The sequence below is a fragment of the Microcoleus sp. D3_18a_C4 genome (assembly GCF_036702415.1).
Lineage (GTDB): Bacteria > Cyanobacteriota > Cyanobacteriia > Cyanobacteriales > Microcoleaceae > Microcoleus.
This window is the reverse complement of sequence record NZ_JAUBTI010000013.1, coordinates 1-45436: the sequence shown is the minus strand read 5'-3', so window position 1 is coordinate 45436 and position 45436 is coordinate 1. Positions and strand designations below refer to the sequence as shown.

The 45436-nt window shown below is 46.0% G+C and carries 40 protein-coding genes and 2 tRNA genes; 15 read left to right on the top strand and 27 right to left on the bottom strand.

Annotation, left to right across the window (positions count from 1 at the left end; genetic code table 11):
- Positions 1-1045 precede the first annotated feature (1045 nt).
- The 4 genes from QUB16_RS09335 to QUB16_RS09320 all read left to right on the top strand — a co-directional run bounded on the left by QUB16_RS09335 (position 1046) and on the right by QUB16_RS09320 (position 4848).
- The gene (locus tag QUB16_RS09335) at positions 1046-1354 is read left to right on the top strand and encodes an HU family DNA-binding protein (RefSeq protein ID WP_278187376.1); all 309 of its coding nucleotides are present in this window, start codon (positions 1046-1048) and stop codon (positions 1352-1354) included.
- Between the two features lie 15 nt (positions 1355-1369).
- The gene (locus tag QUB16_RS09330) at positions 1370-2650 is read left to right on the top strand and encodes a threonine-phosphate decarboxylase (protein WP_333315695.1); all 1281 of its coding nucleotides are present in this window, start codon (positions 1370-1372) and stop codon (positions 2648-2650) included.
- A gap of 398 nt (positions 2651-3048) precedes the next feature.
- Complete coding sequence (locus tag QUB16_RS09325; protein WP_333315694.1) at positions 3049-4527, top strand: NAD(P)/FAD-dependent oxidoreductase; 1479 nt, start codon at positions 3049-3051, stop codon at positions 4525-4527.
- Between the two features lie 153 nt (positions 4528-4680).
- Positions 4681-4848 (top strand): hypothetical protein, encoded by a 168-nt coding sequence (locus QUB16_RS09320; RefSeq protein WP_333315693.1) that lies wholly within the window; start codon positions 4681-4683, stop codon positions 4846-4848.
- A 49-nt stretch (positions 4849-4897) separates the two neighbouring features.
- On the opposite strand, the gene QUB16_RS09315 is transcribed toward QUB16_RS09320, so the two are convergent.
- Positions 4898-5164, bottom strand: coding sequence for a hypothetical protein (locus tag QUB16_RS09315; RefSeq protein ID WP_333315692.1), 267 nt, complete (start codon positions 5162-5164; stop codon positions 4898-4900).
- A gap of 354 nt (positions 5165-5518) precedes the next feature.
- On the opposite strand from QUB16_RS09315, the gene QUB16_RS09310 reads away from it, so the two are divergent.
- A complete protein-coding gene (locus QUB16_RS09310) occupies positions 5519-10990 on the top strand; it encodes an AAA family ATPase (RefSeq protein WP_333315691.1) in 5472 nt (1823 codons plus the stop codon).
- Positions 10991-11406: 416 nt separating this feature from the next.
- Here the strand turns inward: QUB16_RS09310 and QUB16_RS09305 are convergent.
- The 8 genes from QUB16_RS09305 to QUB16_RS09270 all read right to left on the bottom strand — a co-directional run bounded on the left by QUB16_RS09305 (position 11407) and on the right by QUB16_RS09270 (position 18886).
- Positions 11407-11493: transfer RNA gene (locus tag QUB16_RS09305), tRNA-Ser, on the bottom strand.
- Positions 11494-11553: 60 nt separating this feature from the next.
- Positions 11554-14163: a ComEC/Rec2 family competence protein gene (locus QUB16_RS09300; protein WP_333315690.1), complete on the bottom strand. Its 2610-nt coding sequence runs from the start codon at positions 14161-14163 to the stop codon at positions 11554-11556.
- 238 nt (positions 14164-14401) lie between these two features.
- The gene (locus QUB16_RS09295) at positions 14402-14881 is read right to left on the bottom strand and encodes a DUF4079 domain-containing protein (RefSeq protein WP_015176986.1); all 480 of its coding nucleotides are present in this window, start codon (positions 14879-14881) and stop codon (positions 14402-14404) included.
- Between the two features lie 843 nt (positions 14882-15724).
- Entirely contained in the window at positions 15725-16063 is a 339-nt protein-coding gene (locus tag QUB16_RS09290) for a DUF1815 family protein (protein ID WP_015176985.1), read from the bottom strand.
- 317 nt (positions 16064-16380) lie between these two features.
- Positions 16381-17112 (bottom strand): RadC family protein, encoded by a 732-nt coding sequence (gene radC, locus QUB16_RS09285; RefSeq protein WP_333315689.1) that lies wholly within the window; start codon positions 17110-17112, stop codon positions 16381-16383.
- A 122-nt stretch (positions 17113-17234) separates the two neighbouring features.
- Positions 17235-17453 (bottom strand): excalibur calcium-binding domain-containing protein, encoded by a 219-nt coding sequence (locus tag QUB16_RS09280; protein ID WP_333315688.1) that lies wholly within the window; start codon positions 17451-17453, stop codon positions 17235-17237.
- A gap of 264 nt (positions 17454-17717) precedes the next feature.
- Entirely contained in the window at positions 17718-18122 is a 405-nt protein-coding gene (locus tag QUB16_RS09275; protein ID WP_333315687.1) for a hypothetical protein, read from the bottom strand.
- 521 nt (positions 18123-18643) lie between these two features.
- On the bottom strand, positions 18644-18886 hold the full coding sequence (locus tag QUB16_RS09270; RefSeq protein ID WP_333315686.1) for a hypothetical protein: 243 nt from the start codon (positions 18884-18886) through the stop codon (positions 18644-18646).
- A 238-nt stretch (positions 18887-19124) separates the two neighbouring features.
- Between QUB16_RS09270 and QUB16_RS09265 the strand changes: the two genes are divergently transcribed.
- Together QUB16_RS09265 and QUB16_RS09260 are read left to right on the top strand one after the other, a co-directional pair.
- Positions 19125-20141 carry a succinate dehydrogenase/fumarate reductase iron-sulfur subunit gene (locus QUB16_RS09265; RefSeq protein WP_333315685.1) on the top strand — a complete coding sequence of 339 codons (1017 nt, stop codon included), beginning with the start codon at positions 19125-19127 and terminating at the stop codon, positions 20139-20141.
- 94 nt (positions 20142-20235) lie between these two features.
- Entirely contained in the window at positions 20236-20424 is a 189-nt protein-coding gene (locus QUB16_RS09260) for a chlorophyll a/b-binding protein (RefSeq protein WP_333106934.1), read from the top strand.
- Positions 20425-20663: 239 nt separating this feature from the next.
- Here the strand turns inward: QUB16_RS09260 and QUB16_RS09255 are convergent, their stop codons facing one another.
- The 7 genes from QUB16_RS09255 to psbX form a co-directional block, all read right to left on the bottom strand.
- The gene (locus QUB16_RS09255) at positions 20664-21284 is read right to left on the bottom strand and encodes a pre-peptidase C-terminal domain-containing protein (protein WP_333315684.1); all 621 of its coding nucleotides are present in this window, start codon (positions 21282-21284) and stop codon (positions 20664-20666) included.
- Positions 21285-21560: 276 nt separating this feature from the next.
- Complete coding sequence (locus QUB16_RS09250) at positions 21561-23012, bottom strand: DVUA0089 family protein (RefSeq protein WP_333315683.1); 1452 nt, start codon at positions 23010-23012, stop codon at positions 21561-21563.
- Between the two features lie 111 nt (positions 23013-23123).
- Positions 23124-24248 carry a redoxin domain-containing protein gene (locus QUB16_RS09245; protein WP_333315682.1) on the bottom strand — a complete coding sequence of 375 codons (1125 nt, stop codon included), beginning with the start codon at positions 24246-24248 and terminating at the stop codon, positions 23124-23126.
- A gap of 281 nt (positions 24249-24529) precedes the next feature.
- A complete protein-coding gene (locus tag QUB16_RS09240) occupies positions 24530-25339 on the bottom strand; it encodes a Ycf66 family protein (protein ID WP_333315681.1) in 810 nt (269 codons plus the stop codon).
- 127 nt (positions 25340-25466) lie between these two features.
- Positions 25467-26552, bottom strand: coding sequence for a transposase (locus QUB16_RS09235; protein ID WP_333315680.1), 1086 nt, complete (start codon positions 26550-26552; stop codon positions 25467-25469).
- Positions 26524-27189 (bottom strand): IS607 family transposase, encoded by a 666-nt coding sequence (locus QUB16_RS09230; protein WP_333315679.1) that lies wholly within the window; start codon positions 27187-27189, stop codon positions 26524-26526. The genes QUB16_RS09235 and QUB16_RS09230 overlap by 29 nt, the downstream gene beginning before the upstream one ends.
- Positions 27190-27507: 318 nt before the next feature.
- Positions 27508-27627, bottom strand: a complete 120-nt coding sequence (gene psbX, locus QUB16_RS09225) for a photosystem II reaction center X protein (protein ID WP_333041933.1) — start codon at positions 27625-27627, stop codon at positions 27508-27510.
- Positions 27628-27751: 124 nt separating this feature from the next.
- Between psbX and QUB16_RS09220 the strand changes: the two genes are divergently transcribed.
- Entirely contained in the window at positions 27752-28036 is a 285-nt protein-coding gene (locus QUB16_RS09220; RefSeq protein WP_006634856.1) for a YggT family protein, read from the top strand.
- 74 nt (positions 28037-28110) lie between these two features.
- Here the strand turns inward: QUB16_RS09220 and accC are convergent, their stop codons facing one another.
- Positions 28111-29466 carry an acetyl-CoA carboxylase biotin carboxylase subunit gene (gene accC, locus QUB16_RS09215; RefSeq protein WP_333315678.1) on the bottom strand — a complete coding sequence of 452 codons (1356 nt, stop codon included), beginning with the start codon at positions 29464-29466 and terminating at the stop codon, positions 28111-28113.
- Between the two features lie 228 nt (positions 29467-29694).
- Between accC and QUB16_RS09210 the strand changes: the two genes are divergently transcribed.
- The 4 genes from QUB16_RS09210 to QUB16_RS09195 all read left to right on the top strand — a co-directional run bounded on the left by QUB16_RS09210 (position 29695) and on the right by QUB16_RS09195 (position 31092).
- Positions 29695-29778, top strand: a tRNA-Leu gene (locus tag QUB16_RS09210).
- A 316-nt stretch (positions 29779-30094) separates the two neighbouring features.
- Positions 30095-30307 (top strand): helix-turn-helix domain-containing protein, encoded by a 213-nt coding sequence (locus tag QUB16_RS09205; protein ID WP_006634859.1) that lies wholly within the window; start codon positions 30095-30097, stop codon positions 30305-30307.
- Between the two features lie 37 nt (positions 30308-30344).
- Positions 30345-30743: a DUF433 domain-containing protein gene (locus tag QUB16_RS09200; RefSeq protein ID WP_333315677.1), complete on the top strand. Its 399-nt coding sequence runs from the start codon at positions 30345-30347 to the stop codon at positions 30741-30743.
- The gene (locus tag QUB16_RS09195; protein WP_333127850.1) at positions 30736-31092 is read left to right on the top strand and encodes a DUF5615 family PIN-like protein; all 357 of its coding nucleotides are present in this window, start codon (positions 30736-30738) and stop codon (positions 31090-31092) included. Before QUB16_RS09200 ends, QUB16_RS09195 begins: the two co-directional genes overlap by 8 nt.
- A gap of 20 nt (positions 31093-31112) precedes the next feature.
- Here the strand turns inward: QUB16_RS09195 and QUB16_RS09190 are convergent, their stop codons facing one another.
- Positions 31113-33959, bottom strand: a complete 2847-nt coding sequence (locus tag QUB16_RS09190) for an ATP-binding protein (protein ID WP_333315676.1) — start codon at positions 33957-33959, stop codon at positions 31113-31115.
- The gene (locus QUB16_RS09185; RefSeq protein WP_333315675.1) at positions 33956-35053 is read right to left on the bottom strand and encodes an ATP-binding protein; all 1098 of its coding nucleotides are present in this window, start codon (positions 35051-35053) and stop codon (positions 33956-33958) included. Before QUB16_RS09185 ends, QUB16_RS09190 begins: the two co-directional genes overlap by 4 nt.
- A 219-nt stretch (positions 35054-35272) precedes the next feature.
- Between QUB16_RS09185 and QUB16_RS09180 the strand changes: the two genes are divergently transcribed.
- Positions 35273-35620, top strand: coding sequence for a hypothetical protein (locus QUB16_RS09180; protein WP_333315674.1), 348 nt, complete (start codon positions 35273-35275; stop codon positions 35618-35620).
- Between the two features lie 387 nt (positions 35621-36007).
- Here the strand turns inward: QUB16_RS09180 and QUB16_RS09175 are convergent, their stop codons facing one another.
- The 3 genes from QUB16_RS09175 to QUB16_RS09165 are packed head-to-tail and all read right to left on the bottom strand — an operon-like array spanning position 36008 to position 37241.
- Positions 36008-36367: a hypothetical protein gene (locus tag QUB16_RS09175; RefSeq protein ID WP_333315673.1), complete on the bottom strand. Its 360-nt coding sequence runs from the start codon at positions 36365-36367 to the stop codon at positions 36008-36010.
- A gap of 34 nt (positions 36368-36401) precedes the next feature.
- Positions 36402-36764 (bottom strand): papain fold toxin domain-containing protein, encoded by a 363-nt coding sequence (locus tag QUB16_RS09170; RefSeq protein WP_333315672.1) that lies wholly within the window; start codon positions 36762-36764, stop codon positions 36402-36404.
- Between the two features lie 15 nt (positions 36765-36779).
- On the bottom strand, positions 36780-37241 hold the full coding sequence (locus tag QUB16_RS09165; protein WP_333315671.1) for a hypothetical protein: 462 nt from the start codon (positions 37239-37241) through the stop codon (positions 36780-36782).
- A gap of 236 nt (positions 37242-37477) precedes the next feature.
- Between QUB16_RS09165 and QUB16_RS09160 the strand changes: the two genes are divergently transcribed.
- Positions 37478-37768, top strand: a complete 291-nt coding sequence (locus tag QUB16_RS09160) for an AbrB/MazE/SpoVT family DNA-binding domain-containing protein (RefSeq protein WP_333315670.1) — start codon at positions 37478-37480, stop codon at positions 37766-37768.
- Between the two features lie 259 nt (positions 37769-38027).
- Here QUB16_RS09160 and QUB16_RS09155 read toward each other — a convergent pair whose 3' ends face one another.
- The 4 genes from QUB16_RS09155 to QUB16_RS09140 all read right to left on the bottom strand — a co-directional run bounded on the left by QUB16_RS09155 (position 38028) and on the right by QUB16_RS09140 (position 41040).
- The gene (locus QUB16_RS09155; protein WP_333315669.1) at positions 38028-38702 is read right to left on the bottom strand and encodes a DNA-binding response regulator; all 675 of its coding nucleotides are present in this window, start codon (positions 38700-38702) and stop codon (positions 38028-38030) included.
- A 308-nt stretch (positions 38703-39010) separates the two neighbouring features.
- Positions 39011-39289: a hypothetical protein gene (locus QUB16_RS09150; protein WP_333315668.1), complete on the bottom strand. Its 279-nt coding sequence runs from the start codon at positions 39287-39289 to the stop codon at positions 39011-39013.
- The gene (locus QUB16_RS09145; RefSeq protein WP_333315667.1) at positions 39252-39611 is read right to left on the bottom strand and encodes a DUF6972 family protein; all 360 of its coding nucleotides are present in this window, start codon (positions 39609-39611) and stop codon (positions 39252-39254) included. The genes QUB16_RS09150 and QUB16_RS09145 overlap by 38 nt, the downstream gene beginning before the upstream one ends.
- Before the next feature lie 157 nt (positions 39612-39768).
- Complete coding sequence (locus QUB16_RS09140; RefSeq protein ID WP_333315666.1) at positions 39769-41040, bottom strand: FAD-dependent hydroxylase; 1272 nt, start codon at positions 41038-41040, stop codon at positions 39769-39771.
- 89 nt (positions 41041-41129) lie between these two features.
- Between QUB16_RS09140 and QUB16_RS09135 the strand changes: the two genes are divergently transcribed.
- Positions 41130-41252: a hypothetical protein gene (locus QUB16_RS09135; RefSeq protein ID WP_333109292.1), complete on the top strand. Its 123-nt coding sequence runs from the start codon at positions 41130-41132 to the stop codon at positions 41250-41252.
- A 259-nt stretch (positions 41253-41511) separates the two neighbouring features.
- Here the strand turns inward: QUB16_RS09135 and QUB16_RS09130 are convergent, their stop codons facing one another.
- Positions 41512-45015, bottom strand: a complete 3504-nt coding sequence (locus QUB16_RS09130) for a PAS domain S-box protein (RefSeq protein WP_333315665.1) — start codon at positions 45013-45015, stop codon at positions 41512-41514.
- Between the last annotated feature and the right edge of the window lie 421 nt (positions 45016-45436).

Genomic DNA, 45436 nt, shown 5'->3' with positions numbered 1-45436 from the left:
AAGCTAAAGTCCTCTAAAAGAGGACTAAAGAACTCATTAGTCCTATGCAAAAGGACTATAAATCACTCTTTCAGTCGTCTTCAGACGACTTCAGCTATGAGACAGGGACTTCAGTCCCTGGCGGTGGAAGAAGGCATTGCTGTCAAGTTTCCACGCTCTTTCCCCTGAGTCGGACAGTCCGACAGTCCGACAGTCCGACAGGGACTGAAGTCCCTGCCTCAAAGCTAAAGTCCTCTAAAAGAGGACTAAAGAACTCATTAGTCCTATGCAAAAGGACTATAAATCACTCTTTCAGTCGGTTTTAACCGACTTCAGCTATGAGACAGGGACTTCAGTCCCTGTCGGTGGAAGAAGGCATTGCTCTCAACCTTCCACGCTCTTTCCCCTGAGTCCGACAGTCCGACAGGGGTTGAAACCCCTGCCTCAAAGCGAAAGTCCTCTCAAAGAGGACTCAAGAACTGATTAGTCCTATGCAAAAGGACTATCAATCACTCTTTCAGTCGTCTTCAGACGACTTCAGCTATGAGACAGGGACTTCAGTCCCTGGCGGGTTTCGGGAGAATGAAACAGCCCTGCCCCACGGGGAAAGAAAGAGGGGAAAGAAAGAAGGAAGAAGGAAAAAACTTTTCCTTTAGCCCTTGACAAATTACATTTTATTCTTTCTATTTCTTCTTTTTTTATGCTTTCAAATCCACCGAGGCGAGAAATCTTCTCTCCAATGTGGTATTTTTTTACCTAAATTTTGGGATTAATTACAAAAATTACCAAGTTCCATATAAATTAAAGGTTCCACCGATCCATAACGGTCGGCAAGACTTTAGAATAATGCAGTGAAAATTAGATGCTGTGGGGTTTTCAGCAGTTAGAAACAAAAATTCCTTTTCTGACCAATTATCCTAGGGTAATTGGTATTCAGCAGGAGTTGTGATTCGGGGAAGCGGACGGGAGCAATCGGGAACCACCCAAACCTCCCAATCCACACCTCAATCCAGTTGATAACTCACAGCTAATAGTTGAACTAACTCTGTTTAACGTAATTTTGCAAATCCAGAAGGAGTTCGCAATGAACAAAGGTGAATTGGTTGATGCAGTCGCGGAAAAGGCTAGCGTGACGAAAAAACAGGCAGATGCTGTTTTGAGTGCCGCCCTCGAAGCAATCATGGAAGCTGTCTCCGATGGCGACAAGGTGACGCTGGTCGGTTTTGGCTCGTTTGAGTCGCGGGAACGCAAGGCCCGCGAGGGTCGCAATCCCAAAACTGGTGACAAGATGGAAATCCCGGCAACCAGAGTTCCTGCATTTTCCGCAGGGAAGTTGTTTAAGGACAGAGTTGCACCGCCGAAAAACGCAGAATAGCTGGCGAACTGAGTCTTGATTAGACCTGTACACGGTGGGAATTTAGCTTGGGCAGCCGCACTGGCAGGCTGCCCTGCCTCTGCTATTGTCGATTTTTCTGCGAGTATCAGTCCTTTGGGCCCTCCTGAGTCGGCCCTGGCTGCGATTCAATCACACTTGAGCAGTCTGACGGCTTACCCAGACCCAGATTATGGGGAGCTCAGGACTGCTTTGGGTGAGGCTTTGAATGTTGACCGGGATTGGATTTTGCCGGGGAATGGTTCGGCGGAATTGTTGACTTGGGCGGCTTGGGATTTGTCGAAGCTGGAGGCGACTTATTTGGTGACTCCGGCTTTTGGCGATTACTCGCGGGCTCTTTCGGCTTTCGGCGCGCAGGTGCTGAATTGTCCTTTGGATCTTAAATCTTGCACCATTGTCAAGAACGGGCAAGATGCCCATTCCACAAGAGATGAATTTTGTGGAACAGGCATCTTGCCTGTTCCTAAACAAGTAATTGAGAATGGTGCCACATCTGAGTTGGATCTGAAATCGTTGGACGTTGGGACTGGAAGCCGGTTAGAAACCGATGATTTGTCGGTTTCTAACCGTTCCCTTGTCTCCCCTTCTCTCCGTCTCCCGGTTCCTCTTGCTCTCGATGCCCCCTCTCGACGAGGTTTGCTCCTGAACAACCCGCACAATCCTACGGGTTTGCTGTTTGGTAGGGAGGCGATTTTGCCTTATTTGAAGCAGTTAGCTATGGTGGTGGTGGATGAGGCCTTTATGGACTTTCTACCCCCTTCTGAGCAGGAAACTTTGATCGATGCTGTTGAGGAGTTTCCGAATTTGGTGATTTTACGATCGCTCACTAAATTCTATTCTCTGCCGGGACTGCGGTTGGGCTGCGCGATCGCCCATCCCGATATTCTGCGCCGCTGGCAGTTGCTGCGCGATCCTTGGCCTGTAAATGCTTTGGCTGCTGCTGCTGCTGCTGCTGTGGTGCGAGATACTGTTTTTGAGCGGCAAACTTGGGATTGGCTGCCTGTTGCTCGCCGAGAGCTATTTGAGGGTTTGGCTAATTTGCCGGGTTTGCAGCCAATTGCCGGGGCGGCTAATTTCTTGTTGGTTGAGTCGTCGATGTCGGTTTCTTCTATTCAAAAAAGTCTGTTGGAACGACACCGGATTTTGATTCGGGATTGTTTGAGTTTTCCTGAGTTGGGCGATCGGTTTTTTCGGGTGGCTGTGCGTTCCAAGGCGGACAATCTGCGACTGATTGCTGGACTTAAAGAAGTCATTAGTCAGTTGACAGTTGACAGTTGACGGTTGACGGTTGACAGTTGACGGTTGTCAGTTGACGGTTGACGGTTGACTGTTAACAACCAATAAAAGTTGACAAACCGATTTTATTGGTCGTTGGAGCGCACTTCCCAAGAAACCCGGTTTCTCTGATAAATCTTGGATTTTGCAGCGAAGTATCTAGGAAGAAACCGGGTTTCTGACCCCGCGCACCGATCGTCCTAAACTAATGACTACTGACTAATGACTACTGACTACTGACAATCAAGCATCCAGGATACCCGCCCCCGGATTCATCCGTCCAGAAATAAAAAACCTGTATCCGATGAAAGTTGCCCCTCGAATTTATCCGTGGTCAATGCTTCAATTCTTTAATCTAAAATCTAAAATCTAAAATCTAAAATCGATTGACTTCTTTATTTATGCTTGACTATGATTTAGTGATTATTGGTGGAACTCCGGCCGGACGTTATGCTGCTTTGACTGCAACTAATTTCCCGGCCCGCGTTGCTTTGGTGGAACCGCTAAGTAATTCCCAAGATTTGCCGACTGGGGGGAAAGAGTCGATCGACCTTGGTTTGAGATACAGCCAAACTTTGAGGGAGGCTGCTCGTTTTGCCCAGCAGATCGGCCGCCAGCAGTTGGGGGTTCGCTGGGAAGTCGCGAATTCCTCCATGCCGCTCAAATTGCGGTTTGACGGGGTTCTCAAGTGGGCAGATGATGTTGTTTCTAATTTGTCAGAGATTGATTCTCTCGGCCTTTTGGCTGCTCGCGGGGTCGATGTTATTTTTGGCAACGGCGAGTTTGTTGCGAAACCGGATTTGGCTTTTGTTGTCGGCGGGCGAAAATTGCGATCGCTATGTTATTTGCTAGCTTGTCCAACTCTGCCGGCGATTCCCAATATTGAAGGACTTTCGTCTGCTGGCTTTTTTACTTCGGAAACTGTCGGGGAATTAGCAAAACTTCCAGAGTTGCCTAAAAGTTTGGCTGTAATCGGTGCCGATCCCAGCGGTGTCGAAGTGGCTCAGACTTTTGCTCGCCTGGGGGTTGCTGTTACTTTGGTGGTGAAAAGTTCGCACATTTTGGCTAAAGAAGACCGGGAGGCTGCTGGTTTGGTGCAAGCTGGAATGGAAGCTGAAGGAGTGCGGATTCTGACTGCAACTGAGGTGACTCAAGCTAGGGTGATTGAGGGTAAAAAGTGGATTCAAGCTGGGCCAAGGGCGATCGAAGCTGAGGAGATTTTTCTGGCTGCAGGTAGAGGACACAATTTTTCATCGTTAAATCTCGAAGCGGCTAAGGTTAAATTCAGCTATCGGGGGGTTATTTTAAATGAAAAGCTGCAAACAACTAATCACCGCATTTACGCGATCGGCGATGTTGCTGGGGGTTATCCGTTCCCTCACATCGCTAATTACGAAGCTGCGGTTGCTGTGAAAAATGCTTTGTTTTTGCCAATGTTTCAAATAGATTATCGCGGGATTCCTTGGGCGATTTTTTCCGATCCGCAATTGGCGAGGGTTGGCTTGACTGAAGCGCAAGCAAGGCGCCGTTTTGGAGACGATCTCATTGTTTGTCGGGAATATTTCAAGAATGTTGAAAGAGCTCAAATGTCTGGGGATACAACTGGTTTTTGTAAGATTGTCGGGCGTCGCAACGGGGAGATTTTGGGAGCGAGTATTGTGGGGCCTCAAGCTGCTGAGTTGATTCACGCGATCGCTTTGGCTGTGCGTCACGGGATGAAGGTTGAGGCGATCGCCCAACTTCCTTATATTTGGTCGAGTTTTTCGGCAATTAACGGTCAAACTGCTTCTGTTTGGGAGTCGCAGCGCTTGGGCAGCAATACTTTTTCGCGCAATTTATGGGAGAATTTGTTTCACTGGCGCAGGTATTGGAATAAGTAAAGAAATCCAATGTTTGTAGTAGGATTTTTTGAATTTTATATGCTTAGCGCACAATTAAAAAGTAATTTGCTAATCAACTCACTCTGCCCTAAAATTGTGTGTAAATAAATAATATCAATTCCGGTAACACTCATACATGATGGGGAGTGCGGAGTGGGGAGTCGTCCGTGGGGGAATGTGGAATTGTGCGACCTTGACTTTATCATTCCCATCCAACTGGAAACGATATCAGACGCTCAGAAACCGGGTTTTTTAGCTCACCGAAATGAAAACCGCGATCGGAAATCGTCGGGGCGATCGTCCGTTGGCGTAGCGATATAAGTAAAAAAACTTGTAAAAAAAAACTTAGCCGACTGCCTGCGGCGCTGCCTCAATTGCCAGATCCCGCGAGCGATCGCTGACGAACCCTCATCTCTGCTTGCAGTGGGTGATTTACTTGGGCTAGTTTCATTGTCCGCTTCTGAACTTTGGCATTTAATGCCTGATTCACTTCTGAGAGTTGGGCAGCTTGTGGTGGCATCGGGGCAAATAATTCACCTTGCCATCTGCCGACTCCCAAGCGATCCGCAATCTGGCGAACCAACTCGATTTCCTCTGCTTGCGGCTTTAAATCCAGAGCCGCCCGAATTCTACTCATGACATTAAATTACGATCTAAACTAGATATTAGATCCTTGAAGGCGATCGCCTTCAAGCATCGCTCGCAAAAACACTCTTAAGTACCTGATTAGCGTCTTAAGTTCCTCTGCCATGAACGGCGGTCATTCAATCAGCCTTAGTTAAGTCATTTTTTACTTAGTCTCAACTGAAGTATCAACAGCTATTACATAAAATATTAAGTGGGGTTTTTAAAATCCCTTTTTCATAATTTGAACTCCCAAAATATGTTAAGAAAAATGTAATTAATGAATAGCACAGCAGATAGAGGGACAATAGTAGATATCAACTATAAGAAGCTTCAGACTTGACAGAAGCAGTAGGAATACGTAGATATGGCTAGCATAACAAATCTTGTTCTAGGATATCACATTAACGAGCAAATATACGCAGGTAATCGAACTCTAGTTTATCGTGGCATTCGCTCGGAAAATGGGCAACCCGTCGCGATCAAACTGCTGCGAAATGACTTTCCCAGCTTCAACGAGCTGGTTCACTTCCGCAACCAATACGTCATTGCTAAAAACTTAGAGATCCCTGGCAGTGTCAAGGCATACAGCCTGGAGACTTACCACAACCACTATGCTCTGGTGATGGAAGACTTTGGCGGAATTTCCTTAAGTAGCTACCTCGCTCGTCTAGCAGAAGCTAGCCAGGAGCCCCTAGAAGGCTTGCCCGTTAACGAGTTTCTTCCCATTGCCATTCAAATTGCCAACTCCCTTGACGGACTTTATCACCACCACGTCATCCATAAAGACCTCAAACCCGCCAACATTCTCATTAACCCCAGCAGCAAACAAGTCAAGCTGATTGACTTCAGCATCGCTTCCCTGCTACCGCGCGAAACCCAAGAAATTCAAAATCCCAACGTGCTTGAAGGCACTTTACCTTACATATCTCCCGAACAAACTGGGCGAATGAACCGAGGCATTGATTACCGCACAGATTTCTACTCGCTGGGAGTTACATTCTACGAACTGCTGACGAGACAGTTGCCTTTCCAAAGCGAAGATCCAATAGAGTTAGTACACTGTCACCTTGCCAAGCAGCCTATTCCAGTCCATCACCTTAACAAAAGCGTTCCATTGGTGCTGTCTGAAATTGTTAGCAAACTGATGGCGAAGAATGCTGAAGATAGGTATCAAAGTGCTCTAGGACTCAAGTTTGATTTGGAAACTTGTTTATTCCAGTGGCAAGAGACAGCAGCGCTGACTAATTTTAAAATAGGGGAGCGAGATTTGTGCGATCGCTTCATCATCCCAGAAAAGTTGTACGGTAGAGAAAGCGAAGTATTCTCCCTGCTATCGGCCTTCGAGCGCGTCAGTGCCGGAAGCACCGAAATGATGCTCGTTGCCGGTTTCTCAGGCATTGGCAAAACCGCTGTCGTTAACGAAGTTCACAAACCAATTGTGAGACAGCGAGGCTACTTTATTAAAGGAAAATTCGATCAATTTCAACGCACCCTTCCCTTTACAGTATTTGTCCAAGCTTTTCGCGATTTAATGGGACAATTGCTATCGGAGACCGATGCTACACTTGAACAATGGAAGTTGGAAATTTTGGCTGCTTTGGGCGAGAATGCTCAGGTGATAGTTGAAGTCATTCCTGAACTAGAACGTATTATCGGAAAGCAAGCGCCAGTCCCCGAAGTTTCGGGAAGTGCTGGTCAAAATCGCTTCAATTTGTTGTTTGAAAAATTCATTCAAGTCTTCACAACAAAAGACCATCCTGTAGTGCTTTTTTTGGACGATTTGCAATGGGCAGACTCAGCCTCGTTAAAATTAATTCAACTGCTGATGAGCGACGTTGATAACCGCTATCTCTTTTTAATTGGAGCTTATCGGGATAACGAAGTTTTTCCAGCACATCCATTGATGCTGACGTTAGCAGAAATTCAAAAAACTGAAGCAAAGGTGAATACTATTACCTTAGCACCACTTGAGCGAGCCGACGTAAATTGTTTAGTTGCCGATACTCTAGCTTGTTCTACAGCGTTGGCTCAGCCTTTGACAGAACTCGTTTATCAAAAAACCCAAGGCAATCCATTTTTCAGCACACAATTCCTCAAATGTTTGCATGAAGATGGGCTGATTGAATTTAATTTTGACGCTCGGTATTGGCAGTGCGATATTGCTAGAGTGCGAACCTTGGCACTAACAGATGATGTTGTAGAATTTATGGCACTTCAGTTGCGAAAGTTGCCAGCCAAAACACAGGAAGTTTTAAAGTTAGCTGCTTGTATTGGCAATCAGTTCGATTTGGCGACGTTAGCAATTGTTGATGAAAATTCGCCAGAAGAAACCGCATCGGCTTTATGGAAGGCACTACAAGACGGGCTAATTTTACCCATTAGCGAAGTTTATAAGTTTTATCAAGCAGAGGGAAATAGCGAATCTGTAATCGCTCAGGGAAAGAAATATGACCAATTACTAATTACCCATGACCAAGTACCCAAATATAATTTTTTACACGATCGCGTTCAACAAGCAGCTTATTCCCTCATTCCTGAATCCCAAAAGCGCTCTACTCACTTAAAAATCGGTCAACTGTTATTAAAGAATACGCCAGAAGCCGAGCGAGAAGAAAGAATTTTTGATATTGTCAATCACTTAAATGTGGGAGTTGAGCTAATTACTCCGGAGGCAGAACGCGAGCACTTAGCACGATTGAATCTGGTTGCTGGAAAGAAAGCCAAAGGTGCTACCGCTTATGCTGCAGCGGTTGAATATTTCAATATTGCCAAGGAATTACTGACAGCAAATAGTTGGCAGAATCAGTACGAACTAACATTAGCGCTGTATACAGAAGCAGCCGAGGCGGCATATCTAAGCGGTGACTTTGACCGGATGGAGACATTAGCCTCAGTCGTGGAAAGCTGCGCCAAAACCCTACTGGACAAAGTGAAGGTATATGAAGTCCAGATGCAAGCTTGTATGGCGCAAAATAAGCTACAGGAAGCCCTGAATACAGGGTTGCCAGTCTTAAAGCACTTGGGGGTAGAGTTTCCCTCCGATCCCAATTTCTCTGATATCGGACAGGCACTAGGAGAAACCGCGTCAATGTTGAGCGGAAAGGGAACTGAGGACTTAATCGATCTTCCTCTGATGACAGATCCTCAACAACTAGCAACTATAACGATTCTGTCAAGCCTATTTTCTCCTGCCTACGTAGCGCTGCCGCCACTCGTGCCTTTGGTAGTTTGCAAACAGGTCAATTTATCTGTCCAATATGGCAATGCTTCTTTGTCACCCTATGCTTTTGCCATATATAGTTTTCTTCTCTGTGGGATGGGAGATATTGAGCGGGGCTATCAATTAGGTGAACTTGCTTTACGTCTAGTGTCAAAATTAAATGCCAAAGAAATCCAAGCGAAGACATCCGCAATGGTGCATTCTGGCATTCAACCTTGGAAAGAACACCTCAGAAATACCTTACAACCTTTGCTGTCAGATTATTTTTGTGGGCTGGAAACTGGAGAGTTAGAATTTGCTGGCTATGCTATCTATGAATACAGTTATTATTCGTATTTTATTGGCCGGCAACTAACGCAACTCGAACGAGAGATAGCAAGCTACGCAGATGCCGTTAGTAAAATTCACCAGGACGCAGCACTTTCTTATCAAAAAATTTGTTGGCAAGCCGTTTTGAACTTGATAGGACTATCGCAAGATCCATGCCATTTAAAGGGAGAAGCCTACGACGAAGAGACAATGCTGCAACTGTATCATCGAACCAATAACTACCTGGGGATTCATTACTTATACTTGCACAAACTTGTGCTTTCTTATCTGTTGGAAAATTACCCTGAAGCCTTTAAAAATATGGCTCAGATAGAAAGTTATTTGAGCGCAGCTTCAGGCCAGATAACTGTTGCCATCTTCTATTTCTACGATTCTCTAGTGAGGTTGGCGGTGTATTCTGAGACTCCAGAGTCAGAACAACAGGAACTTCTCGACCGAGTACAAGCTAATCAAGAAAAAATCCAAAAATGGGCGCATCATGCCCCCATGAATCATCTGCATAAATTTTATATAGTGGAGGCAGAACGGCATCGGGTTTTAAACCAAAAAATAGAAGCGATCGAGATGTACGACAAGGCTATTGCCCTCGCCAAAGAGAACGAATACCTCAACGAAGAAGCACTGGCTCACGAACTAGCCGCCAAATTCTACTTAGAATGGGGCAAAGAAAAACTGGCAAAACCTTATTTAATTGATGCTTACTATGCTTACGCTCGTTGGGGAGCCAAAGCAAAGATTGACCATCTAGAACAGCGCTATCCCCAATTGCTTGCTGTGATCCTGCAACAGGAGCGAACTCGCCCGAATCCGAGCGAAATAATTCACACATCGACCCATAGTGAATCATCCCTATCTAACACGAATAGAACAATTATCGGTAGCACCAGCAGTTGGGGCTTAGTAGATTTGCCGACCGTTATCAAAGCTTCTCAAGCTCTATCTAGCGAAATTAAACTCGATCAATTGCTCACTACCCTCATGCAAGTGGTGGTGAAGAATGCCGGAGCACAAACCGGAGCATTAATTTTGAATGAAGAGGGAAACTGGAGGATAAACGTCCACTGCACAAACCGTCAAGACTGCCTTCTGCAATCTATTCCGGTTGAGGAGAGCGAAGTAATTCCTCTCACCCTAATCAACTACGTCAAACGTACAAAAGAAACCCTTATTTTTGATGATGCTAGCAATCAACCAAGATTTGCATCTGACCCCTACATAGTCCAACAGCAACCTCAGAGCGTGCTTTGCACTCCGATCAGCGAGCGAGGGAAAATGATGGGGATTTTGTATTTGGAAAATAATTTAGCAACTGGGGTATTCACGGGCGATCGCGTCGCCATCCTCAACATCCTGTGCTCCCAAGCAGCAATTTCCTTACAAAACGCCCGACTCTATCAACAATCCCAGGAATATGCCCAAAAACTAGAGCAGTCTATCCACGATCTCAAACAGATGCAACTGCAATTGGTGCAGGGTGAGAAAATGTCTGCTTTGGGAAATTTAGTCGCAGGGGTAGCCCACGAAATTAACAATCCTGTAGGCTTTATCGCCGGCAACTTGCAACCAGCTCAAGAATACGTGGGGGATTTATTCAATTTGATTGATTTGTATCAAGAAAAATTTCCCCATCCGGGAGTGGAAATTGAAACAGAAATTGAGGATATGGACTTGGAGTATTTGCGAGAAGATTTGCCCAAATTGATTGGCTCGATGAAGGAAGGAGTCGATCGCATTCGCAATATCAGTACGAGTTTGAGAACGTTTTCTAGGGCTGATAGCGATCGACCAGTTTCTTTCAATATTCACGATGGACTTGAAAGCACTCTGCTAATTCTCAAGCACCGTTTAAAGGCCAGCGAGTTCCGCCCTGCCATTGAAATTGTGAAAGAGTATGGTAACTTGCCCCTAGTGAAATGCTTTCCCGGACAGTTGAACCAGGTATTTATGAATGTGCTGGCTAATGCCATTGACGCTCTGGAGGAGTCAAATAAGGGTCGGAGTTTTAGTGAAATTAAAGCCCTACCTAATCGAATCACGGTTCAAACTGCTCTGAGCGAAGACCCAACTCAGGTTTTGATTTGCATTAAGGATAATGGAGTGGGGATGTCAAACGAAGTCAAGGAAAACATCTTTAACCACTTATTCACTACCAAGTCTGTGGGTCAAGGAACTGGATTAGGATTGTCTATAGCCCACCAAATTGTTGTGGAAAAACATGGAGGTACATTAGTGGTGAATTCTTCCCTGGGTCAGGGTTCGGAGTTTGTTATTTCTATTCCGGCGTGAGCAATTCGTAGTAGGGATCTAGCGCAATTAGTGCCGCCTCGCAACTACGAGCCACGTTATTAGAAGAAACAGGAAACGGGGCACGGGGAACGAGCAATAGGCTAGGAGTTTTCGTGCTCGGAACTAGCGACTATGGACTAGGGAAACAAAGAATCTCGACTAATTCCCCCATCCTCCGCCCGCACCTTATTGGTGATTGAGACAGCGGTTTGCAACCGCCCGCTTTACCAACTCTCTTCGCTTTTTTTGTGCCCGGTTTTGAGTTAAGAGTTCCCTGGAGATTTTCAGCCTCTACCTTACCCAAATGAAAACCGCTATCATGCTACTGAGATTGTGGAGTTGAATTTCATAACATGATAAGGTGCGCGCACCCTAGGTTAATAAGGTGCGCGCTTGACGCTTGACGCTGAGATGTACGGAGAGGGTGGGATTTGAACCCACGTTAGAGTCACCCCTAAAGTAAATTTCGAGTTTACCGCATTCAACCGCTCTGCCACCTCTCCAATTAACTTGAGATGCGAGCTAAAATTATTTTACCGCACAGTGCGCCACATTGTAAATCCTTATAAAAAAGAAGTTTGATTTTCTTCCGATTCCAGAGTGGTCTTAAATCCCCCTGCTGGAGTCCACTGGAGGGCTCCGTCGCGCCCTGTCCAGAATATCTGAGTTTTGCTTTGGCGCAGTTGGGCTGCGGTTTCTGGGTCGATTTCGTCAGCAGATGCGATCGCCACTTGCGGCCCAACCGCGCCCAATAACTCAGCCGTCAGGGTTTTTCCCGACCACCACAGCACTTGAGCCGGCTTCAAGGTTCCCGTTGCTGCCAATTTTTTTTGCGCTTCCGGTGTCATTTCACCGACGAGCAACCAAGTTCGATTTCCCACCAGGAATTCTACCACCGGAATCTCCGCATTCACGAACTGCAACCGCGTCGAACCCAGATCAACTGTACTGTTAGTTTCTAAAGGAAAGTAAACGCCTTGGCGAGATTGCACAGCCGTCATAAATTCCTGATTGTTGCTACGGTAAATTTGTTTCGGAGCGTTATTATCATAAAACGTTTTAATTGGCAAGCGTTCTAGTAATTTTCCCCAACCACTGCTCAATCCTAAATGACCGTGAGTGGCGATCGCAAAATTCACAGAATTAACTCCTTGCTGCTGCAAAAAAGGCAACACTGTAAACCTTACGGTATTTTCATCACCGCTATTAATTAGCGCCACTTTTCCCCTATCTTGAATTACTAAAACAGGCTCACCAGATGTCGCCAGCAAAGTAACTTGAAATAAAGATGATTGAACGTGCCAAGCTGGCAAAACTATGATAGCAGTTCCCGCCACAACCGCCAGCGGTAAAATCCAAGCAGATGAAAAACTCGGCAGCGCAATAACTCTACTTTTCCCCTTTTTCCCTTTCCCCTTTTCTTGGTTTTTTCCTCTGACTGCTTCCGGCTTCCCTCTTTTTTCTTCCTTCCTCCTTCTATCCGTTACATCCCGTACAGTGCTCGTTGCCGAACTTCCCCCGATCCAAACCCAGCAAATTAAACTGTAAAGCGCTATTAGCTGAAACACCGATACTTGACCGACAGCTACCGAATTACCGGGTAATTGCGAGAAATATTCGGCGATCGCAATTAACCCCTTTGCCGGATAGTCCAGCAGTTGCGCTAAAACACTGCCAGCCGGCGGAAAAATCAATCCAGCTAAAGCGCTAACCATCCCCCCAATACTCAAAATCCACAGCAAAGGAGCCGCAATAATATTAACTAAAATGCTGTAAGGTGATACGACGCTAAAAACGTAAAGTAACAGCGGCAGCACCCAAACTGAAGCCGCGATCGGAACCACAACAATCGAAGCGATCGCGGGCGGCATCCAGTCCAACTTTGCCATCAGCGGGGGCGTTGTCACGATTAACCCCAAAGTCGCCAAAAAACTCAATTGGAAACCTAAATCCCAAATCCACAAAGGGTTAACCAGCAGTAAAATAGTAGCAGCCATTAACAGCAATCCCAGCGGCTTAACTTGGCGGCTGAGCACCAAAGCAAATAGTGTTCCAAATCCCATCAAAGCGGCGCGGCATACTGATGGTTCAAAGCCAGTTAATCCCACGAGCAAAAATAAAGCACCGACGCCAAAGCTAAATTGCAATTGTTTGGAAAAACGCCTGGTTAAAGCTAGAACTAAAGCCAAAACCATCGAAACTTGAGTGCCGGAAGCTGCGATCGCGTGGGCCAATCCAGCCTGCACAAAATAGTCTCGGATGTTGTAAGGTAAATCTACTGCTTGTTTGCCGAGGGCGATCGCACTGATCAAGGGCCCTTCGGGAACATTTAACTGCGATAGTTGCGATCGCACGATCCGCTGCCGCATCGCTTGAATTTTCGATGGCTGCATCCCGCTGGGCTCCCAGAAAGCATCCGCTTGGTTGTTAACTCGATTTACATCCGCGATCGCATTTTCTCTCTTCCAATCAATCTGACGCCCTTTGAGCCCTGCAAAAGCTCCTTCTCTGGCTAAATATGCTTGAAAATCAAAAGCCCCCGGATTCGACGGCGGCTGCGGTTTGTACAAGGAGCCCACAACTGCGATCGTATTGTCGGCGTACAAACTTGTTGCTTGCAGGAGGGGCACTGTAACGTAGAGTTTGCCTGATACTGGGCGGTTGACAACTACTCCTCCCTCGCCGCCGTTGATTTCGCTAACTAAATCTGTTTCTAGCCAAAATTGCGATCGACCCGATCGAGTCAATCGAGGCGTACTGACAACTCTACCGCGAACTGTCACTGCCACTTCTTGAGTGTTTCCAACCGCCGGGATCAGTTTGCTGATGTCATCTATTGCCGGTTGGGGCGATCGAACTGCAAAATAAACGCTAGCTAGAAATGCCAGCAAACCCGCAACTGCCCACACCCATTTCGCTCTCGGCAGCCTCTCCAACAAACTCAATTCTTCCCTCGCATCTAAGGGTTCTTCAAGAGCATTTTCTTTTTGTCTGCTGCGTCTTTTCTTAGTAACTTGGACAGAAGTTTTAGTATATTTTCGCAACAATTTTGGCAGGGCGATCGCTACCGCTATTCCCAAAGCAAGTATCGCGTATCTACCCCAAGAAACCGCTGTAGAAATCAATCCCAAAATGTAGGCAAGACAGAAGATGACACCCGTTGCTTGATTCATTAATTAGCAAGTAATTAGCAATTTTTACTGTCAAAAGTAGAGTGGGTTTCAGTCCAGAACACATAATATCAATTCCGGTTATATCGGAATGATTTAACCACAGAGAACGCAGAGAACGCAGAGGAACAGAAGAGAGAGAGACGAATAATGCCGATGAAGAGAGGATTTCATATAACCTCTGTATGTAGGGTACACATTGCGACCCTACATATACTACCACTGCCTGATAAGTCTTCTTCTAAATAGACAGCCCCAATTTTAAACCGAAAGCCGCGTGCAGCACCATAAGTGCAAGGGCCGTCGTGCCTAAATAAGCGTGAACCGCGCGCAGTGCTAGCTTATTGCCCCCAAAACCCGTTAGCGAAATCAAGCTGCCAACAGCCAGCAAAACCAGCACTGCCGAACCCGTCCAAAAATGCGGACTTTCCATGACTGGCTGGTGCTGCATCACCAGCGACAGCAAGCCGCCTGTATAGCCCAAAGCTAGAAACAGAAACATCCACGGTGCAAGCTTGCGGTGATCCGAGCGACTTTTGAGTGCGACATCTTTATCGGTGGCCAAACGTCCCTGCCATCCCGTATACCCGACAAAACTGCCCATCGCCACCACCACGATCCCCATCATTACAGGGTGTCCCCAATGGGTAATTGGTTCGGGAATTCCTAGACTGCGAAATTGACTGGCGATGGGTTCTAGAAGTTCGCTTAAATTTACCATTTGATACTGACTCCAAACTTGGCGATAAATATTTTCGGACTACTCATTAAAATATTATAAAATATTAGTGTAGCAAGTGCGATCGCGATTTTAAAGAGCTGTTTAATATCAAATCCGTGCTTCATCGTCGGGCGTAAAGTTTCCTTCAATCTGCAACCCAATAGAAGCACAATTTTCAGTTTGTGGGCTCACAGTCAACAGTCAACAGTCAACTATCATCAGGAGTGCAACCAGAATCTATCTAACATGATGGTCAAACATTGCGGCGAAGCCTGGATATAGGCAAAACTTAGCCGGCTTGGGCCGGCTGTGAGATGTTTTACAGCAGTGATGCTGCTTCAAGTTAATTTTTAGCCTGATAGGCTAAATCTAAGAGCAAAAATAAACGCCATTCGCCCGCACATCACACCCCGTGGGCTGCCTTTTGCCCAATCTTCACAGCCTCATCCTCACTCTGGATGTTAAATTTTACCTGCCTGCTCAAAGTTAATTTCAATTCCTTGACTTTGGAATGGCCAAGTGAGAAATTAACATCGCAGCCGACGAGCCGTCACACTTCTAAATTTTGCTAATCGTTCTCAAGGGAGAATCAACTTCTGGAAAAAAACTAGAGGTTCCAAGTTTGAGACTTCTGGCATAAAGTATGCCGTCTGCCCAGGCTCACTTCGCGATCGACTGAGTGCTAAACTGTCTGAAGGCACCCTGATAGCACCCTTGGCTGTTGAGCAGCCATCGCTGTGCACCTAAATGAACCCTCTCAACTAATTCGCTGGGGATTCGGTTTTAGCAGACAAGCAACGACTTTCTTGCGTCGCCTTCCTCGGAACCGTGCAATCGCTACACTCACTGCGCCGTCGCTAAAGTAGCTTCCGAAGGTTGGATTTGATACTTTACGAGATTTGCCAGTTCTTGTAACTGATTAATCGCTTCTGCACCTTCTAGTTTCATCAGTTCGCGGTCGTCCCGCATCTCAGTCCAAGTGATACCGTAATCTGACACTAAAAATCGAATCAGATGGTTGTCCGTCAAACTGACCATAAATGAGGCACTGTTCATCTGACCCCCGCAAGTGTAGCAGGATGCCAGATAACCCCGATGCTCTAGCACGATCGCTAAAGCTTGAAGGTTCATTACCAAATCTTGAACGAATTTACGGTGTTGTTCTGCAAGTCTCAGAAACACAGTTCTCCTCCTATCACCACACCGTGTATTTTACATCCCATTTAATAATTTCTTAATAAGTGGGTATTTAGGTGCTGGTTCAGTATACGTTTAGTATGCTCAAAAAAAATCGGATTAGCGACCTCTTCAGCCTACCTATACTAGATTAACCGAGTTGTGCTCGAAACGAAGTATCAGCAGCGACATTCAGCCAAAACAGGCTGTAGCGGGGGACTCCAGCCGGAAAATTGGCCTGCTCTCACGGGTGATTCAGCCGTCGGAGAGCCCAAAGATACAAATAACTAATGATAGTAATGAAATTAGTTAAGTAGAAGAGTTCAATCACCTTGGGGATACTCCTCCCAAAGCGTCGTCGTCTGCCGCAAGCTCAGAAAATCGCCATTCCCCAAAATCAAGTGATCCAGTAGCGGAATCGACAAAAACTGCGCTCCCGCCAGCAACTGTCGCGTCAAAGCAATATCCTCCGGGCTTGGTTCCACAATCCCCGATGGGTGATTGTGCGAGATAATGGCCCGCGTCGCCCCCTGGCGGATCACCTCGCGAAAAATATCCCGTGGATGAGCCAAAGTTTCCGTTGCTGTGCCGATCGTAATTACCTGAGTACCCAGCAGCCGATTTTTCACATCCAGCAACACCACAGCAAAACGTTCCTGAGACTGCCACATCAAATCCTGACTCAGGGCATCCGCCGCCGCTTGGGGAGAGTCAACCACAGCCATTTCCGGCGGCCGCGACTGAAATACCCGCTTCCCCAACTCCACCGCAGCCAAAATCGAAGTCGCCTTAGCAGGGCCAATCCCGTGAATCTGCGTCAACTCCTGAACGCTAATAGTGCGTAGCACAGCCAGAGGATCGCGGGAATGCAAACTCAACTGATTTAAAATATACTGTCCGAGCCCGACGGCGGAAAGTTTGCCGGGTCCCTGACCAGTACCCAGGAGAATCGCAATCAATTCTGCAGTCGCCAAACTTTTCGGGCCACCCGCCATCAGCCGTTCCCGTGGCCGTTCACTCGTTGGCAAATCGACAATTCTCAAGCTGTAAGTCATAGCTGCACCCGCACCGCAAGCTCAACAATTAGACAATTTTAGCCGATCGATTTGCCTTCTTCAATTCGTACAATCACCGAAAAAAGCCTTCATCATTAACCGAGGATTTTGGCAGATCAAATCTAACCCAGCGTTTCACAAGCGATCGAGTCTCGATCTCGATCGAGCTTAAAAGGATCGCCCGGATATGCCTCTAAAACTCGCTGCGCTTCAGCTTGAGTCGCAAAGTCCGAACAGTTGCAATCCGAGTTAACGCAACTCGGAAAATCGGCACTTTTAACCTTTGGTTTAGAAGACTCTTGACATACTCCCCTGCCTAAAGGCGAGAGGATTCTTAACACTTCATCGACCAATGCTACCGAAGTAGTCTTACGAGCGCCTCCATGTTCATTTTAAGTCGTGGCCATGCCCTATCCCGACTATATGTATCGTTTTGTTTAAAAAACATTAACAATACTTTGTTTTGCTTCCAGGTTGGATTTTAACCATTGCCCTTGGGTTTTTCCCTATTACTGGATGAGTCCCGGTTTCAACTCAAGATGAGTATATATCGCTGCAATCTTAGGTGGGGATTTCAACCAATTAAACTATAGCATAAAGCCGTCCTAAAAGGACGGGGCTTGCATCCCATTTTCTCGGTCAATAACTTTCTTGGTATCTTTTTTTGGCTGCTGTGCATCAAGAGCAATCTCTGCGGTTCGTTCAACAGATTTGACTGAAGATGGCAATTTGCGATCGGACTCTGGTTTGGCAACTGCAGGTGCGGCAGCAGAAATTGCAGGTTTCGGTGTTGGTGTCGGCGTTTTAACAGTCTCCGACTTGGGTGTCGGCGCTGCCGAAAGCACTGACGGCTTAGCGGTTTGAGATGATTCTAGCCGATCGCTTGGGGCCGGAGGCGTCACCGAAACTTGGCTTAGCGGATTGGGTGCGGTTACGCCAACAAGTACAAACGAAGCCGCCATCAACCCGCCGTACATCGCGGCCGATCGCTTGCGGGTTGATGCACCCATTTCGGATTAACAATACCCAGAAAGAAAGCAGGGATCGACAATACAAAGATCAAGAGGAAAAAATTAAACATAGCGACTTTTACCAGTAAAAAAGAGAAGTAATCCAGGACGCAGAAACCGGGTTTCTTTTACGAAAATACGAGGTAAAGCACGAAGGATATCTGTTTAAACAACCCGATTTCTTTAATCCCTGTGCGTAAGTCCTGAGAAGTTAACTTCCTTATTTATCGGCAGGCAAACTCACAAATCCCTATGATTTACGAAGTAAACTAGAACGTTGGACACCCGAACTTGGTGTCACCGGCTTTACGAGAGTATTTCTCATTACTAAACCCACGATTTTTTCCTACTGTTCGCGATCGCACTCCGACGCCTATAAGCCGGGGTTTTTAATTGCAGTAAATGAGTAGAAGCAAGTATTTTTCTTAAAAAACTACGTTTCTCGCCCCAACCGGGCGCAAGTCCTGGTAAAATTCTTTGTAATGCTGCCAAAAAAGTGAGAAGCATACCCCCAGCTACGTTCAGCGCAAAGGTGCGCTTACCCTAAATTCTGGCCATTCAGTTGAGACCAGCAGCCCCGATGAAACTGCTTGCGGCGGCTTAGGTGCTGTAACCCCAAGCAAAACGAACGAAACTGCCATCAAGCCGCCGTACAAGGCAGCCGATCGCTTGCGAGTTCCCTGTCCCACCCATTGAGGATTTAGCAGACCCAGACAAAAGGCCGGTGTGGAAAACATGAAAGTTAATACAAACAAGCTGGACATCACGCACCTCCGACTAGCGAATTGCAGCGATTAATTACTTTTATCTCCAATTAATAGCTCACAAATCCGCTTAAAAAAGTTGCAATTTATGATTTATAACTTTAGAATTATTGATGTTTATCAAACAATAATAAAAAATTTAAAATCTCTTACTTTAGGTAGTTGTTAAAAAAATAATAGCTTTCTAAAGAGTCCAAAAATTTAGCTTAAAATAGACACTAAATTCCTTACTCAAAATATGAAAGTCCGCTTTAACGTAGTCCGCCAAAATCAAAACGAGGCCCCCCGGGTTCACACCTACACCCTAGATGTGGAAGAGAGCAATACCATCCTCGACTGCCTCAACAGTATTAAGTGGGAACACGACGGCACTTTAGCTTTTCGCAAAAATTGCCGCAATACAATTTGCGGCAGTTGTTCTATGCGAATTAACGGTCGCTCGGCATTAGCTTGCAAAGAAAATGTAGCCAGCGAACTCGCAAGACTGCAAAAAATAGCGGATTCCAGCTCAGCAGAAAGGCCTACCGATTTCATCCCAGAAATCACCGTCGCCCCAATGGGAAATATGCCGGTCATTAAAGATTTGGTTGTTGACATGACCAGTTTTTGGGACAACCTAGAAGCAGTTGAACCCTATGTCAGCACCGCCTCGCGAGCAATTCCAGAACGCGAATTTCTGCAAACTCCACAAGAGCGATCGAAACTCGACCAAACTGGCAACTGCATCCTCTGCGGTGCGTGCTATTCTGAGTGCAACGCGCGCGAAGTCAACCCGGAATTTGTCGGCCCCCACGCCCTCGCCAAAGCTTACCGCACGATCGCCGACTCCCGCGACAGCGAAACCGAAAATCGACTGGAAAAATACAACGAGGGTACCGCAGGCGTCTGGGGATGCACCCGCTGTTACTACTGCAACTCGGTTTGTCCGATGGAAGTTGCGCCGATGGATCAAATTGGTAAGATTAAACAAGAGATTCTCGATCGCAAAGACGACCAAGCCAGTCGATCGATCCGCCACCGCAAAGTTTTAATCAATCTCGTCAAAGAAGGGGGCTGGATAGACGAGCGCAAATTTGGCATCGAAGTAGTAGGAAACTACTTCCGCGATGTTAAAGGTTTGCTGAGTCTGGGCCCGTTGGGTTTGAGAATGATCGCTCGCGGCAAGTTCCCGCTGTTTTTTGAGCCTTCAGAAGGTACCGAAACCGTGCGAAATCTGATCGAATCGGTTCAAAGTTTAGAAAAGTCAGCAGATTAGCGATCGGCTGTCCTTTTCCTGGTAAATTACAAGTTGTGCGATCGCAAAGCTTCCCAAAAGTCATCACTCAAAACAGGAAACTTAAAACTTTTAAATGACTGCTCAAACTCCTCCATCCCCAAAACCGACAACCCCAAATACCCCAAAACCAGAACCAGCCTTTGGGTGGAATGCCTACGCCGAACAAATCAACGGACGATTTGCGATGGTGGGGTTCGTGGGACTTTTGCTGCTAGAATTCTTCACCCGCCAGGATTTTTTCACCTGGCTGGGCCTGCGTTAAATTAATTTAAATCAATTAAAAATGGAAGCTGAGAAATTATCTATATTTCAGCTTCCTTTTGATTTTTAATAGTTATTTAAAAGAGAGTCTGTCAAATTAGAGGTAAAAGATTATAACATTTATAGTGGCATAAAAACATATGAATTTACCAAAGTGGATAGTAGTTGCTTGTAGTGCGATCGTCCTTGAATTATAGGGACACGGCAATGCCGTGCCCTGACTCCGAAGTTTCGTTCAAACTAATTTCCAGTTGTTTCACGGACGGTCAAACTGTACTTGCCTCTACCTTTTGGAGGCGGATCGTAAGCATTGACAATGACGCGATAGCGACCGTTCGCAGACAAAGTAAGAGTAAGCTCAGAATTAGAATTTTGCTGCGTTGCATCGTCATTTTCTGCAAGTAGCTCACCCTGGGAGTTGAAAATAGCGAGATAAGTATCAAACTCGGTACTTTCTACAGTAACAACGACTTTCTGACCCTGAGTGCCTTCAAAGGTATACTCGTCGTACAAACTGCTGTCCGATGGCAGTACAGAAGACTTAGCAGGGCTGAGTTCTCCGTTTTGCTCTAAAATGACCTTAGATGAACCCGCATCAGGACTCGGCCGAGGTTCTACAGTTGGGCTCTGAGTTGGCGAACTCTGTGGAGATGGCGACGGGTTGGGGCTTGCTTGAGCTAAAACCGCCTTGCCAGCAGGCTTCGCATCAGTTAAATTTGGAGGAAATTCTGCTGAAATGAGGGTGGAACTACTGTTAGGAACTCCACCTACATTTGAAACTGGCAGGGAGACAGTCGGCTTGCCAGAAAAAGTAGCTACCAGAGCAATTGGCGCGATCGCCCAAAATCTAACTTGACGCATGAATTACCTCGATTTGTAACGGAGGAAGAAGGAAGAAGTCAGTAGTCATTAGTCAGTAGTCATTAGTTATTTGTTAGGATCGCAAATTAAATAATTTACACTATTGAAAGTGGGATGGGCGTCCCGCCCGTCCTTTATGCACGGGCGGGACGCCCATGCCACAAGAACAATAAAGATTGTAAGTTATTTAATTCTCATTCCTTAGATGCTACCAATTACCAATGCCCTGTTTGCCCAATTCCCGATTCCCAATTCCCAGTTCCGAATTTTCAATTTTCACCGGACAGTTAGAGTGTAACGACCCCGGCCCGAAGCATCGTAAGCATTGACAATTACGCGATAGCGACCCGTAGCGGGCAAAGTAACGGTCAGAAACGCATTTTTAGTCGAATCGCTCCCATCGTCATTTTCTGCCACTAATCGGCCGTTAGGGTCAAAGATAGCCACATAGGGATCGAAATCTGTACTTTCGAGGGAAATGGCTACAGACTGACCCGATCGACCTTCAAAAGTATACTCTCGATACAGACTGTTGTCAGACGGCAATACTGGGCCGCCTGCGACTAAAGCGCCTTCTTCTTGCAAAATCGCCCGAGAAGGCGCGGTAGGAGCACTCGCTTTCAGTTGTAACGTATAAGCCCCTGACTGCTTAGCTTGGTAGGAATTTGCAACTAACGTGTAAGTCCCGTCTGCTGGCAGCCTGACTGTAATTCTGGCGTTTTTATTCCCGGCCCCGTCATCGTCTTGCGCGATTTCCCGCTGGTTGGGCCCGAGCAAAATTAAATAAGGGTCAATTTCTTGACTTTTCATTTCTATTGTGATTTGCTGGCCCGCTTTTCCCTCAAACGAGTAGAGGTCAAAAAAGCTGTTGTCGGTGGGCAGAACGCTAGACTTGTCGGTGAGGAGGCCGCTGACGGCGGGCCCGTTTAACGCAACTTTTTGAGGTGATTTGTTGCCACCAAAGGGCGATCGGGCTTGAGCCACGCGGGGAGCTCGCCCTTCTCGCACCGCTGTCAGGAAAGCGGGTAATTTGTCTGCGGAAATTGCAAAACCGATACCGATACTGCCACCGCCCCGACCGCGAGTAAAAATAGAAGTATTGACGCCGATTAATTCTCCTGAACTGTTGAGCAGTGGGCCTCCTGAATTGCCGGGATTGATGGCGGCGTCGGTTTGAATTAAGCCCCGCTGCTGGTCGATGCGGCTGACGATTCCGACTGTAAAAGTACCTTGAAATTGACCGAATGGATTGCCGATCGCAAATGCTTGTTGCCCGACTTTCACCGAACCGGGACGGGCTAAAGGAATGGTGGGCAAATTGTTTTGACCGCGAATCTTCACCACGGCTAGGTCTAGACCTTCTTCGCCGAATCCGATGACATCGGCGACAAGTTTTCTGCCGTCTGACAAAATGATATTGACCGTACCGCCTGCCGAAACAACGTGGGCGTTAGTTAACACCATGCCGTCGGGGCTGATAATTGTGCCGCTGCCGTTAGATTTATCTGTATCAACCGTCACAACCGCTGGACTAGCCTTTTCGTAGACTCGAATATTGGTTTGTTCTTCGACATTTTGGGCGATCGCACCCTGGGAATGCACCGAGTTAAATTCCTTTAAATCTGTTGATTGCCGCACAGGGGATGTCGTAACAACTGCAGCAGCGCTGGCTGCAACCCCAACCGTTAAAATTCCCGATACTGCTAAACTTAGAAGTTTGAAATTCATGGCGATCGATTTTAGTATTTAGCGATCGGTAGCTAGGAATTAGGTTTTGTGGTTAACCGCTAACTACCTTCTGTAATTATTTTAGGACTTGTACCACGGTAGTGACATTCCTCACGCCGGTTCTCCAATTCGGGAATCTGAATCAGCAGCTAAATACTTAAAATTAGCTTCTCGTAGCGCAGCATCCTCATTGCCGTAGAAAAAAGACAGCAAAGCAAAACGCTGGCCGCTAATCACCGGCGTCGCTTCATGCAGCAAAGAACACGAAAAAATAATCGCCGTGCCCGAATCCCCTTTATAACCGTGCGGCGCGTACTCTGGAAACCGTAAAAATCCCCCCGTGTACTCTCCCACATTCAAGTTTAGCGTCATCGCAAACCTGCGGTGCAGCGTAGCTTTGCTAGTGTTGTCGCGGTGCGGCAGAAAATAACCGCCGCTGTCAGCATCGTAACAACCTATCAAATACCGCTCAAACCTGGTAATTGTAAACTGAAAAGCTTTTTCTACTTCCGGCCGCACCCGGCGCCAAATAATCGCACTCAATCGCTGCTGTAACTTCGGGTCTTCAATAAAGAAATCTCGGCGCTTCTTGAAAGTGTCGTCGTGCAGACCAACTGTTTTCCCGCCTATTTGCCTCATAAAGCCGGAAGGACTGCCACCGTGAGTTTTGTACATATCGATTAAACTGCGGCAAGATGCTTTGTCCAAAACGTTAGGAATTACCAACACCGGGGCGTGGCGAGTGGCCGATCGGGCTTCCTCAATTGGGGGCAAAGTTTTGAGAAAATCTAATACTTGTTGGGCGTGTTGGTGCGGTTCGCCCATCGGCAAAATATTAATTACCTGAAGGTTTTCGTTGAGAACAAAAGTTTGTGGTGCATAGTGAACTCCGGCAACTCCATTTTCTTCGACATCTCGGAAAACACCGTACTGCTGGCTGACTTTTTTATCTAAGTCCCAGAAAAAGATGAATGACGGAGCAATTGTTGTCGGTTTGTTTTGTTCTTTGTCTGCTGGGTCAACGCTCACTCCGAACCTCGGTACTTGCAAGCTTTGGAATTCTTCTGAAAGCTCTTGAAAGCTTTTGAGGATAACTTGGATTTGTTCAAAAGCTGCGCTGGCAAAGAAAAACAGCACGATTCGCCGGCCGGCAACGGTTGAGAAATGAAATAAGGGGTTATTTGTAGAAGGAATGGAAAACCAGGGAGCCGGATCTCCTATTTCGAGTAATGCCATCTTGCTGATTTGAGATTTGGGATTTTATATTTAGATTATTATGCTGTCGATTAGTTCCATAGGTTCGGTATCTTAAATTTTTTTTACAAAATAATTCGCTTTGATTTGTGTATGTCTGCGTTTGTCTGCGCTTTCACACTCGCAATTTACAGTCTTTTTAATAAATTTAATATCGGACAATAAGTAGATGGGTATCAATAAACGCAACTTAGAGTTCTGCGGTTTCCCAAGCCAGAGCTACAGGATAAAAGTTTAGTTTCACCCATCTACTTACTATGTGCCTATTTGTCGAAACTGGGGGAATTATCCGGTTGGTCTTCCGGGTATTCTACAGGTCGATACTCCACGTAATCTGACGGCGGTGCTTCCACGTCGCGGTTGCTGGGGCGAGACCTGGATGATTCCGTAGGACGGGGTTTTTTGGTTCTCGGCGGCGTATCGGAACTGCGGTTTTCCGAAGCAGGGGGGCGACTGCTGCGGCTGCGGGTCGGTCTTTCTTCGGGGTTGTCTGAAACGTCCCAGTTGTCAGACTCTTGGGCTGGCGGGGCTTCGGGGCGAGAGGGACGTTTGCGCGAGGATCGATCGGGCGAGTCGGGCCGTCCGGTGTTAACGCTGCCGTTGCGATTCGAGGGGCGGCGGCGGGGTTCGTCGTCGTAGGCTTCACGAGAGGAACGGTAGTCTTGGCTGCCTCTGATGCGGGGACGCGGCGGATAGTCTTCCTCTGGTTCTAGCTGTTCCATTTCGGAATCGTAGCCGTCGTAACCGTAGGCGTTGCTGACCGGTCGCTCTTCATCTACGTATTGGGCGCGAGTTTTGGCTTGGGCTGTGGTCGCTCCTCGCAGCTTGATGCTTTCTGTTGCAAAAAATATGGCGGTACCGCTGAGCAGGAACTGACCGAATGCCAGAATTGGGTCAAGCCGCCATCCTTGAAATAATAGAATACCGCCGCACAGCAAGCCGACGGCTGCAAAAAAAATATCGTGGTCTCGGGCTAGTTTGGGACGCCACGATCGCAGAAAATACAGTCCTGCCCCTGCTACTGCTAGGATAATCCCTAACAGGCTGCTCCAGTTCAATCCTAAATTGACCATTAGCCTATCTCCTATGTCTTTCCTATGTTAGCGAGTTAGATTTTACATCTATCATTAAGTGGTACATTTACGCGATACATTTCAGACATTTTGGATTTCTCGGACACCTGAAAATACCTCGATAGCATCACCCGCAAGGGTGAAGGGCGTACCCTTCATGAGCTTTTAGCATGATACCAAAAGCACCGTTTGCATCCCGGTCGGCAATATAACCGCACTCAGGACATTTAAAGATTTTGTTGCCGCCCAATCTGGCATGAACGTGACCGCACTTGCCACAGGTTTTAGACGTATAAGCCTCGTTAGTTTCTACGACTAAGACGCCGGAACGTTTAGCCAGAGCTATTAGTAACTGCTTAAATCTGTAATGGCTCCAAGTTAGCATTGACCGTACAGATTTAGTATGAATCCGCCTTTTTGCTCTCAACACCAGGGAGGATGTTTCAAAAGTGGGGATAAACACCACCTTGTAATTACGGACTAAGTAACTAACAGTTTGGCGATGAAGTTCATCCACTAAATTGCGAACATCGAGCCGGATTTTATCAGCAGCACGAAGTAAAGAACGGCGTTGCTTAGTCCTAACTTGTTTTTGGTAGGCACGGCTAATTAATTTGTCAAGGTGAAAGCATAATCTCACGATTCGCTCTATGTCTCCCTTGCCAATCTCTAAAACCGTTTCTCCGTCGTAACCAGTTAAAAATGTTCGCACCCCAGGATCGAGCGCAATTACCTTATTCTGGGTAGTTGTTTCTGTGGAAATATGCTCGGGAACCACAGCAAACCAACGTCGCCTGTCTCGCACTAACTGGGTGCCATACTCGCAAGAATCTGGCAGTGGTTGGGAAGAGTCAAAAGCACATCCTTTGGTTAGTTGAGGGAACCACGTGCCTTTGATGTAATTCCCCTTTTTAAATTTAATGGTGGCTACTGATTGGCGACAACTACGAAACTTTGCTTCACCATTATTGGCTTTTGCTTGCCTCCAAGCGTCGTAAGCATCTTGTACAGCGTTGGCTTTGGGGTGTCTCGGTACTGTTTTCAACCAATCTGGCAAATCGTTAAGGATTTGGGCTTCTAAATCATAGCTGCTACCTCGGAAGCCATTTTTCAAAGCCTCTATGCAATGGTTGTAAACAAAGCGACAACCGGCTAACCAATGTCGCCAAATTGAGTTGAGCTTGCTACCAGGATAAACCCGAATTTTCTTCACAGAGTTCGGGGCTAATTTCGCTGTCAATTTCTGTGAGTGTCGTTTTTTGTTTTTGTATTTCCGAGTCTTCCCTGAGTTGTTTTTCGTACTTACGGAGTCCGTAAAGCCTTGAGCTGAAACAGTGGACGACTGACAACATATCTTGCACGAGTTCTGCCTGTGGACTGTATTTTTGCTGGTAGAGAACCACGAGTTTACAATCGAATTTTTCACACAGCCATTCGATGAGGTCGAAGCCAAATCGGGCAAGTCTGTCTTTGTGGGCAACGACAAGACATTGGATATCGCCGCTGATAATTCGTTCCAGAATGGCGTTAAGCTTTCGCCGCCTAAAATTGAGTCCCGATCCAATTTCTGTGATGACTTCACAGCCTGGGTAACTTGTAGTAAGTGCCTCAGTTTGTCTTTTGAGATCGTCTCTTTGGCTGGATGTTGAGACTCTGGCGTACAAAACTGTAGAACGTCGAGCAAGCTCAGTTGTACCGGATTTTTGTTTGAGATATTCGGCAATATCGTAACGTCTTTGTCCTGCCTCGGTTTTGATGGTCTTGATGAGGCCATCTTCTGACCATCGGGCAAGGGTTCTGGGGTTAACTCCCAAAGCCTTAGCTGCTTCTCTTGGTGTGACATACGGCATGGCATTCTTCTGGAAAAACACTTTTTATTTTATTTGAGTTTGTCCGATATGTCCACTATATCTGTTAAAGTCGTGTAAACTGCTTTTAGTTACACGTCTGTCAGCCCGACTGTGCTTTCTGGGGCAGCGTCCGGTCAGGGTTTCAGCTTGGGAAGTGAGTATAATAAAGAGTTTAACGGGAAAAAACCTCAGCTTGGCAGTCAACTGAAGGTTTGGCCTTCTGAGTTGCTCTCATCTGAGGTTTCTCGGATTGGGGAAATGCCCGACGTGTAGCCGAAAATTGACTTGCAGCGCCGGACTTAGAAACCCGCTGACTTTTTAGGTGCGCTTGATTTTGTCTTTTTGGCTGATGAAGATCAGGGCGATCGTTGCTGGAATCACTACCACTGTCACGCCCACCAGCAGGCTGTACAAAAAGTTCGCGAGAGAAGGAGTCATAGATTCAAAGCCTTTGTTACAACAATTTGATTTTTATTAATTTTATACTTTCGATCGCACCTGTGAAACGGTTAAAATTATGAATAGCAGACTTAACAAAACTTAAAATTTCGAGATAAGACCCATGACTGGTATTACCGTTGCAAGTTGGATTCTGGGCTCTGTCCTAGTGGTGATGACTTTGCTATTTATTTTTCGGATCGTCCTGACTTGGTATCCCGAGGTGAACCTGAGCAAGTTGCCGTTGAGTCTGATTGCTTGGCCCACGGAACCTTTTTTAGCCGTAACTAGAAAGATTGTACCGCCGATCGGCGGGGTGGACATTACGCCGATTATTTGGGTCGGTATCTGTAGCTTGCTGCGAGAAATGATTCTCGGCCAGCAAGGGCTACTGACGATGATGATGTAGGAGTTGGCGGTTGGCGGTTGACTGTTGACTGTTGACTGTTGGCGGTTGACTGCCAACTGCCAACGGCCAAGTGACTAATGACTGTTTTGGTTCAAGAACTGTTCGACGAAATTCGTGTAAACTTCGCCGCTGAGAAACTCGGGGGAATCGAGGATTTTTTGGTGAAAGCCCAGGGTGGTAGGAACGCCGGTGATGGCGCATTCCCGCAATGCCCGTTTCATCCTGCGGATGGCTGTCGGTCGATCGCGCCCCCATACAATTACCTTACCGATTAAAGAATCGTAGTAAGCGGGTATTTCGTAATCGGTGTAGACGTGAGAGTCCATCCGCACGCCGGGGCCACCGGGAGGCAAATAACCGCTGATTATGCCGGGGTGGGGTCGGAAATTGCGATCGGGGTCTTCGGCGTTGATGCGACACTCGATCGCGTGGCCGTTGAGAATTACTTGGTTTTGCTTGATTTGCAGTTTTTCTCCTTGGGCGATGCGGATTTGTTCGGCTATCAAGTCGAGGCCTGTAATCATCTCGGTGACGGGATGTTCTACTTGGATGCGGGTGTTCATTTCCATAAAGTAGAACTTGCCCGATTTGTCAAGCAGAAATTCGACTGTGCCCGCACCTGTGTAGTTGATGGATTTGGCGGCGGCAATGGCAGCGTGACCCATTTGATCTCGCAGTTTCTGGCTGAGGGCGGGGCTGGGGGCTTCTTCGAGGAGTTTCTGGTGTCGCCGCTGAATCGAACAATCTCTCTCGCCGAGGTGGATGACGTTACCGTAGTTGTCGGCGAGGATTTGGATTTCGATGTGCCGGGGTTTTTCGATGAATTTTTCGAGGTAAAGTCCGGGGTTGCCGAAGGCTGCGTCGGCTTCGCCTTGGGCTGCTGAGAATAGTTTGGGGAGTTCCGAGGGTTCTCTAACTAGCCTCATCCCGCGGCCTCCACCGCCGGCGGTGGCTTTGATCATCACAGGATAGCCGATTTCGCGGGCGATCGACAAAGCTTCGCGATCGTCCGCCAGCAATCCGTCGCTACCGGGAACTGTGGGGACTTTCACCCGCTGCATGGTTTCTTTGGCGGTGGATTTGTCGCCCATCGCCCGCATTGCTGCCGGAGACGGCCCGATGAAGGTAATTTGATGGTCGGCGCAGATTTCGGCAAATCGGGCGTTTTCGGCGAGGAAGCCGTAACCGGGGTGAATGGCTGCGGCATTGCGTGTCAGGGCAGCCGCGATGATGTTGGGGATGTTTAAATAGCTTTTGCTGCTGGTGGGGGGGCCGATGCAAACGGCTTCGTCTGCCAACTGGACGTGCAGGGCGTGTTTATCTACGGTGGAGTGTACGGCGACCGTGGCAATCCCCATTTCCTCGCAGGTCCGCAATATGCGGAGAGCTATTTCTCCCCGATTAGCGATTAAAATTTTCGAGAACCCCATCTTCGCTGCTTAATTCACTCAATATTCTGTACAATAATGCCTTTCGGTATGTTCTGGATAATCGTTTTGCAGAAATTGTTCACAAAAATTTATTTTACATTTTGCTGGTAGTGGTGCTATGATTGTAAATCGGCGGTGTCAAAGGGCAAGTCACAAGTTAAATGTCAGGAACCTCAACCTGTGAATCTTTAACTCGTAACGCAAAAATCCCGGAGATTGCCAGAAAGAGCGGATGTGGCGGAATTGGTATACGCGCACGCTTGAGGTGCGTGTGGCATTATGTCCTTGCGAGTTCGAGTCTCGCCATCCGCATAGAATATATAAAACAACTGTTGACAGTTTTGGCTGTCGGCAGTTGTTTTGTATTTGATGGGTGGGTGGGCAGAAACCGGGTTTTTGCGAGATACTTTGTTACGGTGGGAAGATTTGGGAAAAAACCCGGTTTCTTTGATTGTGCGCGAGTACCTCGGGTGCGGATTCATCAGATATCTTTAAGTGCGATTCCCTACGGGATAGCTTCGCACGCGCGGACTTCTGACAGATCCGCACCATACAAAATACTGTTTAACTGTCGATCGACTATTGTGTTTGAATTAGAAACATAGATACTTATCGTTTGTCAAGTAGAATAGGGTTAGTTAGGTTCCGAATCCGAGAGTTGGCTGACGAAAAAGGATGGACGCTAAAGGATGTTGCCGATCGATCGGAGGTTCCGTACAGCACAGTCAGGCACTATGCGCGATCGGAAGGACTAGCAACGGTTGATATCACATCCATTCAAAAGATAGCTCGCACCCTCGATGTTTTGATTGAGGAGTTGATGGAAGTTGTTAAAGAATGAACCGATGAAATTATATTAGCAAACGGAAGTTAGATCGATGACATCCTACGCCTTAAACTTACCCGTTCAGTTACAGCAAGAAGCTGAAAAATTGGCAACACTCCAAGGCATTTCGTTCGATCAGTTTATCCTCTGGGCTGTAGCCGAAAAAGTCGCTACCCTCAACCAGCGGAATGACGATCCGGCTTTTCCTGAAATCACCTATGTGCGCGGCGCTAGCGGCGAACTCGTTCCCGTTTTGCGCGGCACTCGGTTGCGGGTGCAAACAGTAGTCATCGCAGCGCAGAAATGGGGTTTTTCTCCCAACCAAATTGCCACTGAGTATGACTTAAGTGAAGCTCAAGTGAACGATGTTCTCGCTTTTTATGCGGCTCACTATCAAGAAATAGACGCATCTATTGCGGCTGAGCAAATTATCGAAGCTGCTAATGTCTAAACCGCTATTGCATCTAGATGCCGATACCTCTATTAAAGCTTTGCAAGCCGCCCTTTTATCTCGCAGTCACGATGTCACTCGGACACCGACTGAGTGGATGGCTTTAGATGCTAGCGATGAGGCTCAATTGCTAGAAGCAACAGCGCGAGGGCGGTGTATTTTTACGTTTAATATCCGGGACTTTCAGGTTTTAGCTCAGCGTTATCCCGAACATGGTGGCATCATTTTGGCGGCTCAAAACAGTTGGACATTATCTAGTCTAATTGCTTCGCTCGATCGCCTGCTTTCAGAAACACAAGCTGCTGACTGGAAAGGGCAAGTTCGCTGGCTTAATCAGTGGCGAACCTAATCAGGACTTATGCAAGCACACTATACATTTATCGACAGCACCCAATGGCGAAATAGTTCGACAATAATTCGCCACTTGCCATCCCTTTCCCAAACTACATCGTGACGTATCAAAGAGTTAAGTGCTTGCTGTAAATTTGTCTCGTTCATGCCAGTAATTTCAGCTAGCGTGTTGATATCGAGTCCTTCTGGGTGAGGTGCGATCGCTCTTAATACCTCTTGCTGTCCGGGAGCATCCTGCGCCCCCTGACCCCAAACGCCATCGAAGTAGTAGCGTCCCCGCTGAAAGAATTCAGGGTCATTAATAACTGCCCTCACATCTTCTACTGTAAAGACCGGATCGCGAGAATTTCCATTCTCAAAAACTTGGTCATTGTAGCGGCGAACTAGCTGAAATCCCACTAGCTGAACTAAATAAGGCTGTCCAGTAGTCAAACCATAGATTGTAGATAAGGCTTCGGGCGCGTAGTCAAGAAGGAAATCTTTATTTGGATTAGTAAGAATCTGGCGGGTAGCTGCACTTTCCATGAAGCTAACCTTGATATTAATAAAGCTAGCAAAGAAAGGGTGAGAGTAATCCCCAGTCATCTCGTCTAAAGTATGCAAACCAGCCAAGGCAAAAGCTATTTTAGGACTCATTTGTACCATCCCGCGCAGAACCTCCATAAAGTCAGTGTCAATTTTTCCATTCTCAATCAGTTTTTCAATCTTCTCAAACTCATCTAAAGCAATAATCAAACCCGTTTCACTCAGATTTGCCTCTACTTGTTTCAAATAGCGCTCAAAAGTACGGTAGGGAAGATTCAGCAAATCCTCATCGGCAGGAGGTGGAATGTTGACAGCATCAGAAATTTGATCGCTAATTGCCATCAACACCTCTCCAACTCCTTGAGGAATATTTCCCAATCGCAATAGATTGACATAGGCTACTTTTACCTGTGACCCTAGGGACTTAGCAGCGTTAAGCAGAATAGAAGTTTTGCCCATGCGTCGATGACCGTAGATAACCACAGACTGAAGTTGCTTACTCAATATCCACACTTCTTTGAGCTGTTTGAGTATATCCTCTCGTCCAACAAACAGGTTCCCCTCAACAGGGTCGCCAACCACGTAGGGATTACGCACTCGCTCAGTAATAGAAACGTTCCCAACCTCACTAGCTACATCTAATATCGCTTTCGACCAATTCCACGCTATTTTTCTAACTATTTCTCGCTCTGGTTGAGGTACAGCATCAGCTCTATCTCGCAAGTTTTTGAGTTCTCCTAAAGCATGGCTAAGAGCGGAGGCTCTGGCAGAACGAGACGAACTATTCTGAATAAATTGAATATCCCCTATAATCTCATACAAACTAAAGATAGCTTTCCAAATATCCGAACGCAGCCAAGGTTTTTCAGGGACTCTATATAGAGATAACGCAGCAATATCCTTCAATTTCATAGTATCCTGATATATGAACATAATTAGACTTATTCTCCACATTTCTTCTCCATAATGTAGATTTCTGACTGTTTCAAAGGCTTTCATTGCATCGTATGGCCACTGCTTATGTAAATTCAAGAAACCACGGGCAACAGCACAAGAAGGAGGATCAAATTGAATAAAATTTGTATAGATAGAACCTGAAATAAAGCGCACCAATTCCCATTTGTAAGGATGATCTGTTAAATGTGCTATACGATCGACGACTTGCTCTGGTTCTTCAGCAAGAACTTGGTTTAAAGCTTGAATTACAGGAATGAACTGGAGAGTATAAGTATAAATTTCATAAGCATTGTGTATTCCTGTCTCCCAATCTTGTCGTAGCCATTCTTTTAATTGCTCTGTGAGATAGGGATTAGGCAGGACAGTTACACGAGGAAACAGCAAGCCTAGATGATTTCTATAGGACTTACGCATTTCAAAGACATAATCAGATGGCAATTCTTGAGACAGGGGAAGATGGGGAGATGAAGAAATCAGAAAATCTGAATATCCAGAATATCGGGAACCAAACTGATTACTCAAAACCCTTGGGCTGCTGTTTTCTTTAGCTCTGTGCGTAAGTTCTATTTTAAATAATGTTTGGCTTATTGGTAATGTAAAAAACCAGTTATCTGGGCGCAGCAATCCGATAAATGAACCAATTACACAACTGAGAAAAAAAAATGCGCGAACTAACAGGCTTTTTAGAAAGACAAAAACATCTGTAACTTTGAACTCAATTGGCAGATACAAGCAAAGCATTAATGACATTAATAACACTCCACCAATAACTAATATAATAGCTAAGTCATTCACCTCTAAAATGGCTAGTGTCGCAATACCTCCTACACCCAACCACATACCTGCTAATATACCTAAAATCCCGATAAGTCCAAGGTTAGTAGAGGCTTCTTTTATAGCACTGACAGTAAAAATTGCCAGATTACAATTCAAGCTTAAAAAAATGATTATTGTTAGATATTTGGCTGTTCGTGACTTAAATTCTGACAAAAATATATCTTTTTCAATTAGTACAGATGCCAAGGTTATGAGACACAACAAAATAGTAACGAAAAAGCTGACTGATATATATTCCGCATCTACTGAACAATTAATCAATGTAAGAATTACACTCCAAGTCAATAGTGTAAGGAATATGACTACCATTACTTGTATAAGTAACCCAGTTATTATGGGATTAAGAAATAATCCTGAATCTTTTTTAGGATTTTTGTAGCGTTCTGAAATAGATACTCTATTGTAGACGTACCACCGCAAGGCTTGGGGAAAGAAAAACACCCAGTATAACAATCGCAAGTAATCGAGCGGTTTTGATAATGAAAGAGGTTGCTTTAATTTAGGAGCTAAGTCTAAACGGGGAACGTCGGTGTTGCGATCGCTCATTTTACATCCTCCACATATCGCGCATAATTTTGAGAGCACAACTGCATCAGTCGTCGTGGATGACCGCCACTTTCTTGTACTAGCTGGCTTATTTCCTCTTCGGTAAAACGCACCGAAGTCACAGCAAGACGAGCTTTAATAAAGGCACTGGCAATTGGTGCATCCCAAGGCTTAATATTTTCTTGTTGAAAAATACCTGAAAACGGAGATGTGTTCACTTCATCCTGACTGTCATTAAAGAATTTATCCAGGGGTTTGCTAGCAGCTACAATTAGTTTCAAAGGTGAATTTTGCCCCTCAGCTAAACCCCGCAAGTAACCTCGCAGATGAGGAGTAAAACCTTCACAACTCATCTTTCCGACATTATCTATAGCTAGTAGCAATTTATATTTTTTTAAATCACGAGTCAGGAGAGTTCCCTGGTTTTTATGGATGCCAACTTCTTCGCACAAAGCTGTGTAGAAGTCATCTTCATCTCGGACTCCATTTAGGTCTAAGTAAATTGGCTGCCGTGGCGAGAATAGGAGATTTTCAGCCTGTTGACAAATAGCCCATAGCAGAGAAGATTTCCCGATGCCTTCCTCTCCTATCAAAGCTACACTGACATTGCTGTTAAGAACCTCCAATACTCGCCTAATTTCCCGCTCTCTGCCAAAAAATAGTTGCGGGTCGTCAACTCTACCAGTCTGATGAATAAAAGGGTTACAAGAAATAGCAGGGGTGCGATCGCCTGTACTGAATGCACTCCCTTGACTTGATCGCCATTTTTCATACTGCGGTTTCAGCCAATCTCGAAATGCAGCATCTTTCACCGGACTACTTCTGTCGTTACAACCCAAAAAACCTTCCCCGTTTTCTTTTGGGCAGAAAAGCTTATATATCGTGCACATTTGCCGCTGAACAGTCTCAGGGTTGCTCGGAAGGTTAGAATTTTCTTCTGCGAACGCTTCCTCTGCAACCTCTTTGTTACTCTTTACCGTATTTTCATCGGGAAACCTAGCGAGAAGAATAGCTTTGTGTGTCCGGCTCAAACCATAATCAGTAACTATCTTTAATATTAAAAAGCTTTGCCATAAGTTAACAGTCTCAGTCATGCCAACCCCTCTCAGAACTTGGTCTCCCTCTTGTTGAGTTTACCATCACTAGCGCATAATAGGAATATTTTTCCGGTTGAGCCAAACATCGGAAAAAATTTTCCGATTCTTTTTCATATACCGGAAATAATTTTCTGCGACATTTTTGAAAGTAGCTTATAAGCTGTTATTTAGTGGTAAGCCTTCCACCGCAAACTTTGAAAAAGTCAGGAGATAAACATGACACAACTAATTGAGTACATCCAGACAGCTAAAGAATTTGCTGATACTTATGGCATAGCACATCTAGATCGCCTGCTGGCATTAGCTGAAACTGTCCCCAATTCTCCGAAAGCTCTACCATCGACTTTTAAAGTTATGTCTAATACAATTTTGGAGGAAGTGGAAATGGCTGGATTTCATCTTAACCCTTGGCTAAAGACTTTGATTCTAAGTAACAATGTTGAAGTAGTTAGAGATGCGATCGCTGTAGTTGAGGAAAATCGCCGCCGGGGAATAGTGCGGAACGGCGAAGGGCTGTTAGTACAAGCTATCCGTAACGAATGGAAACCCCATATTTCAGCTTAAAAAAGTGCAAAAATTTGGGGAAAAACCCGGTTTCTTAGATTGTGCGAGCGCCCAGAAACCGGGTTTTTGCCAGCATACTTCCTAACAGTGCAAATATTCAGGAAAAAACCCGGTTTCTTCGATCGTGCGAGTGGCCAGAAACCTCGGTTAGCCCGATAGTCCGCCAGCCAGGGGTTGAAACCCCTGTCTCATAGCGAAAGTCCTCGCTATGAGGACTAAAGAGTTTTTCATTTTTATCTCAGCTTGTCAGTCGGTTTCAACCGACTTTCGCTATTAGCCAGGGGTTTCAACCCCTGGCGGTTGTGGGCGACAGCGCGGAGGTCAAAAACCCGGTTTCTTTGATTTTGAACCACAGATGATGGCGGATATACGGTATTTCACGATTCACTATCCAGTTGTTAAATTACCGACTGTTTCCTTAACTTGCGTTACTTCTGAATGGCTATCTCGCTGCAAAAACTCATCAAGCAACTCATAAAAACGATAAAAGGCTCGTTCTTCATTGTTAGTATAAAACTCGATTATTCTTGCCCATGAACCTGATGTTGATACTTCATATCGCTTTTGCAACCAGGGTTGAAAGTCGCCATAAAATTCCATTTCCTTTTCTGTTGGTTCAAATCCCAACTCTTCTCTAGCCGTTCTATAACCGACTATAAACATAAAAAGATCGGTTGCCGAAGCCCGTCCGATATACATTCCTGGTTTTTTATGGATTTTACTCAATATCTCAAAAAGTCCGCTCATCTAAATACTCTCCTTTTTTCAACCATAAACACTTTTAGAAACTGTCTAATTCTTCAACTATAAACTCTCCTCTACGACAGGAAAAATCATTCACCCAATCTTCTCTAGACAGTCCCTCTGTTGACAAATTATCAAAAACTCGCCCACGTACTTCAACTCCGTAGTGAGTGCCATTCGTGGTAATAGACTCATTTGTTCCACCCCACCTTTCTAAGCGTGTACTTAAGATAAATTCTTCTCTATACTTAGTTTTGAGCTTAAGTAACTTACCGGCAATTCCATTTTCTGCCAGCCATTTTAACACGGCTTTGGCACACAGATCGCATTTAAGGATATCGTACTGGCTGACGATCGCACCAATCTCTCGGTAAATCTCCTCATCTGAAAAATCGCTCACTTTCCCTCACACCCTCTAAAATGTTCCATCAAGATCGATCGCACTTTCAGATTGCAAAGGACGCTCAATTTGATCGGGATCGAGCATCACTTCATCATCCTCATCCAAGTCGAAATTCTCTGGAACTAATTCATCGAAGCTATTGCGGGTAGGAAGCTCAGGCATATCTCCCAGCATAGCAACTGCTTCAGCAAGTAGATTCAGATTCTCTGGATCGGGGTGTTTTTGTGCTGCCCGCACAGCCAAGATGACGACACGCAATCCTCCCCTTAGCCGATCGACATCACGGGCTAGTCCATACATTGCTTGAAAGTCACGTTCCTCAATAATGCGGTACTGTCCTGTTTTTGTCTGGAGAGTAGCAATGACACCATTGGCGATCGAACTGAGTGCTTCTGCGCCCTGCAAACGAAACTTCTCAAACGATGTCCAATTTGCACCGCTTCGCAACCTAAATTTTTTATTTGTAATCTGCATAGTTTCACCTCTTTACTATATCCTAACGTAAACCCAACGAAAAAACAACGGCTATTGATTTTGATGGGTGGGTGGCCAGAAACCGCGTTTTTTCGAGATACTTCGTTACTGTCGGCAAAAATCGTAAAAACCCGGTTTCTTTACTATTAGTTGCTATACTGTAGACACTCTGTATATACATCCTCAAAAAAAGGGTGAAGTCCTCAGAGTAGTATCATTAGCTAGAGGATTAGGCTATGGTTGGGACGATCGCCAAGTGGGGAAACAGTCTTGCTGTTCGGATTCCACAGCATTTAGCTAAAGAGATTAACTTAGCTGAAGGTTCCCAAGTGCAGCTTGTGTTGATAGATGGTAGGCTGACGATCGAGCCGATAACTCGTCGGCGATATTCCCTTGAGGAGTTAGTTGAAGCGATTACCCCAGAGAATCTTCATAATGAGATTGATAGTGGAGTTGCTGTGGGGAACGAAGTTTGGTGCCACAATCAAATCCCTACATTCCGAGTCGAGGCGATATCGTTTATTTAGACTTTGACCCAACTAAGGGACACGAACAAATTAGTATAAAACTAAATTATTCTTCCCCATGAACCTGATGTTGATATTTCATATCGCTTTGGCAACCAAGATATTTAAAATTAATCAGGAATCAAGGTAATCAATCGAGGAACATCTGTATAGGTATCTATCTGCCAAACAGTCCTGACAAGAAGTTCTCTGCCAACAGGTGTAGCAAGATAAGCGCTGATTTCATACCTCTTAGGGATTAACTGAACCGTATCAATTTCTACCCCATCCCGAACAAGTAATCGAAATTACCCTCTCCCACAGAGTTTTTAAGCGTATTGATAATTTTCCTTGTATTATCGTGAGGCCCTTCAATATAACAAGGTTTTCCATTGCGACCGAATTTTAAGCCAATTTCGCTGGTTGATTCTCCTAAATGAGCCTTCGACTGCTCGAAATCGCGGTGCGGTTCAAAGCCTAATGTTTTGGCATAGGCGATCGCACCCCAAACCAGGGCTTGTGCTTGTTCTAAACTAATCTCTTCGTATCCCAGAAACGGCGAGTAAGAATTCTCAACGAGATTTTTATATTGGCTATCGTTGCAGTTACGTGGCGGGATGACATCCTTAACTCCCAAACACCAGTAGTCGATCAAATAAGAGGCTGTAACAAAACGATTGTATCCCTTGGAACGAGTCACCACCACTAAACCCAAACCGCTCGTTTCCGAGGTTTCATTCCCCAACAATACCTTCGCAAAATTTACATCCACGAGACATTGAGCAACGGGCAATAACTCTCCTTTTTCGGCGCTAGCGAGGGCTGTTTGTTCTGCATGAAATTGAAGAAAGGTACTGACTTCGGATGCTTTCAATCCTAACTTTCGGGCAATTTGTTTGGGCGTTAATTGGCGATCGCGCAGGTTGAGAATTTCTTGTTCTTGTTCGGGCTGCATAGTTTTTCTATTGCCGTCAGGGCTGGGTTTGAGCTGAGTCGATCATTGTACCGCGTTTTTGCGACCAACTTCGTAACATTGCAAAGATTGAGGAAAAAACCCGGTTTATTTGATGGTGCGAGTGGCCAGAAACCTCGGTTAGCCCGATAGTCCGCCAGGGGTTGAAACCCCTGTCTCATAGCAAAAGTCCTCGCTATGAGGACTAAAGAGTTTTTCATTTTTATCTCGGATTTTCAGTCGGTTTCAACCGACTTTCGCTATTAGCCAGGGGTTTGAACCCCTGGCGGATGTGGCGACACCACTTTATTTTATACTTCTCGTAAAATGCGACTATTCAAACGCTCATATTCATCCTCTAGCAGCCACATTTTAGCCGCTTCGTAATTGTCACTAGAAAAAATAACTTTATAATTTTGTGCCGGGTTGTGGATGCAAAATTTTCCTGAAATTTCCTTGACTAACATCAGGATATAAGGCGGAGATATCAGAGTATCGGCCCAGATTTCCGCAAACTCCCAATCAGTCTCTTGCTCTGATTCTTGACTAATTTTAGTAGCTTGTGCGGGGTCTTGTGCGAGGTATGACATGGTATTTACCTGTAGTTTTTTTAATCTTTATTTCACCGTAATTTAGTGGTATCTGAGTCCCGTCTGCTTTCAGTATATAACCAATGGGTTCTGAAAAGTACAATCCATAGCGTTCATAATTATCCTCTACATCGTCCTCTCCTGTGCGTTCCCCTCTTAGCTTAATTTCTGCGGCCACTCTTTCCATTGTTTCTCTATCATTAAAGAGATGGACGATTCCTTCGTTTTCAAATTCACTTTGGGCTTTTTGGGTTCCGGGGAGATGTTTATCAATGAGACTGGTTCGAGTTTCTAGAGTAATTTCACGGTCAATTCCACTCATAGCTCTGTTCTATCTTAATTATATACCATTCATCGATAAATTTAGTTTAGTCTTGGAACCACGGGTGGCCAGAAACCGGGTTTTTGCGACAGAATTGGTGACAGTGCAAAGATTTGGAAAAAACCCGGTTTCTTTGATGGTGGGTGGGTGTACAAACCTAATTTTGCGCTAATTCCGGCGGCCGCCCCATCAAGCCTGTCATCAAGCGTAAGGCTAAAAACCTCACTGGGGGAATTGTCCGCAAACACCACAATCCAAAGCGGCGAAATGCTACAATTGGCAGCCAAGTATTGGAAAATAATCTGTCTAGAAAATCGGTAAATCCTAACACGATTAAATTCTCTTTTTTGCGCCAGTTGTGATACCGTTTCAATACTCGCAAATCGCCGATATCTTCGCCTTTTTGGTGCGCTTGCTGCAAGATTTGGGCGATCGCCCCTGCGTCTCGAATGCCCATATTCAATCCCTGGCCGCCGACGGGATGGCAGCAGTGGGCCGCGTCGCCAATTAGTGCTAATCTGGGCAAAACGTAGCGATCGCTCTGCATTAACTGCACCGGAAACAAAAAGCGATCGCTCTCCAATTCTAAACGCCCTAAAAGCCCGCCCGTGCGCTGTTCCAACAAAGTCAAAAATTCTTTTTCGTCCATTGACTGCAAAGCTTTTGCTTCCGCGTGGGGTGCTGTCCAAACTACTTGACAGCGGTTCCCAGGTAATGGTAAGACTCCCATCGGGCCGCTCGGCCAAAAGCGCTCAAAAGCGATATCATTGTGCGGTTTTTCTGCTTTAATAGTGATAGCAACGCAGGATTGCCAGTATTTCCAGCCGCGAGTGCTGATGTTGGCTTCGGTGCGGATGCGCGATCGCGAACCGTCGGCGGCGACTAATAATTTGGTGCGAATAGTCCGAGTTTCGCCGTTTTGTTTGACTTCTATTTCCGCGCAATCGGTTAAATATTTTACCTCGACTACTTCCGCCGGACAAACCCAACTAAAATTCGGGTTTTTTGCCAAAGATTCTTGCAAAGCTGACAGCATGACTCGGTGCTCGCCAACGTAACCTAAAGCTGTTTTTGGTACGGGCAATTTGCCAGTATTTCCCAAATCCGGGCGGTGGAATTCGACTACACCGGGATAGTCGCCGTCGCAGAGGCTAATTTGCTCGAAGGTGGTGATTTGCGGCAAGATTTGCTGCCACACGCCGATACCTTCTAAGATCATTCCTGATAGCAGGGTGATTGCATAGGCTTGTTTTTTGGCTGCGGCGACGGCGGGGAGTTGGGTTTCAATTATAGCGATTTTTAAGCCGGAATCTTTTAAGGCGCTGGCTAATGTGGCCCCGACTATGCCGCCTCCGACGATGGCTATATCAAAGTCGAGTGTCTGTGTTTCCGTGGAAGCTGTGGTTGGAGAAAGTTGGTTTACAGGCATTTTCAAGGGATTTATTTAAGTGAATAATCATATTTACTATTTTATTGTAAAGAATTATTGCGGTTTTGGGCGATCTTGAGGCAGAGCTTATGTCATATCAATTCTGGCTGTGCCGGAATGATATCAAATCCCATCGCACATTTCTCTCAAATTCGATCGCCCATCAACCCAAAAATCCCATCGGCCATCAACCCAAAAACCCCGGCGGTTGAAACCGCGTCTACACAGACAAAACCCGCCTCCGCGGGTTGAAGAGTCGTAGCGTAGCGGGGCGTAAGTCATCGCACATTTATCTCAAATTCGATATTTCTTCGTCCGCGGAGGCGGACATCGTTTGTGTAGACGCGGTTTCCAACCGCCCGGTTATATCAAATCCGCTAGCTTCGGAATGATATAATTGTAGGGAAACGGCACTGCCGTTTCCTGATTTCGGGTAATATTAATTCCGATGCCACCGATCGCAACTAACAATTAACTACCAACTGCTGCTAATTGATTATTTCCTGTGACTAGAGGCGATACTTTTTGGCAAATGGGAATCTCGATGACAAACTCTGCACCTTCCCCATGCGTGGAAATACACTGCAATTTGCCTCGGTGTTTTTCAACTATAATCTGATAGCTGATTGACAGTCCCAAGCCTGTGCCTTTGCCGACAGGTTTAGTAGTAAAAAATGGGTCGAACAACTTGCCAATAACTTCTTGATTGATTCCCATCCCGTTGTCGGCAATCCGAATTGTTACTGTTTCTGAGTTCGCACTGGTGCTAATCCGAATTCGGTTGGGGTGACAATATATTTCTTTTGAAGAATGAGTGCTGTTGTACTCTTCGAGGGCGTCGATCGCATTTCCTAAAAGATTCATAAATACTTGATTGAGCTGACCTACATAGCACTCGACTTTTGGAAAATTGCCGTATTCTTTGATAATCTCAATAGCGGGACGAAGTACATTAGCTTTAATCCGGTGCTGCAAAATTAGCAAAGTGCTTTCGATTCCTTCGTGAATATCTACTCGCTTCATCTGCGATTCGTCGAGTCGGGAAAAGTTGCGTAAGGATACAACTAAGTCGCGGATGCGATCGGCTCCTACTTTCATTGATTCCAAAATCTTTGTAAAGTCTTCCATTAAGTAATCAACTTCAATATCTTCGGCTGCTTCTACAATTTCTGGGACGGGATTTGGGTATTTTTCCTGGTAAAGGTGGAGCAAACTGAGTAAGTCTGTGGCGTATTGGGTGGCGTGGGTGATGTTGCCGTAGATGAAGTTAATCGGATTGTTAATTTCGTGGGCGACGCCGGCGACTAGCTGGCCGAGAGAAGAGATTTTTTCGGTTTGGATTAGTTGAGTTTGAGTTTGGTGCAACTCGTGGACAGCTTTTTCGAGCTCGGCTGCTTGCGATCGATACTGTCCCTCGGACTGCTTGAGTGCTTCCAAAACTTGGACTCGATCGCTAATGTCGGTGTGAGTTCCCACCCATTCGCGAATGCTGCCGTCGGCTGCCAAAAGGGGGACGCCCCGCACCCAGAAGTGTCTGTAGCTGCCGTCGGCGGCCCGCAAGCGGTGCTCGACTTCGTAGAGACTTTTTGTTTCTATGGCCCCCATCCAAGCTTGAATTGTGCGATCGCGGTCTTCTGGGTGCACTGCTTCTATCCAGTTGTCCTTCTCTTTCCAACTCATGCCCGTATAAGCTATCCAATCAGGCTGAGGCTTGTCGAAGATTCCGCTAGCGTTGGTCGTCCAAACCATCTGTGCGGTCGCCATTGCCAGCGATCGGTATCTTTCCTCGCTCAGACGCACAGATTCTTCGGCTTCTCGGCTGGCTGTCACGTCGCGCAAAATAGTTGTGAATATGATTTCGCCTGCAACTTCGAGTTTGGAAATAGAAACTTCGGCGGGAAATTCCGTACCATCTCGGCGGCGGGCGAAAATTTCTTTGCGGTTGCCCATTTTTCGGGCTTGTTGAACGTTGTCGCCGAAATTGCTGACGAGGTGACTGTGATGCGTGGCAAAAGCTTCGGGCAACAGCAGGCTCAGGGATTGCCCGATCGCCTCTGCTGCACTCCACCCGAAAATCCGTTCTGCACCTTGGTTGAACAGGATAATTTTTTGGTCAGCATCCACAGAAATAATCGCGTCCTCGGCAATTTCTAAAATGCCGGCGAAACGAGCTTGAGACAGTTGCAGCGCCTGTTCAGCTTGTTTGCGATCGCTGATGTCGCGGGCGATCGTCGAAATGTATGCGAGTTTGCCGTCCGGTGCGGAGTGGGAGATGATAACTTGGCTGATGGGAATTTCGAGTCCCGTTCCTGACACGAAGGCTGTTTCTCCACTCCAAAAGCCCTCGGAAATAGCGGTGGCGATCGCTTGATTCAAATTGCTGCGGCCTGACGCTGGCGTGAATTCTGCAACTTGTCGGTTGGATATATCTTCGTTTTCGTCTATACCCACCATTTTTCGGCCTGCTTTGTTGATGTAAATCGGGCGTCCTTCGAGGTTGGAGATACCTACAAAATCCGGGGTCGCTTCCAGAATTGCTGCCAGACTTCTGTTGGCGATTTCGGCTTGTTTGCTCTCAGTAATATCCCGCGCGATGCTAACTATACCGCTGATCTTTCCTAACCCGTCCCGGTAAGCACTTTTTGTAGAAAGAAATATCCTCAAATTGCCTTTGACTGGCAGCTCTTCTTCAATTGCTTCCGTTGTTCCCGCTGCCATGATTGGGCGATCGGTTTTTATAATATTGCCCGCAATTTCCGGCGGAAATAACTCGCTGTCATCTCTGCCGATAATGTCGTCTACAGACTTGCCAATTATACTTGCTCCTGCAGCATTAAGCATTAGGTAACGGCCATGAATATCTTTGACAAATAGGGCGGCTGGCGTACTGTTGATGACTGCCATCAACAGGTTATAGTTTTTTTGAAGCGCCTGCTTTGTTGTTTGAGAGTCGAAAATTTGCTGCTGCAATTGCTCGTTGGCGATTTGCAGTTGGAGAGTCCGTTTTTCAACTTGATTTTCTAAGTCTAATTTAGCTTTCCTCAGTCCCAGTTCCGCTCGATAGCGCTTCCGGTCTGCGCTGCAGAGAGTTTTTGCATTCTGCCAAATCAGAACTGTAAAAATAATCACGTTCAATACACTTAACAGCGATATCCCTACCTCCGGCGTGTAGGCTTGTAACCGATCTCCCAAGAGGATGAAATAACCGACTAAAGGCGGGATAATGATTGCCCGTGGCAACAAGCGCCTCGCCATGATGCCGCCCGCGCGATCGCTCGTCATTACTGCAATCAATCCTCGCTCTGGACTGGCAAATAAAATGCCGAAGCTCAGCAACATAAATGCTGCGGCAGTGTGCAAAGCCATGCCGGTATTTTTGCCAATTTGGTAAAATAAAGCTTTGTCGTAGAAATAGCCTATCAAACCCGTAAATGCAATTAAAAATGCACAACAGCTTAAGATTTGAATCCGCAAGTATTTAGGCCGACGTTCTGACAGCAGCAGCAGCGCTGTTCCCAGCAATAAAAAAGCACCAGCAGTATTCGGTGCCATGCGTCCTGGTGTTCCGGGGGTTGTCAAGGTGTAACTTTCTTTAAATAGCAGTTGGTCGATACCTAAGTCTAAATTAAAGCTATATTGAACGAGGGTTAATAGGCTAATTAATATAATTAAAAATGAACATCCAAAAATTAAAGATTTATGCTTTTTTTGATACTTTCTTGCTGTTAATTCTGGCCGCCGCCGCTGTTGGATGAATAGAGAAAACCCGCCCAAAATAAAGCACACCGCAGTATTGGCTTTCATCGTCACGAGTCCGGGCAGAATGCTTTTTAAGAGTGGCAGATCGAATATCCACCCCAAAAGGACTGTACAGCCGATCGCCATTACTGCAATACTCGCTTTTTTGGAAAAAGACTGGACAGCAGCCATTCGGGTTGAGGGCGTTTGCAGTTGTGCTCGTTCAAAAACTTCCAATTTCTCGCTCCCTCCAATTATTTGGTTTCTACGTATTCAAGGTAACAATAAACACTCTAGTGATATTGTTGCTCGCTATACAAAGCTGCTTAAAATTTTCTCAAAGCTGCTAACCATAAAATATGAATTATTTTATCTAACTTTAGAGCGATCGTCAAATAAAGGTTGAAGGCTCTTATGTAGAAAGCATTCGGCCGAATTAAATAATTTTTCTTGCTGGGAAAATTAAAAAAAATTCCTTGTTCCTGGTTCCTTGTCCCTTCGATTTCGGAAATTGGGGCCCGATTCATCGGCAAGACGAAGTGTTGTTACTCAGTACATCGAGGGATAATGGTAGCGGATGAATCACTATGGAATGAGAATTAAATAACTTCCACAAGTTTGTGGGATGGGCGTCCCGCCCGTCCAAAAAGGACGGGCG

Bases quoted from the DNA above. Each gene is read 5' to 3' on its own strand.
- QUB16_RS09325 (WP_333315694.1), top strand. From the start codon at position 3,049: ATGCTTGACTATGATTTAGTGATTATTGGTGGAACTCCGGCCGGACGT.
- QUB16_RS09315 (WP_333315692.1), bottom strand. From the start codon at position 5,164: ATGAGTAGAATTCGGGCGGCTCTGGATTTAAAGCCGCAAGCAGAGGAA.
- QUB16_RS09310 (WP_333315691.1), top strand. From the start codon at position 5,519: ATGGCTAGCATAACAAATCTTGTTCTAGGATATCACATTAACGAGCAA.
- QUB16_RS09300 (WP_333315690.1), bottom strand. From the start codon at position 14,163: ATGAATCAAGCAACGGGTGTCATCTTCTGTCTTGCCTACATTTTGGGA.
- QUB16_RS09295 (WP_015176986.1), bottom strand. From the start codon at position 14,881: ATGGTAAATTTAAGCGAACTTCTAGAACCCATCGCCAGTCAATTTCGC.
- radC (WP_333315689.1), bottom strand. From the start codon at position 17,112: ATGACTTACAGCTTGAGAATTGTCGATTTGCCAACGAGTGAACGGCCA.
- QUB16_RS09275 (WP_333315687.1), bottom strand. From the start codon at position 18,122: ATGGGTGCATCAACCCGCAAGCGATCGGCCGCGATGTACGGCGGGTTG.
- QUB16_RS09270 (WP_333315686.1), bottom strand. From the start codon at position 18,886: ATGTCCAGCTTGTTTGTATTAACTTTCATGTTTTCCACACCGGCCTTT.
- QUB16_RS09265 (WP_333315685.1), top strand. From the start codon at position 19,125: ATGAAAGTCCGCTTTAACGTAGTCCGCCAAAATCAAAACGAGGCCCCC.
- QUB16_RS09260 (WP_333106934.1), top strand. From the start codon at position 20,236: ATGACTGCTCAAACTCCTCCATCCCCAAAACCGACAACCCCAAATACC.
- QUB16_RS09255 (WP_333315684.1), bottom strand. From the start codon at position 21,284: ATGCGTCAAGTTAGATTTTGGGCGATCGCGCCAATTGCTCTGGTAGCT.
- QUB16_RS09250 (WP_333315683.1), bottom strand. From the start codon at position 23,012: ATGAATTTCAAACTTCTAAGTTTAGCAGTATCGGGAATTTTAACGGTT.
- QUB16_RS09245 (WP_333315682.1), bottom strand. From the start codon at position 24,248: ATGGCATTACTCGAAATAGGAGATCCGGCTCCCTGGTTTTCCATTCCT.
- QUB16_RS09240 (WP_333315681.1), bottom strand. From the start codon at position 25,339: ATGGTCAATTTAGGATTGAACTGGAGCAGCCTGTTAGGGATTATCCTA.
- QUB16_RS09230 (WP_333315679.1), bottom strand. From the start codon at position 27,189: ATGCCGTATGTCACACCAAGAGAAGCAGCTAAGGCTTTGGGAGTTAAC.
- psbX (WP_333041933.1), bottom strand. From the start codon at position 27,627: ATGACTCCTTCTCTCGCGAACTTTTTGTACAGCCTGCTGGTGGGCGTG.
- QUB16_RS09220 (WP_006634856.1), top strand. From the start codon at position 27,752: ATGACTGGTATTACCGTTGCAAGTTGGATTCTGGGCTCTGTCCTAGTG.
- accC (WP_333315678.1), bottom strand. From the start codon at position 29,466: ATGGGGTTCTCGAAAATTTTAATCGCTAATCGGGGAGAAATAGCTCTC.
- QUB16_RS09200 (WP_333315677.1), top strand. From the start codon at position 30,345: ATGACATCCTACGCCTTAAACTTACCCGTTCAGTTACAGCAAGAAGCT.
- QUB16_RS09195 (WP_333127850.1), top strand. From the start codon at position 30,736: ATGTCTAAACCGCTATTGCATCTAGATGCCGATACCTCTATTAAAGCT.
- QUB16_RS09190 (WP_333315676.1), bottom strand. From the start codon at position 33,959: ATGAGCGATCGCAACACCGACGTTCCCCGTTTAGACTTAGCTCCTAAA.
- QUB16_RS09185 (WP_333315675.1), bottom strand. From the start codon at position 35,053: ATGACTGAGACTGTTAACTTATGGCAAAGCTTTTTAATATTAAAGATA.
- QUB16_RS09180 (WP_333315674.1), top strand. From the start codon at position 35,273: ATGACACAACTAATTGAGTACATCCAGACAGCTAAAGAATTTGCTGAT.
- QUB16_RS09175 (WP_333315673.1), bottom strand. From the start codon at position 36,367: ATGAGCGGACTTTTTGAGATATTGAGTAAAATCCATAAAAAACCAGGA.
- QUB16_RS09165 (WP_333315671.1), bottom strand. From the start codon at position 37,241: ATGCAGATTACAAATAAAAAATTTAGGTTGCGAAGCGGTGCAAATTGG.
- QUB16_RS09160 (WP_333315670.1), top strand. From the start codon at position 37,478: ATGGTTGGGACGATCGCCAAGTGGGGAAACAGTCTTGCTGTTCGGATT.
- QUB16_RS09155 (WP_333315669.1), bottom strand. From the start codon at position 38,702: ATGCAGCCCGAACAAGAACAAGAAATTCTCAACCTGCGCGATCGCCAA.
- QUB16_RS09150 (WP_333315668.1), bottom strand. From the start codon at position 39,289: ATGTCATACCTCGCACAAGACCCCGCACAAGCTACTAAAATTAGTCAA.
- QUB16_RS09145 (WP_333315667.1), bottom strand. From the start codon at position 39,611: ATGAGTGGAATTGACCGTGAAATTACTCTAGAAACTCGAACCAGTCTC.
- QUB16_RS09140 (WP_333315666.1), bottom strand. From the start codon at position 41,040: ATGCCTGTAAACCAACTTTCTCCAACCACAGCTTCCACGGAAACACAG.
- QUB16_RS09135 (WP_333109292.1), top strand. From the start codon at position 41,130: ATGTCATATCAATTCTGGCTGTGCCGGAATGATATCAAATCCCATCGC.